This window comes from Paenibacillus sp. J31R30, from assembly GCF_059692115.1.
The window spans coordinates 806,141-863,811 of record NZ_JCAUAV010000002.1 but is presented as its reverse complement, the minus strand read 5'-3'; the positions used below and the strand labels follow the sequence as shown (position 1 = coordinate 863,811).

Annotated in this window: 50 protein-coding genes and 2 pseudogenes (2 of these 52 running past the window's edge); 7 read left to right on the top strand and 45 right to left on the bottom strand. The window is 43.6% G+C overall.

Annotated features, from left to right (window positions below; genetic code table 11):
* The 5 genes from AC58QO_RS09715 to AC58QO_RS09695 all read right to left on the bottom strand — a co-directional run.
* Positions 1-652, bottom strand: the start of a protein-coding gene (locus tag AC58QO_RS09715) for an ABC transporter substrate-binding protein (protein ID WP_497265088.1). 704 nt of this gene lie to the left of the window's left edge; the window shows 652 of its 1,356 coding nt (coding positions 1-652); it begins with the start codon at positions 650-652; its stop codon lies off the left edge, out of view.
* A 58-nt stretch (positions 653-710) separates the two neighbouring features.
* Positions 711-1,562: a carbohydrate ABC transporter permease gene (locus tag AC58QO_RS09710; RefSeq protein WP_497265087.1), complete on the bottom strand. Its 852-nt coding sequence runs from the start codon at positions 1,560-1,562 to the stop codon at positions 711-713.
* 32 nt (positions 1,563-1,594) lie between these two features.
* The gene (locus AC58QO_RS09705; RefSeq protein WP_497265086.1) at positions 1,595-2,467 is read right to left on the bottom strand and encodes a carbohydrate ABC transporter permease; all 873 of its coding nucleotides are present in this window, start codon (positions 2,465-2,467) and stop codon (positions 1,595-1,597) included.
* A gap of 164 nt (positions 2,468-2,631) precedes the next feature.
* Positions 2,632-4,422 (bottom strand): sensor histidine kinase, encoded by a 1,791-nt coding sequence (locus AC58QO_RS09700; RefSeq protein ID WP_497265085.1) that lies wholly within the window; start codon positions 4,420-4,422, stop codon positions 2,632-2,634.
* Between the two features lie 28 nt (positions 4,423-4,450).
* Entirely contained in the window at positions 4,451-6,058 is a 1,608-nt protein-coding gene (locus AC58QO_RS09695) for a response regulator (protein ID WP_497265084.1), read from the bottom strand.
* A 333-nt stretch (positions 6,059-6,391) separates the two neighbouring features.
* Here AC58QO_RS09695 and AC58QO_RS09690 point away from each other — a divergent pair, with 333 nt between their 5' ends.
* Entirely contained in the window at positions 6,392-6,562 is a 171-nt protein-coding gene (locus AC58QO_RS09690) for a hypothetical protein (protein WP_497265083.1), read from the top strand.
* Positions 6,563-6,611: 49 nt separating this feature from the next.
* Here AC58QO_RS09690 and AC58QO_RS09685 read toward each other — a convergent pair whose 3' ends face one another.
* The 16 genes from AC58QO_RS09685 to AC58QO_RS09610 all read right to left on the bottom strand — a co-directional run bounded on the left by AC58QO_RS09685 (position 6,612) and on the right by AC58QO_RS09610 (position 27,605).
* The gene (locus tag AC58QO_RS09685) at positions 6,612-7,436 is read right to left on the bottom strand and encodes a carbohydrate ABC transporter permease (protein WP_497265082.1); all 825 of its coding nucleotides are present in this window, start codon (positions 7,434-7,436) and stop codon (positions 6,612-6,614) included.
* Entirely contained in the window at positions 7,433-8,254 is an 822-nt protein-coding gene (locus AC58QO_RS09680; protein ID WP_497265468.1) for a carbohydrate ABC transporter permease, read from the bottom strand. Before AC58QO_RS09680 ends, AC58QO_RS09685 begins: the two co-directional genes overlap by 4 nt.
* A 145-nt stretch (positions 8,255-8,399) precedes the next feature.
* Positions 8,400-9,695, bottom strand: coding sequence for an ABC transporter substrate-binding protein (locus AC58QO_RS09675; protein WP_497265081.1), 1,296 nt, complete (start codon positions 9,693-9,695; stop codon positions 8,400-8,402).
* Positions 9,696-9,824: 129 nt separating this feature from the next.
* Positions 9,825-10,889: a response regulator transcription factor gene (locus tag AC58QO_RS09670; protein ID WP_497265080.1), complete on the bottom strand. Its 1,065-nt coding sequence runs from the start codon at positions 10,887-10,889 to the stop codon at positions 9,825-9,827.
* Positions 10,886-12,676: a sensor histidine kinase gene (locus AC58QO_RS09665; protein ID WP_497265079.1), complete on the bottom strand. Its 1,791-nt coding sequence runs from the start codon at positions 12,674-12,676 to the stop codon at positions 10,886-10,888. Before AC58QO_RS09665 ends, AC58QO_RS09670 begins: the two co-directional genes overlap by 4 nt.
* Before the next feature lie 271 nt (positions 12,677-12,947).
* Positions 12,948-13,604: a DUF4386 domain-containing protein gene (locus tag AC58QO_RS09660; RefSeq protein WP_497265078.1), complete on the bottom strand. Its 657-nt coding sequence runs from the start codon at positions 13,602-13,604 to the stop codon at positions 12,948-12,950.
* A gap of 65 nt (positions 13,605-13,669) precedes the next feature.
* Positions 13,670-15,814 carry a helix-turn-helix transcriptional regulator gene (locus AC58QO_RS09655; RefSeq protein WP_497265077.1) on the bottom strand — a complete coding sequence of 715 codons (2,145 nt, stop codon included), beginning with the start codon at positions 15,812-15,814 and terminating at the stop codon, positions 13,670-13,672.
* A gap of 219 nt (positions 15,815-16,033) precedes the next feature.
* The gene (locus AC58QO_RS09650) at positions 16,034-18,334 is read right to left on the bottom strand and encodes a discoidin domain-containing protein (protein WP_497265076.1); all 2,301 of its coding nucleotides are present in this window, start codon (positions 18,332-18,334) and stop codon (positions 16,034-16,036) included.
* 40 nt (positions 18,335-18,374) lie between these two features.
* Positions 18,375-21,035, bottom strand: a complete 2,661-nt coding sequence (locus tag AC58QO_RS09645) for a discoidin domain-containing protein (RefSeq protein WP_497265075.1) — start codon at positions 21,033-21,035, stop codon at positions 18,375-18,377.
* A 36-nt stretch (positions 21,036-21,071) separates the two neighbouring features.
* A complete protein-coding gene (locus AC58QO_RS09640) occupies positions 21,072-21,926 on the bottom strand; it encodes a carbohydrate ABC transporter permease (protein ID WP_497265074.1) in 855 nt (284 codons plus the stop codon).
* Between the two features lie 24 nt (positions 21,927-21,950).
* A complete protein-coding gene (locus AC58QO_RS09635; RefSeq protein WP_497265073.1) occupies positions 21,951-22,838 on the bottom strand; it encodes a carbohydrate ABC transporter permease in 888 nt (295 codons plus the stop codon).
* 93 nt (positions 22,839-22,931) lie between these two features.
* Positions 22,932-24,308, bottom strand: coding sequence for an ABC transporter substrate-binding protein (locus AC58QO_RS09630; RefSeq protein ID WP_497265072.1), 1,377 nt, complete (start codon positions 24,306-24,308; stop codon positions 22,932-22,934).
* A 20-nt stretch (positions 24,309-24,328) separates the two neighbouring features.
* Entirely contained in the window at positions 24,329-25,075 is a 747-nt protein-coding gene (locus AC58QO_RS09625; RefSeq protein ID WP_497265071.1) for a sugar isomerase domain-containing protein, read from the bottom strand.
* 1 nt (position 25,076) lies between these two features.
* Positions 25,077-26,033, bottom strand: coding sequence for a BadF/BadG/BcrA/BcrD ATPase family protein (locus AC58QO_RS09620; RefSeq protein WP_497265466.1), 957 nt, complete (start codon positions 26,031-26,033; stop codon positions 25,077-25,079).
* Between the two features lie 18 nt (positions 26,034-26,051).
* The gene (locus tag AC58QO_RS09615; RefSeq protein WP_497265070.1) at positions 26,052-26,720 is read right to left on the bottom strand and encodes an N-acetylmannosamine-6-phosphate 2-epimerase; all 669 of its coding nucleotides are present in this window, start codon (positions 26,718-26,720) and stop codon (positions 26,052-26,054) included.
* Between the two features lie 18 nt (positions 26,721-26,738).
* Positions 26,739-27,605: a MurR/RpiR family transcriptional regulator gene (locus tag AC58QO_RS09610; RefSeq protein WP_497265068.1), complete on the bottom strand. Its 867-nt coding sequence runs from the start codon at positions 27,603-27,605 to the stop codon at positions 26,739-26,741.
* A 247-nt stretch (positions 27,606-27,852) separates the two neighbouring features.
* On the opposite strand from AC58QO_RS09610, the gene AC58QO_RS09605 reads away from it, so the two are divergent.
* Positions 27,853-28,719 carry a MurR/RpiR family transcriptional regulator gene (locus tag AC58QO_RS09605; protein WP_497265067.1) on the top strand — a complete coding sequence of 289 codons (867 nt, stop codon included), beginning with the start codon at positions 27,853-27,855 and terminating at the stop codon, positions 28,717-28,719.
* 18 nt (positions 28,720-28,737) lie between these two features.
* Here the strand turns inward: AC58QO_RS09605 and AC58QO_RS09600 are convergent.
* Positions 28,738-29,345, bottom strand: a pseudogene (locus AC58QO_RS09600) (transposase); the annotation flags it as partial.
* A gap of 217 nt (positions 29,346-29,562) precedes the next feature.
* Here AC58QO_RS09600 and AC58QO_RS09595 point away from each other — a divergent pair.
* The gene (locus tag AC58QO_RS09595) at positions 29,563-29,979 is read left to right on the top strand and encodes a VOC family protein (protein WP_173120015.1); all 417 of its coding nucleotides are present in this window, start codon (positions 29,563-29,565) and stop codon (positions 29,977-29,979) included.
* A gap of 121 nt (positions 29,980-30,100) precedes the next feature.
* Here AC58QO_RS09595 and AC58QO_RS09590 read toward each other — a convergent pair.
* From AC58QO_RS09590 to AC58QO_RS09540, 11 genes and pseudogenes are all read right to left on the bottom strand, one after another.
* A pseudogene (locus AC58QO_RS09590) lies at positions 30,101-30,199 on the bottom strand (polyketide cyclase); the annotation flags it as partial.
* 145 nt (positions 30,200-30,344) lie between these two features.
* A complete protein-coding gene (locus tag AC58QO_RS09585; RefSeq protein ID WP_497265066.1) occupies positions 30,345-31,235 on the bottom strand; it encodes a sugar phosphate isomerase/epimerase family protein in 891 nt (296 codons plus the stop codon).
* A gap of 22 nt (positions 31,236-31,257) precedes the next feature.
* Positions 31,258-32,496, bottom strand: coding sequence for an NAD(P)/FAD-dependent oxidoreductase (locus AC58QO_RS09580; RefSeq protein WP_497265065.1), 1,239 nt, complete (start codon positions 32,494-32,496; stop codon positions 31,258-31,260).
* Between the two features lie 14 nt (positions 32,497-32,510).
* Entirely contained in the window at positions 32,511-32,834 is a 324-nt protein-coding gene (locus AC58QO_RS09575; RefSeq protein WP_497265064.1) for a MocE family 2Fe-2S type ferredoxin, read from the bottom strand.
* Positions 32,835-32,866: 32 nt separating this feature from the next.
* Positions 32,867-33,952, bottom strand: coding sequence for a fatty acid desaturase family protein (locus tag AC58QO_RS09570; protein ID WP_497265063.1), 1,086 nt, complete (start codon positions 33,950-33,952; stop codon positions 32,867-32,869).
* Positions 33,953-34,657: 705 nt separating this feature from the next.
* Positions 34,658-34,795: a hypothetical protein gene (locus AC58QO_RS09565; protein ID WP_497265062.1), complete on the bottom strand. Its 138-nt coding sequence runs from the start codon at positions 34,793-34,795 to the stop codon at positions 34,658-34,660.
* Positions 34,789-35,496, bottom strand: coding sequence for a putative endonuclease domain-containing protein (locus AC58QO_RS09560; protein WP_497265061.1), 708 nt, complete (start codon positions 35,494-35,496; stop codon positions 34,789-34,791). Before AC58QO_RS09560 ends, AC58QO_RS09565 begins: the two co-directional genes overlap by 7 nt.
* 92 nt (positions 35,497-35,588) lie before the next feature.
* The gene (locus AC58QO_RS09555; RefSeq protein ID WP_497265060.1) at positions 35,589-36,485 is read right to left on the bottom strand and encodes a helix-turn-helix domain-containing protein; all 897 of its coding nucleotides are present in this window, start codon (positions 36,483-36,485) and stop codon (positions 35,589-35,591) included.
* Between the two features lie 108 nt (positions 36,486-36,593).
* A complete protein-coding gene (locus AC58QO_RS09550; RefSeq protein ID WP_497265059.1) occupies positions 36,594-37,385 on the bottom strand; it encodes an alpha/beta hydrolase in 792 nt (263 codons plus the stop codon).
* The gene (locus AC58QO_RS09545) at positions 37,382-38,119 is read right to left on the bottom strand and encodes an SDR family oxidoreductase (protein WP_497265058.1); all 738 of its coding nucleotides are present in this window, start codon (positions 38,117-38,119) and stop codon (positions 37,382-37,384) included. The genes AC58QO_RS09550 and AC58QO_RS09545 overlap by 4 nt, the downstream gene beginning before the upstream one ends.
* Positions 38,116-39,489, bottom strand: coding sequence for a hypothetical protein (locus AC58QO_RS09540; RefSeq protein ID WP_497265057.1), 1,374 nt, complete (start codon positions 39,487-39,489; stop codon positions 38,116-38,118). The genes AC58QO_RS09545 and AC58QO_RS09540 overlap by 4 nt, the downstream gene beginning before the upstream one ends.
* Before the next feature lie 132 nt (positions 39,490-39,621).
* Between AC58QO_RS09540 and AC58QO_RS09535 the strand changes: the two genes are divergently transcribed.
* The 4 genes from AC58QO_RS09535 to AC58QO_RS09520 all read left to right on the top strand — a co-directional run bounded on the left by AC58QO_RS09535 (position 39,622) and on the right by AC58QO_RS09520 (position 43,909).
* The gene (locus AC58QO_RS09535; RefSeq protein ID WP_497265056.1) at positions 39,622-40,503 is read left to right on the top strand and encodes a helix-turn-helix domain-containing protein; all 882 of its coding nucleotides are present in this window, start codon (positions 39,622-39,624) and stop codon (positions 40,501-40,503) included.
* Positions 40,504-40,613: 110 nt separating this feature from the next.
* Positions 40,614-41,984, top strand: a complete 1,371-nt coding sequence (locus AC58QO_RS09530; protein ID WP_497265055.1) for a hypothetical protein — start codon at positions 40,614-40,616, stop codon at positions 41,982-41,984.
* Positions 41,985-42,009: 25 nt separating this feature from the next.
* Positions 42,010-43,005 (top strand): aldo/keto reductase, encoded by a 996-nt coding sequence (locus AC58QO_RS09525; RefSeq protein WP_497265054.1) that lies wholly within the window; start codon positions 42,010-42,012, stop codon positions 43,003-43,005.
* Positions 43,006-43,027: 22 nt separating this feature from the next.
* The gene (locus tag AC58QO_RS09520) at positions 43,028-43,909 is read left to right on the top strand and encodes a creatininase family protein (protein ID WP_497265053.1); all 882 of its coding nucleotides are present in this window, start codon (positions 43,028-43,030) and stop codon (positions 43,907-43,909) included.
* 54 nt (positions 43,910-43,963) lie between these two features.
* On the opposite strand, the gene AC58QO_RS09515 is transcribed toward AC58QO_RS09520, so the two are convergent.
* From AC58QO_RS09515 to AC58QO_RS09460, 12 genes are all read right to left on the bottom strand, one after another.
* Positions 43,964-44,842 carry a helix-turn-helix domain-containing protein gene (locus AC58QO_RS09515; protein ID WP_497265052.1) on the bottom strand — a complete coding sequence of 293 codons (879 nt, stop codon included), beginning with the start codon at positions 44,840-44,842 and terminating at the stop codon, positions 43,964-43,966.
* 20 nt (positions 44,843-44,862) lie between these two features.
* Positions 44,863-45,879, bottom strand: a complete 1,017-nt coding sequence (locus tag AC58QO_RS09510) for an aldose 1-epimerase (RefSeq protein ID WP_497265051.1) — start codon at positions 45,877-45,879, stop codon at positions 44,863-44,865.
* Between the two features lie 20 nt (positions 45,880-45,899).
* Positions 45,900-46,679 carry a glucose-1-dehydrogenase gene (locus AC58QO_RS09505; protein WP_497265050.1) on the bottom strand — a complete coding sequence of 260 codons (780 nt, stop codon included), beginning with the start codon at positions 46,677-46,679 and terminating at the stop codon, positions 45,900-45,902.
* An 18-nt stretch (positions 46,680-46,697) separates the two neighbouring features.
* On the bottom strand, positions 46,698-47,765 hold the full coding sequence (locus AC58QO_RS09500; protein ID WP_497265049.1) for a mannonate dehydratase: 1,068 nt from the start codon (positions 47,763-47,765) through the stop codon (positions 46,698-46,700).
* Positions 47,766-47,805: 40 nt separating this feature from the next.
* Positions 47,806-48,483 (bottom strand): RraA family protein, encoded by a 678-nt coding sequence (locus AC58QO_RS09495; protein ID WP_497265048.1) that lies wholly within the window; start codon positions 48,481-48,483, stop codon positions 47,806-47,808.
* Between the two features lie 79 nt (positions 48,484-48,562).
* Entirely contained in the window at positions 48,563-49,234 is a 672-nt protein-coding gene (locus AC58QO_RS09490) for a GntR family transcriptional regulator (RefSeq protein WP_497265047.1), read from the bottom strand.
* A 105-nt stretch (positions 49,235-49,339) separates the two neighbouring features.
* Positions 49,340-49,948: an SGNH/GDSL hydrolase family protein gene (locus AC58QO_RS09485; RefSeq protein ID WP_497265046.1), complete on the bottom strand. Its 609-nt coding sequence runs from the start codon at positions 49,946-49,948 to the stop codon at positions 49,340-49,342.
* A gap of 38 nt (positions 49,949-49,986) precedes the next feature.
* Complete coding sequence (locus AC58QO_RS09480) at positions 49,987-52,257, bottom strand: glycosyl hydrolase family 95 catalytic domain-containing protein (RefSeq protein ID WP_497265045.1); 2,271 nt, start codon at positions 52,255-52,257, stop codon at positions 49,987-49,989.
* Between the two features lie 36 nt (positions 52,258-52,293).
* The gene (locus AC58QO_RS09475; protein ID WP_497265044.1) at positions 52,294-54,225 is read right to left on the bottom strand and encodes a DUF8769 domain-containing protein; all 1,932 of its coding nucleotides are present in this window, start codon (positions 54,223-54,225) and stop codon (positions 52,294-52,296) included.
* A 53-nt stretch (positions 54,226-54,278) separates the two neighbouring features.
* Positions 54,279-55,352, bottom strand: coding sequence for a beta-galactosidase BglB (gene bglB / locus AC58QO_RS09470; protein WP_497265043.1), 1,074 nt, complete (start codon positions 55,350-55,352; stop codon positions 54,279-54,281).
* Positions 55,352-57,136: a hypothetical protein gene (locus AC58QO_RS09465; RefSeq protein ID WP_497265042.1), complete on the bottom strand. Its 1,785-nt coding sequence runs from the start codon at positions 57,134-57,136 to the stop codon at positions 55,352-55,354. The genes bglB and AC58QO_RS09465 overlap by 1 nt, the downstream gene beginning before the upstream one ends.
* A gap of 392 nt (positions 57,137-57,528) precedes the next feature.
* Positions 57,529-57,671, bottom strand: the final stretch of a protein-coding gene (locus AC58QO_RS09460; RefSeq protein WP_497265041.1) for an S-layer homology domain-containing protein. It continues 7,093 nt past the right edge of the window; 143 of the gene's 7,236 nt are visible here — the last part of the coding sequence; the start codon falls outside the window, past its right edge; the stop codon is at positions 57,529-57,531.

The following is a 57,671-nucleotide window of genomic DNA, read 5'->3' as shown; positions in this document are numbered from 1 at the left end:
GAAGTATATTTTTATCGCTTAATTTTTTGCACAGCTCAAAAAATTCATCTACCGTACTAGGAAAATTCGTGTACCCTGCGCTTTGTAGAAGTTCCTTATTATAATAAATGGGAACCGAGGCCAACTCGAATGGCAGCATTTTCACTTTGTCATTCCATGTATTTCCGTCAAGCGTACCTTTCATAAATTGGCTTTTCCATGTTGCATCCGCATTGAGATATGGCGTGAAATCCATTAAGTTTGCAGTGGCAAACTTCTCTAAATTCAATCTTCCCCCTTCGTTAATGATGAAGAAATCAGGCAGTTCGTTAGATGCTAAAGAGAGGCGGATTTTTTCCCGGTAAGCGTTCGCATCTGGAATCTCCTCTACATCGACTTTAATCGTGCCTTGGTGCTGATCATTAAATTCTTTAATCAATTGCGTCAAAACTTTTGCTTTGGAGTCATTACCGACCCACATGGATGGGAAATTGATTTTCACAAGCTCTTTTTTAACGACTGCAGGTTTGGCCGATGACTCCGTGGTTGCATTGCTGCTCGCTGTAGGTGCCGTGTTCTTCTCTGCATTACCACAACCCGAAACCAAAGACATCGCGACAAGTACACATGTTGCAGAAACCAAAGTTCCTTTTCTTTTTAACGCTGTAATCATGGATAAGCCTCCCTTTTTCCTCATTCATCTATGATTAAGATGCATAACATCTTGAACCCTACCCTTTTACAGCACCAGCAGTAAGTCCTGCTATAATCTTCTCTTGAAAGATAGCAAAAATGATAACCGAAGGAATGATTGACAGAATGATTCCCGCATACATAGCTGTATAGTTCGTTGTAAATTGACCCTTAAAAAAGGAAAGTGCCACCTGCAGCGTTCGGACGGATTCAGAACGAGTTAGAATAACGCCATAAATAAATTCAGTCCAAGAACTTAAAAACGTCATCGTGCCTATCGTGATAATGCCTGGCATTAACAAAGGTACGGCGATTCGGAAAAATCGTTGATAATCCCCACAACCATCCACTAACGCAGCTTCTTCAACTTCTTTGGGAATCCCATTGATAAATGCTCGAAGAACAAAAATACTAATAGGCAAATTTAATGTGCAGTTGACCAAAATCAATAGAAATAAAGTGTCATACAGATGTAAAGACTTCGAGATGATCAACGTCGGGACAAACAAGGCATTTGTCGGAATTAACATACCAATCATAAAAAGGGAGTAAAGTACGGTGCTTCCACGAAACGGTATTCTTCCAAACGTATAACTAGCCATCGTTGCAAGCGTCCCGTTAAGCACCATGGCGAGAAAGCTCATCAGGAGTGAATTCCACATATATTTGGGCAACTTGAATTTGATAAGGGCTGTCTTATAATTATCTATCGTCCATACATGAGGCCAAAATGCATCATACTGTACAAACTCCGAGTTCGGCCTTAGTGACGCGACAACAAGCCATAATACCGGTAATATGGTAATTGCAATCAGGATGTAGATGAATAGGTAACTGCTAATTCCTATTAGGACTGGACGTCGTTGCGTTGCGTTAAGTGTGCTGTTCATTGTTATTTCCTCCTGCGCGCTCCCAATTAACCTCATTCGACTATCTCCATTTTTTTAGAAATCATATTGGTAAGGATGACGATGATGGAACCTATAATTAATAAAAGCGTACCAATTGCATTCGCGCCACCTCCATCAAATACGTAATTGATTTTGGTGTACATATAATAAGCAAGATTTATTGTTCTATTGCTAGGACCACCGCTCGTCATCACAAACACCAAATCAAATGTTTTAAGCGCACCGATTGTTGCTAACACAATACAGGTTCCATAGATGGATCTAATATAGGGAATCGTGATCGTCCACTCTTTTTGTACGGAACTTGCTCCGTCGATTTCAGCTGCCTCATATAAGGAAGTTGGAATCGATGAAATTTTGGCCATGATGATGATCAAGTACAATCCTGAGTAAAAAACAAACGCAGCCAGCACAGCTGGGAAAGCGGATCCGAACCCGCCTAGCCAATCTCTCACAACACTATCTAACCCAACCCATTTCAACATGGTATTTAATGCACCCAGATTATAACTATACACGCCTTGCGACCACATTGTTGCTAGTGTCACACCTGATATCAGGGCAGGGAAGAACAAGATGACACGGTATACTTTCCAACCCTTTATTTTCTTCGATAAAATAATAGCTGAAAGTGCACTTAGAGGAAGCTGAATCAGGATTGCAGCCAGTATCCACCAAATTGTATTTCTTAAACCTAGCCAAAACACAGGATCGTTCATCAAGTTCACATAATTTTCAATGCCATTAAAGCGTGGGGATTGGATGCCATCCCATTTGGTAAATCCCGTGTATAAGGTAATCAGCAAAGGAGTTACCATAAATAGCGCATACAGAATTACACTTGGAAGTAAAAAGAAAAAGACAATGCTTTTGAATCGAACCATATGATTTCCTCGCTTTCTTGTATACTTTTATCTTAATGGCATCGCCTTTAAAGTTAAATTCAATAAATTAATTTATTGTCAGTTTTTTTGAATGAATTCGTCCAATAAAACAAAAGAAACAAAAGAACCTTTGCCAGATGAGCTCATCGACAAAGGTTCTTTATTTAACTATTTCTCAATTGACTCATGGGAATACGAATTGTCGCTCTGATCCCACCGCTTTCTGTATGCGCAAGACGCAGACTAGATAAAGCTCCATACCTAATACGTAATCGGTCCATAATATTATGAAGTCCAAAAGCGTAACGCTCTTCATTCAGATTCATTTCACGAATGACATACAAATTTAATGCCTTCATCTCTTCCTCTTTCATCCCACAACCGTTGTCCTCAACGTCTAAGATAAAAAAATCATCCCTCAAATAACCGGAAATACGAATCCAAGCTTCGTCCATATTATCTTTTAAACCATGATGAATCGCATTTTCAGCTAAGGGTTGCAATATGATTTTCAGTATTTTCAAATCGAGCACGTCTGGATCTATGTCAATTTCGTACTGAAACCAATCCCCTAATCGTATCTTTTGGATTTTTAGATAACTTTCAACATGCTCGATTTCTTTTCTAACCTCAATTTCCTCTGCACCTTTGCTTAGACTAATTCGAAACAATCGACTAAGTGATGTTATGATCGTTTCTATTTGTGGTTGTTTGGCAGACTGTGCTAACCAGTTTACCGTGTCTAACGCATTATAAAAGAAATGCGGATTGATTTGATACTGAAGGAATTTTAATTGTGTCTCCTTCTGAATACGTTGCTCATAATTAATTTTATCGATAGATTCCCTGATTTGCAGGGTCATGCGATTAAATAGATTCGTTAGCTCCCCAATTTCGTCCATATGCACGATTTCAACATGGGTATCCGTACTTCCTAACCCGAATTTCTTCATCGCTATATAGAGCTGCTTAATAGGACGTGTAATACTATTGGAGAATAGCAAAGAGACCAGAACAGCAATGAGAATGCTGCTAATTGAAATTACCAACGTGGTATTTCTTAAACTTACCCACTCTAAAAATACGGTGGACTGAGGTAAAACGCTTAGTAAAGTCCAGCCTGTCCGGGGTGACTTGTACAAGTTAAGGACATATGCTCGATCGTCCCATTTTCGTAACGCCGTCGATTGAGAAGAGATTTCTCTAGCAATAAATTCATGTATGTGCGAAATAGTAACAGGATGATCGTTGTCTTCCTTCATCGATACGATCTCATTGGCATCATCAACGATGTAAAACGAACCTTGTTGATTTTGAAAAATAGAATCATACATTTTCCGAATACTCGTTTCATCAATTTCAATGAAAATATATCCAATGGTTCGATTTGTCTCAATCGTACTCAAAATTTTTCTAGCCACAAAAATATGAAGTTTCTTCGGCTCTGTCTCATCGGCAATACTGTCTTCTCCGACGTAAATTACCGTATTTCCTTGTGACTCCTTAATCTTTTTATACATGGTGGTATTTTGCATAGACTGGATATCCAAATTTTTTATAGGCGGATTAACGCCAACCACGTACAAATTTCTCGACTCTGAAAGCAAGGTTATATTCTTGATGTTCGAATTCACCGTATAACTCGTTGTTAATATTCGAATGAGTTTCGTTTTATCTTCAGCGAATTCATAATCATTTTTCGTTTCCCCTTTGGCTAGAATATCTTGAACATTATTGTTGCCAAGAATGCTTCTTGAGATATCTTCTAAGCGCCCAAAGAGATTCTCTAAATTTACATCGATCGATTTCATCATATTTGTTGTGTATTGTTGAGTTTGATTAGACGAAAATTTAGAAAAATTATGAATGGCATAATAACTAATAAAGACATTGGATAGAAATATGGCAAGGATAAAATAAATCATCAGACGCGTGCGAATCCGGGCCCCTTTCAAACGTTCACCCCCTACTTTTCATCCTTAGTTAATGGACAACAGTATTTCGATAATCAATAGGGGACAACCCCACCACTTTTTTGAAATTCATACTAAAGTAGTGAGAATTGCTGTAACCCACTTGATGAGCAACCTCATAGGCCTTAAGCAAAGAGTTTTTAAGTAAGCGTTTAGCCTCTTCTATTCGCAAGTACGTCAGGTATTCGGCGTAACCCTGCCCTGTTTCTTCCTTAAATAGCTTACTTAAATAGCTCGGAGTCAAGGAAAGCAAGCTGGATATTTCTTCGAGTGAGAGCTCTTCATTCTTAAAGTTACTTTCCAAGTATTGCTTCGCCTGATTCACGATGTGACTTCTCCTGAAGTTTTTTCTCTGATGAATAAGGGAAAGTGCATTTTCCATATAGGAGTTGAACCAGGTTTCAATTTCCCGAATGGAGGTATATTCTTGAAAACTAATAAAGAATAATTTCAACTCGTTTTGCAAGCGCAGCAGCGCCTCTTCATCAATCGTGCCAACATGACGGTTAATTTGATTCACTAATGCGAAAATCGAAACCGCCAGAACAGATCTCGATACATTGTGATTTTGTACATGCTGAAAAATCTCTTGTGATATTTTTTGCATCTCCGAAATTTTCCCGTCCTTAAATGCTTCAATCAAGCTTTTTTCGAAATTTGGTAAAGAGTAGGCCGAAGTGTCCGCTTCTTTCAAATCAGAGATATGGATGAGGCTTTCTTTCCCCTTGGTCAATTTATATTCCGCCGCCTTCTCCGCTTCAATATAAGACTCCTTAACCTGTTGAAGCAACGGATATGAATTTCCTACGCTAATGCTGATGGTCATACGTAAATATTGCTGAACATGCCTTTGAAAAAGGAGCAATTGCTGTACCTTTTCCAACTCGTCCGAAATATCCGCAGCTAGAAGAGCGCACATGCGAGGACCTTCGTTCCTAGCTGACAACGTGATCCCCTTGGATTCAAACGTCTCCTCTAAAATGTTCCCTATTGAGAAGAAAAACAGCTCCAAATCAAGGTCACTATATCCCTGCTGCAACTCCATATAATTGTCCAACTCGATAATTACACTCGAGAAAAACCGTTGATGGAACGACAAACCGATGGTCTCTAATTTGGAAGCGATTTCATCTAGACGTAACCGACCCTGAAATAAATCAACGAGAAAATGTTCTCTAATTGCGGGCATACTCGCTTTTAATGTTTTTTTCAAGTCCTTTTGGTCCCTTAAACTTATCATACGACTTTCGATTTTCTGCTTTATTTCCAGAAGTATCTCTGTAAGTTCATTCGAACTTACGGGTTTTAACAAATACTTATATACATTCAAATCAATCGCTTTCTTGGCATACTCAAATTCTTCAAAACCGCTTAGGATTATTATTTCTGTATAGGAACTCATTTTGCGCAGTTTATGTAGGAATTCCAATCCATCCATTCTTTTCATTCGAATATCCGTAATAATGATGTCCGGCATTTGATAGCTGCACAGTTCGAGCGCATCTTGACCATCTACTGCTTCTCCAATGACCTTAAATCCGTGAGCGTCCCAATTAATATTTTGAACAATTCCATCGCGAATAATCTCTTCATCGTCTGCGACTAATACGCTTATCATTTGCAGTCATCTCCTTGAGATACATGGAAAGGCGCCGTTAATACCTCATTACCCGAGGGGAATCATTCCAGTTTACCTTCCATTATTGTCATTATCATAGCAGATAAATAGTCTTATTTGTATTTTATATGGTTGATAAAGATCTCTCCCCTCTATTCTTAAAATTCTTTGTGTACGATGTTTCCAGTCGCACTCATAGCAAATAGACGTGTATCTCTTAGAAAAGAAATACACGCCATTCATTTGACGTCCTATGCTTTGCTTAATCGTTCATTTTTATCCAATTTTAGCAAATAAAATTAAATAAGCCACCTCAAGGGTGGCTATCCAATCATGCTAACTCACTGTTTTTTAATTTGCATGCTGCTTACAAAAGTGGTGCTGTGCCATCCGCGAGGACATTGCGGCGCTGCGGAACACTTCTTCCTGTTTGGCGGACTTGTCAAGCTGATCGTCGTTGCGCCTTTCTCTGTGGCCAGCTCTACCATTTTCCGGACTTCGTAGGTGCACCTTCTAACTTAATTATATCAATTCTTTCCTTCGTGTAATGCTATTAGCCTTTTACGGCTCCATCCGTAATCCCCTGGATAATCCATCGTTGGAAGATGGCGAAAATCACGACAATCGGAATCGATGATAAAATCAGTGAAGCCAGAATCAACGACCACTCCCGACTATATTTGCCGAAAAACATATTAATTGTCAAGACTAACGTATATTGGCGAAAATCGTTGAGCATCAGTACTGGCAGTAGGAAATCGTTCCACAACCATAACAGATTTAAAATACCAATAGTAAATGTAATCGGAAGCAGCAGTGGTAAAATGATCATGAAAAAGGTTTTAAACTCGCCGCATCCGTCCATTTTCGCGGACTCATCTAATTCTCGTGGAATGCCTTTCACAAAACCGTGGTAAAGAAACACTGCCATGCTGACGCCCAATCCGGCACAAACAATGCCCAAACCAAATGGCGAACCCTGAAGCCCAAGCGATTTTGCCATCTTAGTTAAAGTAATCATGATGGTCTGAAAAGGAATCAGCATGGAGGATACGAAAAGCATGAAAATCACGTTGCTCAGTTTCCCCGACGTTCGAGAAAGCTTGTATCCCGCCAAAGAGCTGCATAAAACGATGATAACAATGCCTGTTACGGTTACAACAATCGTATTCCAACCGCTCTTCAGCATGTTCGCCTTGTTAAAGGCTTGCACATAGTTTTCAATGTGAAGCTTGACAGGGAAGCCTAGAACGGAGCTGTACATTTCTCCTTGTGTTTTAAAGGAATTCAATATGGCCATGTAAATCGGGAAAAGGAAAAAAATCGCTATTATGACCAATACCAATAGAGACAGCCCTGAATACTGTCGCTTGTTCATGCCTCCACCTCCCGCTTCTTCATTACGGAAACTTGAACAAGCGTAATAACAAGTATGATCAGGAAGAGAATAATCGCTTTGGCGCTGGCATAACCATATCTGAAATTGCGCTGATAAGCCTCTTCCAAAATATTCATAGAGATAACTTGAGTTGCCCGGGCAGGACCTCCGCCTGTTAAAGCATAGATAAGATCGTATACTTTAAACGAGTGGTTCAAGGTTAAAAAAATACAGATCGTGAGTGCATGTGCAATCAAAGGCAAAGTAATGTAACGCAGCATATGAAGAGGCTTGGCGCCATCAATAATAGCCGCTTCCTTGAGATGCTTTGGAATGCCTTGAATGGCAGACATATAAATAATCATTAAAGTTCCTATACCGCCCCAAATGGAAACCAGCATGATTGTAAAGAACGAAATGTTCGGGTCACCCAGCCAAGAAATGTTGAGAAATTTTAAGACGGCATACTTGGACAATGCCGGCATTACCTTGGTAAATACGAATACCCACATGAATGTACTTATGATAATACTTAGCATGCTAGGCATGAAAAAGATGGTTCGAAGCCACCCTTTCCCTTTGCTTTGAGATTCAATCAATACGGCAAGCAGCAATGCGGTGGCGTTCTGAAAAACGACAGCAAACAAAACATACTTAGCTGTGAATAGAATCGATGTTCGAAAATTCGTATCAACGCGAATAGCTTCAATAAAATTCTGTATCCCAACGAAGCTGTAATGTTTATTCAAGCCATCCCAGTTCGTAAAGCTGTAATAAGAGCCTTGGAGCATCGGAATAACAAGAAATATTACATACATGATAAAAGCGGGCAGCACGAACAAGATCAATGATGTATGTTCTTTGGCAAGGCGTTTCAGCACGTGGGCTCACTCCTTTGAAAAATCTCGTGCCCTACCCTGATCTTTCAAAGACCAGGGCAGAGCACAATATGTCTTCCATTTTTTATTTTTTATTTGCTATGGCATTTGCATCTTTCCAGGTTTTATCCAGATCCTTGATTACATCATCTGCAGACATTTTCTTGTTAAAATAGGCTTGAAGCGCTTTGCCTGATTCATCCTTCACTGCCGCTGGAATCTGAGGATCTTTATAGGACTGTCCCTTGTTCACATAAACTGCAGCGTCCTCAACCCAAGGATAAGGTTTAAAAGAGTGGTTTTTGGACACTGGATTGAATTTCAATCCTTGGTACAGATCGTTAGACGCCTGATCATCCAAAATGAAATTCAGCAGATCTGCGGAAACTTCTTTATTCTTGCCTTGGGCAGCCATCGCCAAGGAAGTTGACACGGAAACATTGATTTGTGTTGATTTAGGATCATCATTGATAGGAAGAGGAGCAACCCCAAATTCGAACTTATCGTTAGCTTTCAAAATGCTGTTCGCATCCCATGGTCCTTGTACCCACATAGCTGCTTTGCCGGCAGCAAAATCAGCAGCTCCGTCATCGTTGCCTACTTCAAATACACGATCTGTTCCGTTGCTGTTAACAAGATCGATGATACCGAACATATCTTTCACTTCTGCAAAGCTTCCTTGATTTTTATTCATTTTATCAACAAAATCCTTATGGCTTGAATTGCCTAATCCACCAACCGTTAGCGGCAAGAATAACTGAGGAATCCAGCTTTCTTTGTAGCTGAGCAAAAACGGCTTGATTTTTTTGTCATTTAATGTTTGTACAACTGTCTTCATTTCTGTCAAAGTGGACGGCGGTTTAATACCTAGATCCTTGAAGATTTTTTTGTTGTAGAGATAACCCCATGCCAAGCTTTCCATAGGAACCGCTACTACTTTATTGTCGATAGTCACGAGTGTCTTGATGCCATCAATGAGCTTACCGGAAAGCGGTTGTTTCGTTAAATCTTCCAAATATCCCGCTTTGTAGTAGTCAGGAATGTCGTTCACGGCATGAAGGCTGAATATATCAGGTACGTCGCCAGTTGCTAAACGAGTTTTCAAAATTTGAGTTGAATTATCAGAGCCTGGATACTCAGTGTTGATCGTAACCTCGATATTTTTTTCCTTCTTCTCTTTCTTAGCAAATTCAGCGAAGTACTTCTCGAATTGATCACGAAAACGGTCCAAGCCGCCAAGAAATACCTTCAATTCCACTTTTTTAGGCGCAACCTCGCTTTTCGACGTGTTGCTGCTTTTTCCAGCGGTTGAAGTTTCTGAACAAGCTACTGTGGTTCCTAGCATCATCATAGCAACAATCATTGCAAGTGCTTTCTTCATTTTTTAGCCTCCCCTTATAATGATAACGCTTACGAGTCCTAGTATACTTGAGAAAGCGCCACCATTCATTGGACAGAAAATGCATCTCTGACTGGACAATATTGATATCATTGGACTGACTTTTGCTCGCTAATCATCCTGTCTAATCTGAGAAGGTGTCATTCCTGTCATTTTTTTGAATATACGGTGGAAATAAGTAAGATCTGAATAGCCGACTGCTTCTGCTGCGCTCTTGATAGATACGGAAGAGTCCTGAAGAAGCTGGTAAGCTTTTTCGATCCTTTTGGTAATTAAGTAATCCATTACGGTAACACCGACTTCTTGTTTAAAGGTACGGGATAGATGCTCCTTGCTGACAAAGAATTTACTTGCAATGCTTCCAAGACTCACTTGCTCCGCATAGGAAAGTTCAAGATACTTCCGAATCTCGTCGATATTGATCCGCGTTTTATTTTTCCTTTGGTAAATTAATTCTTCCAAGCTCCCAACATATGTGGAGGACAACACATCGATCCACTCGGACACTGGCGTATCATCCGAAACAAAAAAATGACTGGCGCTCGCTTGAGCTTCAGACGTTAATTCGCTTCCTGAAAGGGCAAATTGCTCCTCCAAAATCAACATGAATTGCTTGTAAAGCGAGTTATTCAAGCCAGGCTGCAGGATCTCTTGATCGCTCAAAGTTTGCTCCAACCGCTTAAAGCTCTTCTTGACCGCCTCGGTGTTCATCTCATGAAAATTTCTGGTGACGTTGTGCTTCGCCTCGGTGATGATTTTCAATAACTGCTTATCCAGTGGCTTGGCAGCATGGATTCCCCTTGTTACGCCCAACTCTCGAACTGCTTTCTCCAAAGCACGATTCAGCTCTTCCTGATTGATTGGCTTTATCAGGTATTCATCTACTTTGGATAAAATAGCCTGTTTCGTATACGTGAAATCATCAAATCCGCTAATTACAATTTTGCGGATAAACGGATAGTCTTCACTTATTTTTTGCAGAAGATGAGCTCCGTCCATGCCTCGCATTTTCATGTCCGTAATGACAATTTCAGGGTGTATCTGCGCTATGATATTGAGGCCGCTAAGCCCATCCTCTGCTTCCTCAATCTGATTGATGCCTAGACGCTCCCAATCAGCCAAATGCCGGATGCTATTGCGGACCCAGAACTCATCATCAATAATGACAGCTTTCATTGTAAAGGCTCCTCTCCTTTGATGATTGCCGGAATAACAACTTTGACAGTCGTTCCGACGCCTTTCGAGCTTGTGACAAACATACCGTATTCTTGACCGAAAATAAGCTTAATCCGCGAATTCACATTGTTCATTCCCATACTTTCCCCAAATCCTTGATCCTCACCGCCATCGCTTAACTGTCGCCGGATTTCCTCTAAACGCTCCTCATCAATGCCTAGACCGTTATCTTCAATACTTATCTCAATTTCATCCATCATCTTTTCCACTCTGATGGTTACCATCCATTGTTCCATCTTGCCTTCCAAACCATGGACGAAACAATTCTCGACAATGGGCTGGAGTATAAATTTGGGAAGCTCGTAAATTCCGCAGTCATCTTCGATGTCAATTTGAATATGAATCATGTCCTGAAAGCGCAATTTTTGAATTTGCAAGTAGTTAGTAACATGCTCTATTTCGTCAGCAACTGTAACGAGATCTGATTTCATTTTGATCGTATAACGAAATAACTCGCTAAGGGCTCTGACATGCTCATAAATTTCAGGCGCATTTCGAGAGAGGGCAACCCCACCAATGGATTGTAGCGCATTATACAGAAAATGAGGATTAATCTGTGCCTGCATTGCTTTCAGTTGTGCAGTCCTTTTCTCAATTTTACTTTTATACTCAATTTGAATCAGTTCTTTAATTTTTTGAAGCATGGAATTAAACCGTCTCTCAAGTGTACCGATCTCATCGCTTCGTATCTTATCGACACCCACGTTGAAATTTTGGTGCTCCACGGCTTTCATCGACCTCGTCAGTCGAATAATCGGTTTCGTGGTGAAATAAGCAATTACAACAGAAAGGATAATAGCTAGAAGAATAGAGACCATAGCTGTATAAAAACTAAAACTTAGCGTTGTAGAAGCGCCTTGGTTTACATAGCTGATCGGGATAAATTTCACGATCCATAACTCGGCCGATGCAACTGGCTGATAAAACAGAATTCCTTGCTTGGATTCGATAAAGCCAGGTTCCATTGGACTATGAATCACCTTTTCCAGCATTTCTTGGTCAATCGTCGTTTGCTGCGGGTACGGATTGTACATGATCTTTCCTTGAGCATCCAAAATATGCACAATACTGTTGGGTTCCGAATGAATCATACCCATGACATTATCCATGAACCTCCATCTTACTTCCATGGACACTCCGCCGAGAATCTTATGGTCTTCAAACCGATTCATGCTTCGTACCAATGTAAAATAATTGTGTGCAGATCCCACAATCTTATTTACCGTTTGATGTTCCTTGGCTAAATCTCTCCAATCCCCCACGGGAGTATCCAATAAATCCGTTGATCGAACGGCATCTTTATCGACGATATACATGCGCTGGCTATCATTCAGATAAAGAGAGATCCGAACTATACTATTATTGTTGGCAACATACAGAGATCTTAGCTTTTCATCAATATATAGTTTCCCTGCATCTAGACCGTTCCCATCGTTCATAGTCTCACCTCTGTTCATCGGAAACAGGTTCTGATCCATGAGAAGGGAATACACCACCGAATGCAGCAGACTAATTTTTTCATCAAAATATTTACCAGCCCAATCCATTCTTGACTCGTTCGAGCGTATAATCTCCAGACTTAGTGATTGCTTGGTGGTCTTTGCAGCAAAAATCGAAACTAAGGTCAAAGGCAGGACAGCGATAATCACCATCAAAATCATAAGCTTGTATCTCATACTCATCTGAAAAGGAATGAGAAGACGCCGTGTCATATTTCTAAGTGCCATGTGTCGATCCCCTTTTATTATTGTTAAGCAGAGTGGATAAAACTTGATTATATGACAGTAAAAAAGCCGGCCCACGGCCGGCTTTTATTGAGCTATACTTCACCGAAGTTCACAACCCGTCGGCACGGCTAGAAGCGTTCAAGTGATCGTCCCCCGAACAATTCTTCGCATTGACCACGCCTTTATTTAATCTTTATATTATTAAGAATTTGTTATGCCAACGTTAACTAGATAATAAGATTTTGTAAATGCTCACTATGGGAAGCTTAGGTTAGACAGAACCTCGAAAATTAAATCCCCTAACCATAAGCCAAACGGGAAAAATGATTTCGAATACCGCTCCTGGAATATACAGAACGGGTCCAATAGCTTGGCCGGCGATCGCCAGACAGCTGCTTGCCAACAATGCCACATAGCCGATAAAACCGATGACGGACAAAAATCGTGGAACCAACTTCGATCGATAGAGGATATAACAAAATAACAAGCTGCCCAAGCTCAGCACGGTCATGGCCATCTCAAAGAACATAAAATGAGCTTCTACCGCTAAATTTCCTAGTGTTTGAAAGTAAGAATCACCGGAAGTTCCTGCGGCAATGAAATCTTTGCTCAGCACGATGAGTACAAGTGGACCGATTAAACTTATGATGAGCAAAGAAGATTCGATGATCCGAGAACCAAAGTACCCCAGCGCAAACGCTTCGTTATACTTCTTTAAAATGGGGTAAAGAAGCATGGCAATCCCAACAACCGCTACAGCGTTTATGAACTCCAAAAATAATCCAACAACCACGTTTGTTCGATCAGGATACAGACCGGCGAGAAAATCCGGCCGATGTAGAACAGGATCCAGAAACCCGTTGCCTATCATGAATGCACCCGTCGCCACCAGAAACAATGCCCCTACCAATCTTGCAATCTTTTTCATGTTTATCTCCTCTAGGTTCTTTTATTAGCAGTATACCTTGATGAGGAGTGGGATCTGTAGACACTTTAGTGTGGTTTATGGGTGTTCGGGAATAAATTCAGCTCACTGGCACGGGCGATCGCTTCTGTGCGTCTTTGCACTTGCAGTTTCTCGAAAATCCTGCGATTGTGCCCCTTGACCGTGTCTAAGGCCAAGAAGAGTTTCTCGCCAATCTCCCGGTTCGAGAGTCCTTTGGCGATGAGCCCAAGCACCTCGATTTCACGTTGGCTGAGCGGCTCGAACAGGCGTTCCTTCATTCCGTGTTCCAGGACCAAGCGTACACGCTCCAGACCGAGTTGCGCTTCACGGAGTGCCGGAAGCGGCAGATCGCCGGCCAGCCGCTGAGCCCTTTGGTAACTTTGCGCAGCCAAATCGGGCTGATTTTCCGCTTCCTGTATTTGACCTAGTCCGATAATGGCCATGATAGCCATCAGTTGATGTCCCATCGTTTGGCTGTTCGAGATGGTTTCGTTATAGGCATCACGAGCTCCGGCATGGTCTCCTAGCCGTTGGCACGCGACACCCAGCATCCAAGCGGCTGCCGTCCGAACAGGGAGATTATCTGGATGCAGATACTCCAATGCACGGCGTGACTGGGCAACAACGTTGTCTATTTCGTATTTTCCGCCAATCCAAGTATCTCTTGCAGGGGCAATGAGTCCGACAATTTCATCGGTCTTGTCTTCGGGCTCCGTGCTTTGCATGGCCGCTTCGGCTACCTGTAATTTTAGATCGACAGCATCAGGATTACCGGCCATCATCAACGATGCCAATGTAGCCCGGGTCGCAGCAATCAGTCCGATCAGGTTCCTGATGCTGACGTCCTGTTCCACGCCTTGCAGAGCAGCCTCTGCCGCTCGAAGTTTATGTTCAACACCCGTCGGCTTGCCCGCGATCAGTAGAGCTGAACCATACATCACCCATAACGCGGGTCTAGCGTCTAGTTCCACGGCAGGCAAGGACTCTAACCAGTTCAATGCAATGCCCGCAGCCCCCCGAAGATGCAGCGGCATCCCTTCGCCTTCAAGCAGTCGTGCGGCGCGCTCGATGTCACGGGATTCCACGCCATGGCGAAACGCTTCTATCTCGAGGTTATTATCTTCATACCAGACACTTGCTCGTTTATGCAATTCCGCGATATTGCTCCCGTCCAGACTTTCCTGCAGCCGTCTGCGGAGTAAATCGGCAAACAAATGGTGATAACGAAACCAACGTCGTTCATTGTCCAAGGGAATAACGAACAAGTTTTTGCGTTCAAGATAGATTAAGGTTTCATTACCGGAAATCGCGGGGTCGAGCATAACTTCATCGCAAAGAGAACCGCACAGGCTGTCGAGAATCGATGTGCGCAGTAAAAAGGTCTGTATTGCTTCGGGTTGCCGTTGCAGGACTTCTTCCACTAGATAATCCAGTACGAAATGATGGCTTCCGGTGAAAGACTGAATGAATTGATCATCACCGTGATCTCCCTGTATGGAGATCGCAGCCAAGTGCAGGCCCGCAACCCAGCCTTCTGTGCGTGCTTCCAACGCAGCTATTTTATCCATGGACAGGTTTAGGTCCATTACTTTGTTCAGAAATCCTTTTGCTTCCTTTAGAGTAAATCTCAAGTCGGCTGCGCGTAACTCGGTCAATTGGTCACGAACCCGCAATCGAGCCAGCGGAATACGCGGATCCTCGCGGGTCGTCATGACAACGTGCATCTGCGTGGGAAGATGGTCAAGCAGGAAGGACACAGCATCGTCGACCGGTTTAGAACTCGCCGAGTGATAATCGTCAAGTACGAGTAAGAAAGGAGCTGGAATGACCGCGATTTCATTAAGAAGAGCTGTCAGAATCGACTCGGTCGGCACCGGTTGAGGAGATTGAAGCACAGCAAGTACACCTTGTCCTATATTCTCCGAAACTGTCTGTAGAGAGGAGATTATACAGGTTAAAAAACGGTGAAGTTCATTGTCCCCATCTTCGAGCGAGAGCCATGCCGCAGGCCGTTCGCAGTCTGCGAGCCATTCACAAACTAATGTAGTTTTGCCATAGCCCGCAGGTGCAGAGATAAGTGTCAATTTGCGATGAAGGCCCTTACTCAGCCTTTCGGTCAATCGCCGGCGGAGAACCACTTTCGGTCGCGGCGGGGGGATATAAAATTTGGTGGTCATAATAGGCGAATACATAATTTTATCTTACCACCGCCAATTTCCATTATCGAATGGTTATATATTGGTTATAGTACTTCTCAACGTTAGCCAAATATATAAGAAGTAATTCTACGCTGATTCTCAACAATCCTGCCCTTTAATTGAGAAAACGGCAGTCCTTATGCAGGCTGCCGTTTCTTCATGTTTATTGAGCTATCGTTCCTCGTTCTCAAATCGGTAGGTACAATAATCCCCTTAATTGATCGTAATCTGTGAAAGCTCTGTATCATATGGAGCAAATGTACTTGTTAACTCAACCTTTAAATAATTCGTACCGACAGGAATCGTTCCAGTATTCGTGAAATTCGTTCTATACCAATTACTTTGAGTGGCAACCAACGTATCGTGCGTTGAGCTAATTAACGTCCATGTTGAACCATCCGGTGATGAATAAAACTTGATCTTGGTCAAGTCTGCACCAAATTCGTATATTTTTGCACTGAACGATGTAAGACCTGCTTTGTTATAAACAATCGTTCCAGTTCCGGTATTATTCCGCGAAGCCCGTGAAGTATCCCCTTCAAAATACTCTGGACTCGTAGCGTCTAAGATCATATTTGCGCTGTGTGAATACGTATTAGACCAATCCGTAAGATTATCTGTAAGTGGTGTTGCTGGAGGTGTACCACTCCCACCACCCGTGTTGTAAACTTCCAATTCCCAGAAAGAGCTTCCATATGGTGTTGCTCGTGTAGTTAATAGGATCTTCACATATCTAGCACTCGTCGGGGAAAACGTTATGGTGTCAATGCCTCCATCACCAGTAGTTGTTGTAAACTGAGATGTGAAATTGACATTATCCGTTGAGGTTTGAATGGTATATGCCGTGTCGTAGGCTGCTTCCCAATTGACAACAACCTTATCAATGGTCTTTGCAGCTCCCAGATCTACTTGATACCATTCATTGTTCAAGGATGCACTTCCCCAACGTGTACCTAAGTTGCCATCCACGGACTTTTGCACATCAGCTGGAAAGCTGGAGGCGGTTGCTGTACGATTTAATGCGAGATTGATGGGTGTTTCGGCAGCCGCATTATATAATTCAAACTCTTTCATATTTACGCCGCTAGCTCCGCTTTTTGCGGTGAATAGTAACTTTACATATTTTTTTGTCACGGCTGTAAAAGAGATATCATCCGTTCCGCCATTGCCCGCTGTTTCCGTATAGGCATCCGTGTACGTGGTTCCGTCGTCTGAAACTTGGATCTTATACTGCGTTGCGTAGGTATTCCCCCATTTGATCACCATACGATTCATCGCCTTACTTGTTCCAAGATTAGCTTGAATCCATTCATTGTTTGTGGTAGCTCCTGTCCAGCTATCATTTAAATTTCCGTTATTTACATTGGACGCAGTGCCTGAGCTCGAAGAAGCTGTTATTGTTTGTGAGAGCGCTAAATTATCTTTATCTCTGATTTTTTTGGCAGCCCGAATGGAAAATCCAGCTTCCATGTTGTAGTAAGGCCACTGATGCCCCGTCGTAATATAAGATTCCTTTATGTTGTTAAGAAAGGTATTCACACGTGTAGAGTCTGCCATTAAACTACCAGAATAAGCCAAAATTGCCCATGGGAATGCATCCGGTGTACTTAAACTAGGCCATCCTGGGTAATTACTGTTCAAGCTGCCATATAGACTGATCGCTCGTGCACTGGTTGGCAGAATAACCCCCGTCCAAATCGGAAAAACCTGCGCTGTTGCATCTGCATAGAACACACCCCAGTTCGAAGGCTGACCCGCTGAACTGTTATAATTATTATTTCCGGTATTCCATAAGGATTCGATTCCGGTTGTATTTAGACTTTTCTTCCCTGAATAGTAAGTCCCTTTCGTTGAATCCCCCAATACGTTATTTTCCAGCCATGCCATACTAGCTAAGCCTTCATTTACCTCGACATTATCCATTAAATACTTAATTTGATAGTCTGGCTTTGAATAAGTCAAACCATCCGCTTGGAGAGTCGCTATAGAACCATCCACAGCCATTTCAATCTTAGCTTTATTGTTGATAAGTAATGTACTATCTCCGCTTACCTCAACATATTTCTTCAACATCGTTGCAAATGTTGTCCCATAGGAATCTGTAGAATCATAACCTCCAGACGAAGTTTCCACCCCAGTACTCGCATTTGCGTAATAGACGTAGACCGAGCCATTGATTCCGTTATAATCAGGTTGGTTCAAATGGTTAAAATACCAATTAATCCAGTTTTTCGCTACAAGAATATTAGCCGCTGAAGGATTCTCCAGCATTCCAATGACAGCCAGGTTCGCAAAATAAGGCTCAATTTTATAACTCGCTGCCCCAGATGGCGGTGGCCACGGAAATGTATTCGTTTTGGAAACCACAATAGCCCCCGATGGCTGCTGCAATCCTGCGATCCAATTGGATTCACTTTCAATTACACCTGAATAATCTACATACGCAAAGGAGATGGAAGATGTGCTAACACTAAGAAGCAATACCATTAAAAAAGCGATTGTCTTTTTAAACATCAAAGAACACTCTCCCTTAATTCATGATTATTGCAAACTATTAATTATCGTTAAAGACGCCAATCTCCCAGAAAGAACTTCCCCACGGTGTTCCGCGTGTCGTACATAATATTTTCACATATCTTGCGTGGATTGCATCGAAAGTGACTGTGTCCGTGCCACCATCCCCCGTAGTTGTTGAATAAACAGTGCTGTAATTCACATCATCTGCCGATACTTGAATCGCATAACCGGAAGCGTAAGCTACTTCCCAGTCTAGCGTGACTCGATTCATCGTTTGCTCGGAACCTAAATCAATTCTGAACCACTGATCGTCCATAGCGTCACTTCCCCATCGGCTATTCGGATCTCCATCAATAGATCGATAGGCAATTTCTGAGTTTGTAGATGCAGTAGCTGATTTATTTAAAGCTAAATTTGGCGAGACAAAGAGATTGGATACATCCTTATAAACACTAGCTTCCCAAAACGAACTGCCATATGGTGTTGCACGCGTTGTACATAATATCCTCACATACCTCGCATCGATTAAAGGAAACACAATGATATTGGATCCGCCCGTCCCCGTTAGTGTCGAATACACCGATGTATATGTGTTACCATCCTTTGAAACTTCTATGGCATAGGCAGAATCATACGCATTCTCCCAGTCGATCTTTACTTGATTCATGCTTTGGACAGAGCCAAGATCGATTTGATACCATTGATGATCCTGCGGATCACTACTCCAGCGACTGCTTAAATCCCCATCTACAGACCGATTGCTGAATTCTGCTTGCGATGAAGCTGTTGTGTTTTTCATCAAAGCCAAATTTGCTAAATTTGAAGGATTAGAGGTGTCGTTATATACGCCAATCTCCCAAAATGAGCTGCCATAAGGTGTGGCTCGAGTCGTACATAAAACTCTGATGTACCTAGCCTCTCTTGTGGCAAATCGAAGCACGTCCGTACCGCCATCTCCCGCTGTCGTTGTATAAGCCACGCTGAAATTCACATTATCTGTGGATGTTTCTACGGTATATGCCTTGTCATAAGCTGCTTCCCAATCTATGGTAACTTTATTGACGGCTTTGATTTCTCCGAGATCAAGCTTATACCATTCATTGTCGGCTGCGTTGCTCGACCATCTTGTTGCGGCATTTCCATCAATGGACTTAGATGCGTTTTCAATGTCAGATGATGCTGTCGCCGTTTTGTTCAAGGCTAAATTAAGTTTGGGATTAGGCGGCGCCTGGTAGATCTCATGATAAATTTCCACTTCATTCAGCGCAGTTTTGTCTTCAGAATGGGCCAATTCAATTTTTACATATCTCGCCTGCACATCTGCAAAGCGAATATCGTCTGTCTTCCCATCTCCGTCAGCCGTTTCATACACAGTAGAGAATGCATTGGTATTCAATGAAACCAAGATCTTGTATTGATCTACAAAAGTTGACCCCCAATTCAATGCCACATGGTTAATTAATTGAGCACTCCCTAAATCTATGATCAGAGCGTCCGGTTTCTTAGATCCCTTCCAACTTGTCGTTAAATGACCATCATTCACAGGGGAAGGTGAGAATTTCTTGAGATTCCCTGAATCACTTACGGGTTTGTTTAGAGCCAGATTGGTTTGATCCCGCATCGTCTTCGCAGCTCGAATCGTGAATCCAGCCTCCATGTTATACCAAACCCACTTATGATTTTGATCCATATAGTCGGTTTTAATCTTCTGCAAGAACGTATCGACTCTATCCTTATCTCCCATTAATGCGGCTGTATAAGCAAGGATACTCCAAGGGAAATCATCCGATTTAATCAAATACGGCCAACCAGGGTGATATTGATTTAATCCCGCATAAATATCTAAGGCTCTTTGGCTTGACGGAGAGAGAATGCCATTCCAGATCGGAAACATTTGCGCCGTTGCATCTGGATAAAAAATATTCCAATTTGTCGTACCTGCACCCTCGTAAGCCTTATAATTGTTCGCAACACGATCCCAGAGTGTCCCCACTCCATTGAAGTTAGCAAGTTGCTTAGCTTCATAAGCTTGTGCCAAAGTCTCATCATTTAATATATGTCTCGTAAGCCATGCCGCACTTCGCAGCCCTTCATAGACTTCAGAGTTATCCATCAAATATTTAATCGCATAGTCCGGCTTTGCCAGCGTTAGCCCATTCACATCCATCGTTGCCAGCATGGCATCTGCAATTTGTTTAATTTTTGCTTTGTTCGTTGTAAGTACTTTTTTATCTCCGCCTTCACGCATGTATTTCTCCAATAACGTAAGGAAAGTACCCGCATAAGAATCCGTAGAATCATAGTAGTTTGAGCTTGTATATTGTTTTCTTGTAGCTTTATCAACGTAATACACATAAATCGTACCGTTCAGCCCATTATAATCCGGTGAATTCAAATGATTGAAATACCACTCGATCCATTTTTGACTAACCTTCAAATTAGCATCCGTAGCATGATCCAGCATTCCGATAACTGACAAATTAGCAAAGTACGGTTCCACCTTGTAGGATTCCACGCCTTGATACTGGAATGTTTTATCCCGAGTCATGACAATCGCTCCAGAAGGCTCCTGTAAGGAAGCAATCCAATTGGATTCAATCTCTATGATTTCTGAATAATTGACCTCAGCCTTACAAACAGCCGACCATCCCACAACCCCAAAAAAGGCGAGCGCAAACAGAAGTATGACTTTTCTCATAAAAAATCCCCCCTCATCTTCGATAATTTACCTTATTTATCCTTTGATTGCTCCTGATGTAATCCCTTGAATAAACTGCTTTTGCATCAATACATAAACAAGTATAACGGGTATGACCATAATGGCCATTGCTGCCATAAGCAGTTCATATTGTGTGGTATATTGTCCCACGAACACCGATAACCCCATTTGAATAGGCATTAATTTATTGTTGGAGAACATAACCAACGCAAGTAAAAACTCATTCCAGACGGAAAGCATATTCAGGATGACAATGGTCGCAATGGCTGGCCGGGCAAGCGGAATCATAATTTTATAATAAATTTGAAAGCTTCTAGCCCCATCGATAATGGCCGATTCTTCAATTTCTTTAGGCAATTCATCAAAGAAAGATTTGAGAATAAATATCGATATCGGCAAGCTTATCGCGATTAGAGGCAACATATATCCTAGTCGCGTATTCGCAAGTCCCAGATTACTTACGACAATAAATAAGGAAATAAAGGCACCTGGAACAGGAATCATCATCGTCCCCATAAAAACGAAATAAATCGGTTTCTTCGCGACCATTTCCAGTCTAGCTATCGCATAGGCTGCTAATGAAGCAATGAGAACAACACCAACTACCACAACAGTTGTATAAAACAAGCTATTTAGAACGTATAGTTTAAATCCGCCATAATTCCAAGCTTCAATATAATTTTTAAAGTTCAAAGCATTTCGCGGAATGAGGCTTGCATTCGTATAGATTTCATTCTTTTCTTTCAATGACGTTGATAGCATCCAGATGATCGGAAATAAAGAAATAACCGACCAGACCATAAGTAAAAGGTGGATGATCATTTTCACTCCCACGCTTGGTTTATTCGTTCGCGCAGTTCTGATTTCCATTGCATTCACTCCGATCCTCATCGATTATTCTTTTCTTTGCGATAGTTTGAGTTGGGTGTATGAAATTACAAATAGCATGGCTCCAAATATCACCGAAAATGCACTAGCTAAGCCAAAATTCGAGTTTTTAAAGGCTTCCCGATAAATTCGAATAGCGGGCACTTCCGTTGTATAGCCCGGACCTCCTAATGTCATGGCAAAGACTTGGTTGAAAATTTCCATCGCGCCAAGAATAGTTAGGATATTCACCATTGTATACACCCTTCTTAAGGAAGGAATGGTAATATGTATCAGCTTTTGTAATCTGCTCGCGCCATCTAAATCTGCTGCCTCATACAAATCCTTGGGCACACCCTGTAATCCAGCTAAAAATAAGATGAACGAACCGCCGACTCCCTGCCACATGGAAGTGACCGATACTGCGGTAAGGGCTGTTCCGGTTTCTGCAATCCAGCTATGCGTCCAGCTTTCCAGACCAATGAAAGTTAATAGACTATTCAGAAGTCCTGTCGGTTCATAAATCCATTTCCACACATAACCCACAACAATGCCTGACAGGATAGGCGGGATATAAAAAAGTACGCGATAAATCTTATTGCCTCGAATGCCAGAATGAACTGCTACGGATAAGAGCAAAGCAATTGAATTCATGAAGACAAGCGCCATCCCTGCAAAAAACAACCCATTACCAATCGCATGCCACCACACCGGATCTGTGATTGCGTTGATGTAATTCGTAAAGCCGATATAATTAACGTTGGGATTAACACCATTAGCATCAGTAAAGCTATACTGAAATGTTCGAAACAGCGGAAATAATGAAAATAATAAAAACAAAGCAACTGCAGGAGCCACGTAAAAAAGGTTCGCCCATTTCGTCGGTGCTCTGTTGTTTGAGATTGGATTACGCATGGTGCATAGTACCCTCCTTTTCGTGAGCATCCACTTACTTTTTAAATAGGCAAGGCTTAAGTCGATTCCCTTAAGCCTTGCCTGCAATCCTATTTATTTAACTGCAGCCTTACCTTTTTTCGTTGCATCTTCCATTTGCTTCACAACTTTCTCTGGTGTTGATTGCCCCAAAACAATAAGCTGAATCCCTTTTTGCATGACTGTTTCCGTATCGCCTAGAAATGCAATTGGTGAATCATAGACACTTGTCATTCCTTGTGCAAAGTTGACTAATGCATCAGGAAGTTTACCGCCAGCAGCTGCCGCTTCTTTGTTAGCAGGCAAATTGAAGCTGCTTGCTGAGTACTTCTGCTGCTGTTCTTTGGCTAATAGAAACTTCATGAATTTCAAGGTTTCTTCTTTGTGCTTCGTTCCTTGGCTGACCACGAGAGGTACTCCGACACCACCAGGAATTTTAATGTCACCGACAGCGCCGTCTGGTTTAGGCGGTAAGAAAGCATCATAATTTTTGAATGCAGCATTGGTTTGATTGAAAGCACCGATCGCCCATGAGCCATCGAATATCATCGCAACTTGCCCATTTGCAAACAATGTTTCTGCTTTAGGTAGATCCATGGTCGAAATACCAGGTGCGAACGCTTTATGTTTGGCTAATTCGGCATAGATACCAAGTACTTTTTCCCATGCAGAACCGACCATTGGCTCTAACCCCTGCTTCGTTGCTTTTAATTTTTCCTCACCAAGCAGCGCATACATGAATGGCTCTGTCATGGATGTCCCCACCCATGATCCAATACCAGTGGCAAATGGTGCGATGCCTTTTGCATTCAGCTTATCTACGGCGTCCAAGAATTCAGCCCATGTTTTCGGAGGCGCGGCAATGCCAGCTTTAGCAAATAAGTCTTTATTGTACATAAACTGCATGTTATTCGTATCCATCGGAAGCGCATAGGTACCAAAATCTTTCACTTTATAGGTATTACCTTCTTTATAGGAATACGTTTTTACAATATTTTCAGGAAATTTACCTATGATGTCTGTTGACTCTTTACCTAACTCCATGACGCTTTTCGTTTCGATAAATTTAGCCAGATCACCAGGTCCACCAGCTAATGTTAAAATATCAGGCAGTGAATTCGTTTGAGCTGCTGCAATGGTTTTCTCTTTAAAGCCGTCTCCACCAAATAATTGGATATCGACTTGAATCCCCGTTTGAGCCGTGAACTCCTTCGACATCTCTATCAATATATCCTTGCGATCCGTTAAATAGTGCCAGAACACGATTTTAACTGGATCTTTCTTTACTTCTGGTGTTGCGGTTGCAGCTGCTGGAGCAGCTGGAGTTGGTGTTGCAGCAACTTCTTTGGTAGGTTCGACTTTCGAGCCACAGCCTGCAAGCAGTGTAGTAAGCATGAAACCAACAAGTGTAAGAGATCCCCATTTCTTTTCTTTACCAGTAAATACGTTCATGGACTTAGCCCTCCATATTTTTAATAGGTAATATTACGGTGCTCATACTTTTCTTGAAGCTTGCGGTTGTGCTCATCCCCGCCATCTACGTTTGCACTGATATACACTGGTGGTATCCTTTCTTCTTGTACATATTCAGCTATAATCTCGACAGTTAGCGCTTGGGCAATAAAAACCCCAACTACCGTGGAAGCAGAACCTGTTTTTTCGCTAATTCCGGGAATCTCAAGAAGCACATCTCCGTAGGGGCAGCAGTTATCAATAACAATGTCGGCTATTTCATAAAGTTTCTTGCCGCTTGGATGTCGACTATCCGAATTCGTGGAATGTAATAAGGAAGTGACCGCTATAACGGAGAGACCTCTACGCTTACTTTCTATAGCGAGCTCATTCGGAGCACCGTTACGTCCTGAATTAGAGACGATGATAATCGAATCTTCCTTTCTAACATCATGCAAATCCAATAAATCATGTGCCGTTTTCGGCTCCCGCTCTAAATCTACAAGGTTGATACCTATTCGATTATCGATTCGTGCGATATCTTCAAGCCCTACTAGATTCAATGGCACCAATCCGCCTGCACGACCGCACATTTCCATTCCAAAGGTACGTGAATGTCCTGCACCAAATACATGAATCACGCCACCTTCTAACAAGCTTTTACTAAGGAGTTTAGAGGCTTTCTGCAGAGGTTCCATCTGTGTACTTCTAAATGTTTGAACGATGTCTAGAATCGTATCGATGACTACATTTGCGCCGATATTCATGTCATTCCTCCAATTGATCTAGTAGTTGTTGTTTCATCCCTACACTTTCTGCCGCTATGATCAAGGTACCCATTAGCGGTGAATAAACCGGCTTGGTGATCTTATACGCAGGAAATCTCTTATGAATCGTTTGTTCAAAAGCTGGAATTATCCAAGCTTCAGAACTAAATACCCCTCCGGTTGGATAAATCTTATTCACACTCGAGATATTAGCTCGTTCTAAACTTTCTATGACCGAAATAGCGAGTTCACCGAGATCCACACCTGCCTTACGCAAAATATGCTGCGATACCGTATCTCCTTGTGTGGCCGCCTCGTTCACAATAACTGCCAAATTGGCAATATCCTTACGTTTGATTTGATCCCCATGCAGCATCGTTTTGATATCCCAATAATTGCTTCGCTCAAAATGGTCTAATAATTGTTGGTACAATACCGTAAACGCTCCTCTATTTTCCCAACAGCGTATACTTGCTTGTAGAGCATCCAAACCAATCCTGTAAGCGCTTCCTTCGTCACCAAGTATATGTCCAAATCCACCAGCTGTATAATCGATTGCATTTTGAGCGTAATAAGCAATACTACCTCCTCCTGCAATGACGAGAATGCCGTCATTTTCTCCAGCAGAAGCACCGCTTATATTCGCTATGACATCGCCTACAATAATAAATGAACGAACATCCATGCAAGCAGTAACCCAACTTTGAATCAGCTCCGTATGTTCTTCACGCAAGCCGCTAATGCTTATGACAGCAACGTCTATGCGAACGACACGGTTCAATTTATTTAGTAAGGTCTGAATCGATTCTTGTATTCCTTTTCTAGCCATCTCTTGTCCGTCTGTTGATACCATGTGGTCGATAGGGAGACCCTTTTCAATAACCATTTCACGGGTATTAAGATCATAAAAGCACACTTTTGTTGAGGTTTGCCCTCCATCTATACCAAGAAACATCATCAAGCATCATCTCCAACATTATTGGATCGCGCGCACAAACCTAGCTGCTATTTCCCATGGTGCTGTTATTGCAGTTCCGATCACTACACAGTGTGCACCTTGATTCAAGGCTTCTTTCACTTCATACGGTTGTGAAAATCTGCCCTCTCCAACAATCGGAACGCGAACCTTACTTGTCAAGGTTTCAATTAACGCTAAATTAGGTCCGTCTGTCTTCTCTGTATAGGAAGTGTAACCAGACATGGTTGTACCCACAAGGTCTGCTCCAAACCTTTCAGCGCGAATAGCTTCCTCTTCATTAGAAATGTCTGCCATAACAGGTACTTTCAATTTCGTTTTTATCTCTTGAATCAGTCGCTCCAGTTCACTCTCATCGGGTCGACCTTGATTCGTTGCGTCAATCGCGATGATGTCAGAACCCGCTTCAACTAATGCTCTAGCACTTTCATAATCAGGCGTAATAATTTTAATGCCTCGCTTATCAGGCAGCTTATGTATGCCGATCATGGGCAGCTTTACCGTTTTTTTAATTTCACGTATATCTTCTGGGCTGTTTGCCCGAATCCCTCCTGCCCCTGCCATTTGAGCACTTTCCGCCATAGCTCTCATATAATGAGGTCCATAAAACGGGGTGTCTATCCATGCTTGACACGAAACGATTAGACGACCTTTCAATTGTTCAATCAATGTGCTTCCCTCCAAGTATCAATACAGTTTATCTAAAATGGATTCAGTCGTTTTCGAGGGCTCCAAGCTATTGCCTTTTTCGGACATGTATAAGGAAATGCTAATGGCAATCAATTCAATTAAGAATAAAATGGAAGCCTTACTTTTTAAATCATTCTCATGTACCGAAATTCCTTTACCGAAGCAAACTAGGCGAATATCAGAAACATCTGTTATTGGAGAACGGCCATGCCCAGTAATGCAAATGGTTAATGCTCCGCTGGATCTCGCCTTTTTCAAAGCAAGAACAACATCTTTCGTGCTTCCCATTTGGGATATGCCTATTGCCACATCATCACTAGTTAGATGAGCTGCACTAATTAATTGCAAATGGACATCCATATGGGCATCCACCGATAAGCCTAACCCTATTAACTTCATCTTAAGAAGTTCAGCAATGGGGCCTGATTCACCTAAACCATAAATAATTATTTTGTGAGCCTGCATCATTTTTACGATTGCTTTTTGCAATTCCTCAAGATCAATAATTTTTAAAGTTTCTTGGATATTGTTGATATTGATTTGAGCAAGTCTTTGTGGAAGATTCATTTTGCCATCGTTGGCTTCATTCCGAATACCACTATCCATATCTCTTGCCAATTTTATTTTTAATTCCTGATAGCCTCTTAATCCAATTGACCTGCAAAAACGGGTAACCGTCGATTGTGCAACGCCTAGCTCATCAGCTACTTGAGTCACAGAGTAATACATCACTTTCTCTGGATATTGCATGACAAACTCACCGATTCTTTGTTCCGTAGCAGACAAGTGCGCATAGGAGCTGTTTAGCTTAGAATTTATCGTTTGCTCTAAATCTGGCATATGAACATCTTGTAATTTCTCCACAATATTTCCCCATAACTCCTCTCTCTACTGTGCCTTATGAGTTGATTATAATCGCGAGTAAATGAATTGTAAATAATTATTTTATCGATATTATATAATTTATAATAAATATTTTTTCGACATTATGCAGTAGAAATTGATAAATACTGTTGCTAGATCGATTCGTTTTCGCAATTTGCCAATTCATTGTATACTTATAATATTCGTCAAGTTAAGCTGATTATCATAGTTCAAAGGAGAACCCTGGATGCGATTAGAAAATAACACAAACGAAGATGCGAGCGAATTTACCATTAAATCTAAGCTGAACAGTTCCTATGCTCACCTTTCTTCAACAGAGCAGAGAATCGCCGCCTTTGTCATGGAGTTCCCCACCAAAGTCATCTATTCCTCCGTTACACAAGTCGCAGACGAACTAGAGGTGGCGCAGTCGACGATCACTCGTTTTTGCAAATCTATCGGCTTAAGAGGTTATCAAGAACTAAAAATCAAACTAGCTAGAGACATGGATAGTGGGATAAGACCTGATACAAATGAAGGTAAAATGAACCTTCCACAAAGGCTTGCCCATATAAGCATAAGCAATCTACAGGAAACGCTGAAAGTACTCGATTTGGAAGAATTGCAAAAATCCGTCATTAAGATTATGGAAGCCAGAAAAATTGTTATCTTCGGACTAGGCGAATCTGGCCCCCTAGCTGTTTTATTAAAAATGAAACTACTCGGCATGGGATTTATGGCTGATGCACATATTGATGTTCACCTTCAACTAATTAGCGCTGCTCATTTAAATACAAATGATGTCGCAATTGGCATTTCCCAGATTGGAAGCACGAAGGATGTGGTTGAAGCACTAAAAAAAGCTCGATCCAGTGGAGCCCATACGATTTGTATCACCGGTCATGGCCGATCACCGATCACCGAGGTAGCCGATACGCGTCTTGTTTGTTTAAGCAAGGGGGTTTCGGTTTTTGACAACGACTTAAAAAGTAAAGTCTCCATTCTCTATATCATTGAATTAATTACGATAAGCCTGACGCTATATTTATCTGAAAATAGTTCGGGAGCGGATGCATGGAAAACCACGGAGTCTATCCTTAATAAGTTATATTAAAAGTGTGATATTCCAGAATTAATTAGAAAACGGAGCCCGCAATTCCGCGGCGCTCCGTTTATTTTGTTTCATAATTAATAGCGATTTGCCTTCTGCTTCCTTAATGCGATTATGCCGGTCTTCTATTGTCGCGTTCGTCCATCTGCAACGATGATAGTTGACGATTTCCATCTTCCAGTTTCGCATCGTTTTTAAGGTGCTTCGAACTGCCGGATGGTCGATTCGATCCCCATGCGCACACCAACGTTCAAAACCAGATTCGGTGATGGTAACGCTCGGCGAACAGTTGTACCAAGTGGTGAAGGCTTCTTTCAATTCCTATACGCTGCGCAAGAGCGGGGAATAGCCAAGCAAAATATGAAGACGATTTCTACTCTCTTCATTAAGCGCATCTGCTGGCGGGCTCAGCAAACGTTGATGCGATTTCAGATGAGCCTTCGCATGTGAAGACAAACGGCTTCCTGATGCAGACGTTCCACAGTGCTCGTCGCCGCTTGCTGCATGCGGGCGCTATGCGCCGCTGTTGAGCCAAGCGCTTGTTCCACCGCAAGGGAGCGAAACAGGTTGCAGTAGCTTTGTTTGTGCTCCACAAATTCGTAGGTCCATCCGAATCCGGCATGTGACCGACAAACAGAATCTGGCTTACGTGTAACTCTGGTATGTTGAGAAGTTCGTTGATATACTGGGTTTGCATCTGCTTATTCCTTTTTTTGTGGTTGGGGAATTACAACAATACAGGATTGGCAGGAATCAAGTAGACCGATGAATTCCCGGATCGGCTTTCGTCTAAATAAACGAAGGCATCAATGACAACAAACCAATTTGACGATGAGGTGTTTAAAAATGGCATTAATGTCCACATTCACGAGCTTCAATCTGCCTGTAAACAACGTAGAACAATCGAAGGCGTTCTTCACCGGACTCGGATTCGAGCTCAACCCGCAATTCCCCGAGAATGAGAAGGCGGTAGCCATCGTGATCGGCGACAACCTGCAGGTCATGCTGCTCACCAAAGAACTTTTAAAGTCGCTCACGCAGAAGGAAACCGTTGATACGGAAAAGTATGCGCAAATGACGATCGCATTGGCCTTCGAGAGCCGAGAGAAGGTGGATGAAATCGTGAATACTGCGGTCTCCTTGGGCGGGAAATCGTACGAAGAACCTGAGGATTATGGATTCATGTATCATTGGGCCTTCGAGGACTTGGACGGCCATATGTGGGCAATCAACTACATGAACACGGATGCAGCTCAAGGTTAAAGATAACGGAGAGCGCACTCATACTTGGATTAACAAGGGAAGACGCCGGGCACCTTCCCCAGCGTCTTCTTCGCGATGATTAGTTTTGTTCGGTATAGGCTTTGAAATTGACCATAATCGCTTACCAGCCTGCTTGCTGGAGCTCGACGGGGTTGGAGCTTTCCGCGTCGAACGATTCAATGACCTTCGTCTCATTCCCTTGATCGACGAAAGTAATGTCTCGGTATACTACTGGAGTGCAAACGGCATCGCATGGGGACTTAGCCGTCAAGCACTGAATTTAAGGTTGAGTCAAGATTAATAACCCCAATCTCAAATTTGAGAATGGGGTTATTTTTACTTATCCCGAAACCTCACACCCTGCTTCACCCTGCTTGAGCTTGCCTCCACTGCTCCTCGATGATTCTTTTGAACAGTAACGCTTGCTGCCATCGGTCGGAAACTTCATGTTCCTGCCCTTGCTTGTCTCGGTAGGTCATTGCATAAAAATTCGGTGGTCCAAGCTCTGAGCAGAATGGAAATATATCTCCGGGTTTCGCTTGTTTAAGCCAATGCACCATACCCTTACGCCACCAGCGTGTAAAATGCACCACCATCGGATGTTCACCGTCCACGCCAATATCTACTTGGACCTGTTCACCGCTAGAGACACGGGCATGCATACCTGCAGAACGCTCCAGCAGCTTATCGAAATAGACTTCAACCTTCTCATTCGTTCCTACAATTTCACCCGCAACAACATAGTGAGATAAGTCGATCATCAATTTGAGATCGGGAAGGGCATCAACGTAGCCTGCCGTACGAATTAAATCTTGTGTAACCGTACCTCTATGCGTCTCAATAAAATGCGGAATTCGAAACTCATCCGTTACCTTCAATAATGATTGCAGTAAATGAACAGCTTCTTGATCAATGACAAAAGAATCAAGTACCTGCGAATTGATATATTGTACACGGCCAAATTCGTTAGCTCGCTTCATGATTTCAATTAAGTCTTGCGGCTTGGCAGGAAAGGCAATCGCGCTGAAGCTCAGTTTATAGCGGTCAAGCAAACGATGCCATAAGTCCATATCCGCAACAGATGGCAATAAATAGCTGACACCTGTAAATCCCGCTTCAGCAATTTTCTCAAACTTCTGCTCCAGCGACCATTCTCTTCCGTTCTCTCCCAATCCTTGCATGGCCCAAATGGCTTGTTGAACATCCAATTTTGGCGGATTAAGAGTCCCATCATTAATGCGATTCCAATTACTCATGCTTTACTCCTTAAAATGAGAATTATGAATTCAAAAGCGACTTTAATTTCACATCCGGATTTGCTAAGACTGTGGGATCGAGTACTGCCTGTTTTTGGATTAGCATTTCTGCAAATCGAATATCCTTGGCAATCTTTCCGTTCAATCCTACCGCGCTGGCCGAAACCAATTGATCTTCGGAAGATAAATGGAAGAACAACTTATCGGACTCCGTCACATGTCTAACCACGGTCTTCACGCCGCAGTCTGGTAATCCAGTGACTTGTAAAGTTTGTTCATATTGATCCGACCAAAACCAAGGGATTGCGAGATAAGGGTTGGATGAACCCAGCATACTTTGTGCGGCATGTGTTCCTTGATCTTGCGCATTTCGCCAAGCCTCCAGACGAATACGCTTGCCTCCAAAGTGACGATGCGGAAAGGAACAACAATCACCTGCTGCAAAAATATCAGGGTCACTCGTTGTGAGTCTCTCATCCACCCATATGCCATTGTCGACTATAAGTTCACTTTGAACAGCTAATGTTGTTTCAGGGATCGCACCAATGCCTACGACAATCTCGTCACATTGGACAACGGTTCCATCTACAAGTGTAATTGAATGTCCATCTCTCGTTTTTGCGATGCGTCCAATTCCTACTCCTAGTTTAAAAGCTACACCTGCTTGACGATGACGCGTTTCTACAATATTAGCGATTTCCTCAGGTACGCCTCGCATCAGAATACGAGGTCCGACTTCAATAACCGTTACCTTGCAACCTTTTTCCCGTGCGCTTGCCGCTACTTCTAGTCCAATAAAGCCGGCACCAATGACAGCAATGTGCTTCCCGTATTGAAATTTAGCGCGTAAAACAAGTGAGTCAGCGAAGGTTCGGAGATATAATAATTCCGCCATGTCGGAGCCTTCCAAATACAATCGGCGTGGAGAAGCTCCTGTCGCTAGCAAGAGCCTCTCATACCTTATCTTTTGTCCGTTACTAAGTTCAGTCTCATGTTGACCCCGATCAATCTTCACAACTGCACGATCCGAGATGAATTGAATCCCGTACTGGGATTGCTTAGCCTTATCAAGAATCGTCATTGGCGAAGGCTCTTCTTCATCAACCAACGCACTCTTGGAAAGCGGCGGCCGCTCATAGGGTGCCAGCCTTTCTTTTCCTATCAGCGTGATCGGTCCTTTCCAACCCTCCGTTCGAAGCTCCACGGCCGCACGCGCACCCGCTTCACCTGCACCGACAATCACCATTCCTAAATCAGCCATCTTCTTTTCTCTCCTCAGTCAATCTTGATAAAGATCTTGTCATCTTCAATCTTTATAGGATATGTTTTTAGAGCTTCGCAAACTGGCGTGCGCTTCGCTTCACCCGTTGTATAATCAAATCGACCATTATGCTTCGGACACTCAATAAGGTTGCCCATCACAAGTCCGTCGGCTAAATGAACTCTCTCATGGGTACAATACCCATCTGTTGCAAAATAATCGCTTTTCGCGGAACGATAAATAGCAAACGTGCGATTGTCATAATCGAATCGAATAACATCTTCTTCATCAATCTCATCCACTTCACATGCTTCTACCCAACCTATTAATTGCTGCATAAGTACCTCCAAGTAAATAAGTGTTGGTTTGTTTAATTAGCTAATTGTTCTTTTGTTTGTACACCGTAATAATACGGGTTAGCCGTAGATGGCAGAGGACGATCAACCACATATGTCGGATCTTCCTTCTGTTTAATCAATGCTGCAATAACTTCTTTGAGAGCTGACCCAAGACTAGGATTCGGTGCTGGATAATCAAACTTCAATTCTTGGTGAAGGGCAGGTAAAGCATGATAGGGAACCATTGGAAACATGTGATGTTCGATGTGATAATTCATGTTCCAGTATAGAAATCTGAAGAATGGATTTAAATAAATGGTACGTGTATTTAAACGATGATCCAGCACATCTTCATGTAGTCCCAAATGCTGAGTCAGTCCTACTAATAATAGGAGAATCGGTCCATAAAAAGTCGGAAGGCCCACGAACATCAGCGGTAAGATACTGCCAATTTGGATCGACCAAATAATGAATCCGAGTAAGATTAACACCCAAATACGTGAAATCCAAACCGCCTTCTTATACTCTGACTCTGGCACATAATCTTGTTCTGACGGCGTAAGCTTGCCGAAACTGTGTAAGATAACGCTTTTGAGATCTCTAGCGCCTCCATAAATGTGCACAATTTCTCCAAAAATGATACGCCAAATAGGCGGTCTCGACATCGCAATTTCTGGATCGCGACCAACGATATACGTGTCAGTATGATGGCGAGCATGGCTCCAACGCCAAGGCGTCGGCGGTCTCAAGTCCATAAAGGAGGCAATTTGATAAAGGGCATCATTCATCCATGGTGTCTTGAATGCCGTGCCATGGCCACATTCATGCCATCTTGAATCCGCCATCGAAGCATAGCTAATTCCGTATATAGCGAACACCGGTATGGCCCACCAGGTCCCCCACGTATAATAAGCAAGCAGCCCCGTAGCGAAGAGCCAAGCAAACATGATAATCGTATCGCGAATGGCAGGACCATCTTTACGCTTCATGAGTTCCTTAAGCCGCTTCCGTGGAATTGGACTCATGTACCATTCCGCAGCAACTAATCCTTTGTCCTGTGCACGCTTATTCTCGGGGCCTGTAAGCGAATAATCCCTTTTCGTATAGGCATTAGCCATTGTGTTTCCTCCTTATTTATCGTGTGTTAGCGCTTACTAATATGATAAACGTTGAGGGAGGTATTGTCTTTGAAGCAATAAGACACACACTTGCACTATTCGGACATTTCATTTCAAAAAACATAATGGATTTTCCGCTTCACAGGGTGTGGTTGGTGAACCACTCATTCAGAAGCTGGATTATCCGGCGTCAGGTAAGAGGGACTAGCTGAACAAGGCTTATGAGGCTGTATTATCCGGCGTCAAATGGTGTGCAAGTTGCGCCACGCTTTACAGAGGCTGGAAAATCCAGCGTCAGGTAAATAAGCTAGCTGAAACAGGCTTACGAAGCTGGATTTTCCAGCGTCATCGATTAGGTGAGGGGGATTTGATTCGTTCAAGCTGGTTTTTCCAGCGTCAGGTAAGTGGGGCTAGCTGATCCATGCTTTCCAGGCTGGATTATCCAGCGTCATCGATTGGGTGAGGGGGATTTGTCTTGTTCATGCTGGTTTTTCCAGCGTCAGGTAAGTGGGGCTAGCTGATCCATGCTTTCCAGGCTGGATTTTCCAGCGTCATCGATTAGGTGAGGGGGATTTGATTCGTTCAAGCTGGTTTTTCCAGCGTCAGGTAAGTGGGGCTAGCTGATCCATGCTTTCCAGGCTGGATTTTCCAGCGTCATCTATAGGATGAGGGGGATTTACCTTGGTCAAGCTGGTTTTTCCAGCGTCAGGTAAGTGGGGCTAGCTGATCCATGCTTTCCAGGCTGGATTTTCCAGCGTCATCTATAGGATGAGGGGGATTTACCTTGGTCAAGCTGGTTTTTCCAGCGTCAACCATCATAACCGCGGGCAACCCAGCTAACACTTGGTTCCTCCCGAAGTTTTTGCTCGATACCGCATAATCTTCTTTCCTTCTCTGGATGCAGGAAGAATTAATCCTTTAAGAACAAGTGATTTAAGATATTTGGTGGAAGTTTCTCGATTAATTCGGAGCGCCTTAGCTACTGATGTTGGCGTGACCATGTCGTCTTGATTTTCAACCCATTTCCAAACAGCATATTCGATAGGAATTAATTGGAGTAGACGATTTGTATCTTCCAAACCCCATTTCGCTGCTGCTTGCATGATCGTCTGTTGACATTTGCGGGGATTGTACTTAATATCATCTAGCGAAAACCTTAAAATTTTCCAATCGTCCAAGACGAGGTCGTTATGCCGGTGTAAATTGTCATCGTATTGCTTACGATCAATGTTGCGAAAATGTGTCCCATACGGGTCAATCTCGATGCACACTCGTGTAATGTTAATGATGAATACAAAATCCAAGAACCGCCAGCCATCTTTAAAGTCTCGGAGCTCAAACTCGGCGAATAAAAGTCGAAAGTTACCGAATGCTGGCCACCAGACATCCTTTAAGAACAAAGTTTCCGCGTACCGCTTCTCGCTAAGCAACCTTCTTCTCCTCTCTCCCACGCTCCCCTTGACTTGCTCTTCCATAAACCTTGTGTAAGCATGAGTAAATGACTCGTCCGAGTTCAAAAGCCCCTTTATCGTCTCTATCTTCATCTACCTCCTGGAAATAAAATAGCCGCCTGCACGGTTCTATGAACCTGTAACAGACGGCGTGTGCTTCACTACCTGGATTAATTATAACACAATCAACTGAATGGAATTTCTGAAAGTTGGGATTTGCGAAACTTGCCAGGGGGCACGCCGATTTTACGATTGAAAACCCTTGTATAATAGTGCACGGATTCAAAGCCTGTTTCCTGCGCGATATGACATAAAGTCCAGTCCGTCTCACGTAAAAGCTCCATTGACTTCCGAACCCTGCGTTCTTGCACATAATGGGTGAACGATTGCCCAATTTGCTTGGCAAACAAGCGCGATAAGTGTCGCTCCGTTATGTTCAGATAGGCCGACAACTGCTGGATATTTAGCGATGAAGAAAGATTGTCATCGATAAATAGCTTTGCTCTTTGTAAATAGTAGGATGAAATTTGTTGGTGCTCCGGAGTGTCGTCCATCTCACTACCCTCTACAAACTCACTGCAAAAGGAAACAAGTAACGCATAGGCATAACAGCGAATCAGCTCTTTCGTCATGGCACGATCCTTCATACAAATCGTAAACAGCATGCGCCAAGTCTGCGCTGACACGGTATCGTCTGCCATTGGCACGGTAATTTTGTTTTCATTCATCATTTGCAGATAGCGATGTAAGCTTGCTTCTGTCGAACAAGAATCGTCTACTTCGAATGCAACATAGTATAGCTCGATTCCTTTCTCACTTTTGATTTGATGCCATTTACCAGGCAATGAACAAAATAATGTCCCTGCCTGCAACGGATACGTTTCGCCCGACTCCAAGTAGAACCCCTCACCCGACAATACATAGCAAACTTCAAAGAAAGAATGCCGATGTACGGGATTATCAAAATGCGCAGGCAATGCTCCCCAATAATGCACCTTGAAGCCTAAATCTTCACCCTGCAAATTAACTGCGGTTTCATTTAAAATACGACTCATCTTTTTGTAGTCAGATTTAGCTGCCATGGAGTTCTCTCCCGAAACATTAATTTTGCACTTTTTTGCTATTATACAATGAGAAAAACTTACGAGTAGCGGAAACTTATAAATTTTTATGTGGTAAAAAAAGAGACCTCAAGAAGAGGACTCTTTCATCGCATTGGAATGAAAAATCAAATGTTCTTTAATATGCTCTCGCCAATAATCCCAGGTATGAGCACCTAGATACTCCTCATATGAATGAGGTAGATCCAACACTTCCAACCTTTCATGCAACTGGCGATTCATTTGAATATAACGATCTTCTACACCGCAATCAAATTTAAGCTTAGGAAGATCCTTAGAGGGAGGAATGGACATGGTTAAGGGGGATACTTCCTCCGTTCGATTCCCATCTGCTTGAAAAATGTGCGAGTAATCTTCGGCACCAATTAGTTCGCCAAGCTCGATAACATGGAAAAATCCGCTTAAGCTGGAGGCTGAAGCAAATCGCTCTGGGTGCGCGAACGCCATCCGAATAGAAGCATATCCCCCCATCGATAACCCGCTGATCGCCCTTGTTGTTCTGCTTCCGCCTACATGCCACTTCTCTTCAATATGCGGAATCAAGTCTTCCAACAAATAATCTTCATAGAGATGTGGTCCTCCGATATCCCAATTCAAATACCCAGTTCCGATGGCGGTCAAACCATCTGACGGCATAAGAACCGCTATCGGACCCATTACCTGCTCATCAAGCAATGCCTGCATCGTTGTGATGAGTTGACCTTGTTCCGTCCAATCAATCTCGGAACCATGTACCCCATGCAGTAAAATCAATAAGGGCAGTCGACCGACTGGACGCGGTTCTGGCATTAAGAGTCGGTAGACACGACGTGAGCCTAACGCTTTAGATTGAATGATATCGGAATATAATCGCAGCTTCATTGATTTAATTCCTGCAAGGTAAAATTGGCATCTTTCATCGAACGGAGCACAATCTCATGTGTGACACAGTTATCGTCCATTTGAATGACGGAGACAATAGCGCTTGCCACATCGTCAGGTGTCAAATATTTCTCAACAGGAGATTTTTGCTCGCGCGCGATATCCCAGAAACCCGTATTGACACCCCCAGGGTAAATACCAGAAACTCGAATGTTAAATTGTGCAGCTTCCTCTTGAAGGGCTTGCGTAAATCCTCTGACAGCAAATTTTGTGCCGCAATAGACGGATTCCGTTGGCACTCCGGTTAATCCCGCAGTTGAAATGATATTGATAATATGACCTGCACGCTGCTCTTGCATACTACGTAGCGCATACTTACAGCCAAGAATTGTGCCTTTATAATTAACGTCCATCATCCAGTCGATATCAGCTTCCGTATATTCGGTGATTAGCTTATGTCTGGCAACGCCTGCATTATTAATCCAAACGGCAATCGGACCTAGCTGAGCCTCAGTCTTCTCCGTCAATGCTGCAATATCGGACTCTGAACGCACATCCGCCTTCACCCCAATAACACGATCGGAAGCAAGCAACGCTACAGCTTCATCTAATGCTTTCTCATCCGCATCGGTCAGCATTACTTTCGCTCCTGCAGCATGAAGCTGTTTCGCTAATGAGTAGCCAATCCCTCTTGCAGCACCTGTAACCACACATACTTTATCAGTTAAAATCATGACGCTGTCACCCCTCCACGCGTTCTTTCTTTTCCTGCACGAATTTCCGCAAGAAAATCTGGCCACCATTCTTTCTGCTCGGATCTCTGGCTCAACCTGACTTTCTCAGCTAGGTTCCGGTTCATGACGCTTTCCGCTTGCTGTTTAAGTTCCCCCATATCCTTGAATTCAGGAACTAACCATTTCCTGCCGATTTGCGCATGCAAGACCTCATCAGCCCAGTCGTAATCCTGAAACGTTTTGGCAAGATCGTTATCCGATTCTTTGGCGACGGCCCATTCAAAATGTTTTCCCGTATCTTTCGGCATCAATCCTTGCTCAATGTACCAAAGTACAAGATGCGCCTCGAGTGACGTAGCTGTATTGTTCAATGCCATTGTTGTTAAAAATTCCACTGGATACTTGTAAAACTCAACAGCATCCTGGTAGAGACCCACTTCACCCATCATCGAATGACGAGCCTCGTCCCATAGCTGTCTACTCAAGTCTTGATAGTAATCCCATGGCTTCCCAGTCGTTTTATAAATAATGGGACCCATCCACTCGGGTACGTCCATCTCACGGAGACGTTTAAAAAGGAGTGCATACGTTCTTTCGTCCGCTGGACGGTTTTCATCAAAATAATACTGGTCAAAATTGGCGGTTGAATTATAGCTATCTGAAAATCTCGCATCACGACGAGGCTCCACGTTCATTTCAAATGGCTGCCCATCTGATCGTGGCACTGTTAATTGCCAATCTGCTGGCTTAGCCAAGTCCCCCGAAATGCCTCCTGCCGCATAAAGGAATGATTCGATATGATTTTGCCACTTTAATGCGGCTTGCTGATCTTCTTCCGTACGGATAAGGGCTTCAATAGCCGCTTCTCCCCATGGAACCATCTCTTCCTCTTCAACTAAAATCAATTTCAAAGCACGACAGGTAGGATGATCAACTAACGGATTCGTTTCCACTAGATGCTTTTTCAATGAGCGAACTAATTCCCGTTTGGCAACGCGATAAATGCCCACAAGAAGCTCCAACGTGGTCTCCGCGCGTATCACTTCGCCAAAGAATGCCTCGAGCTGCGCATCGGGAACTTTATCCAAATGTAAAGGCGGTTCCCTCATCTCCGTCACTCTTTTCCGAAGTGCGGCACTATGCTCAGCATCAAGCCAAATATGAAGTCCAAAAGCACCCTTCACTTCCCACTCAGGGGTACTGGTAATATGTGCTGCAAAAATTTTAGTCAGTTGCGATTCGGAATACAGATATCTTCTAAGTAAATTCACGTTATGATCGATGTCATAGCCGACTTTGCAAGCGTCTTCATAACTACTAACACCTGAAAGAGGGATTAAGCCTAAATTGTTGATATTTACTCTAGTCATCGTTAATTCCTCTCTTTCTAAACTGTAAGAATTAACTTAACTATATCGGAAACATGTAAAAAAGGCATTGTGAAACCTTACTGTTTTCTTGTAAAATCTTATTATATCTTCTGGTAAAAAAGGAGCTTCTCCATGAATCAATCGTTTCTTGAAGTAATCAAAAATCAACCAATCGTCCCCTATATCCGAGAATCGGACTATGCCGTCAGGCAGCCAGGGTGGACGGTTCCCAACCGCAAACTACTAGATTACTTACTGATCTATATTCAGGAAGGTACCTGTGAATTTGAAATAGATGGTGTGACATATACATGCGAGGAAGGGGATTTCTGTCTCATTCAACCTGATCTTCTTTGCTCTTTAAAAGGAATCTCTCGAACGATTACGCCTTTCGCTCATTTCGATCTGTTCTATCATGCTGAACGGGAGCATAGTTTCGCAACGAAGCCAGGGCTGATTGATCTAACTGAATACCAGCATCTTATACAGCCACGTTTGAACGACTTTGCTAATATCTCTATTCCCGTTAAGTTCCGACTCCAGCATAATTCCAGTTATAAAGAATCCTTGTTAAAAATGATTGGTCTATGGCAGAATGGCGATGTCATCAGCCAACTGGAAGCTAATCATTTGCTCCAGGAGATGATCCTCGGTCTTCTTAAAGAATTTAGTGATCTTCAGCAAGAAGATCACTCGCACAAACCGCAATCCTTGAACTGGATCACCTCTTACTTTTCGATTCATCTTTCCGAACCGTTATCACTTCAAGATATGGCGAAGCGGGCGCGACTTTCTCCTTCGCGTTTCTCTGCCCTTTTCAAAAACAAATTCGGTGTTTCTCCGCATCAATATTTTTTACATTTAAGGATCCAGCATGCCCGAGAACTGCTTAAGCAAGGCGATTACACGATGGAGGAAATCGCACAGTTTTGCGGCTTCACCGATGTGCCTCATTTCTCGAATGCATTTAAGAAAATAACGAAGATGACGCCAGGCCAATTTAGGAAAATGTAATTTGTAAATCGTAGGAATGCGTTATTTTGCCATAGAAGATGATCACTTTTCATCACAATAAACGCTTATGATGAGTAAGTAATCATTATTCATTCAGGAGGGTTATTACAATGGAGAATAATCAAGAGTCTCAAACGGAATTTGATGTAGATATCGATCAACAAGGATTGCCTGATAGTATCGTTCATCAATACAGTAGTCGTCAACTTCGTCCAATTGAAACGAATCAGCGATTGCTTCAGCTATTTTGGATTGAATTCGAGCTATCGCGCATGGTAATGGGATGGGTTTCCGTATTTCCTGATTGGGACGCTAAAGGTGACTTGATGCGTTTCGCTTATTTGCATACCATTCACTTAAAACGACTTCGTGAAAGAATCGATGAACTACCTGGTCCAGGTATCAATGACCGTTCACGAACTCCTATCGTTATACGCGAAGCATTCGATCGACTCTCGATTGCTCCTGGCATCCCTGAATTTGCTGCGGGTTACAACATGCTATTACGCTCCCTGTACGAAAGTTATGACGGACTGCGCTCCGAGATGGATCCCATTCTCGATTCTCCAAGTTTCGATGCTCTAAGAGATGCGGAAACTGATCGGAGACAGCTAATTGAATACACAGAACGCTATACCCGCTTCGCATATTCGGAAAATAACCAACTTCAACAAGTCTATCATCAATGGCTTCAATACGCAGGACAAGTTACCTTACACTTGTTTCGAAATTTAGGAAAGAAGACTACACAATGGCCTATTCAGCCTGACTTCAAACCCGCGGGTCCTGTGCCTGCTGTCGCTGCTCCTGACCCTCGGTTTCCGCTCTTAGATCCAGCAAAGCATGGCGCGGTCAATTTACTTCGTGATTCAAGTAGCCCAGTAAACGATAGCGTTAAGCAGATGGTATTTATTAACGCCACGGAAATGACTTCTGCCGAATCTTTGTCTTACCTTTACTATGGTGTTCAGGGAATGCCTATCGATTTCTATATCGATGTTGCCCGACATACCTGGGATGAAGTCCGTCATAGCCAAATGGGTGTTAGACGACTGCTTCAATGGGGTCATCGTACGGAAGAATTCCTATGGCAAGGTACAAATGCTCTATCACCAGAAAATCTAGATGACGTCTTCCCAGAATTTTATGCAGGGCTAACTATGATTGCCGAACCTTGCTCCTTCTTCAAAAAACGTAAATCAATAGATGCTTTTTGGAAATTTGGTGATACGTTATCGGCTATCCAATCTGAGTTCGATATCGTCGATGAAAGGCTCCATGTCGATTTTGGGAAAAAATGGGGTGCTAAGCTTTATGAGCATATTAACGATTTTGAAACAGCCCGATCTGTTCAAGAAAGAGTCCGCGCTCGGAGATTGGAATCCATCGGAATTCCCGACGATCAAATCGCTCATTTATTGAAAAATTTCCCTGAAATGTGTGGTTTCACAACGAAAGAATTAATTTACGATAAATATTAATTGTAAACGGGAGGTTATCGGTAGAATGAAATATAATAATTTTCCAGGAACGGATCAGCGTATCTCAAAACTGGGTTTCGGAGCCATGGGTCTAAGTGGTATGTTTGGTGCACAAGATGATAAAACGATGATCCGTTCTCTCCTACTCTCACTGGAACAAGGCATTACGTTTATAGACACGGCTAGAAACTACGGACGTTCAGAGGAATTGATCGGTAAAGCTCTTAAGCAATGGGCTGGAGAGAAGCCCTTTCTGGCAACTAAAGCCGCTGCTTTACCAGGTAATCCTAACAATCCTGGAGCTGCCTGGCATCAACCCCACGCCGTAGAACATGCTTATCCTTTAGGTACAATTCGTGCTAGCCTTGAAGAATCACTTAAAGAATTACAGGTTGAGTCCGTTGATTTATTACAGCTCCATAAATACTGGCCGTTCTGGGATCAAAGTGATTATTGGATGGAGGAGCTAATTCGCTTAAAGGAAGAAGGAAAAATTCGTAATATTGGTATCTCCGCAATCGACCATCGTCATGATCTTGTAATTCCACTTATTCGTTCAGGCCATGTGAATGCTATTCAAGCTTTATTTAATATTTTTGATTCCACTGCATTAGATGCGGTAATACCAGAATGCGTAAATAACAATGTCGCATTTATAGCTCGAATTATCCTTGATGAAGGTGGCTTAACTGGTTTTCTTACGGAAAACATGGTATTTCCTGATGATGATTTCCGGAAAGGATACTTTGATGTTCTTCCGAGACAAATTTACATCGATAAAGTAAATCGGTTAAAAAATTATATTCCTCAGTATGCAGACTCTCTTGCAGAGCTTGCCATTCGTTTCGCTATTCAACATCCAGGCGTTACTACGGCCATTGCATCCATGCAGGTGCACGAGCATGCCATACAAAATATTTCCTCAGCTAGTAAAGTTCCCCTTCCTACGGACATATTTGAGGAACTTTGCTATAAACACCGCTGGATACGAAATTTTTATCATGCTAGAAGACATATGTAACACCCATACAAGGGGGCTCAATATGGAAAATGCAACAAAAGTACTTTGGTCAGAAATGTTCCCTTCCGAATTTCATCAAGCTATTCACCAATGTCCAATAGTCTATCTTCCACTTGGATTATGCGAACCGCACGGTCATATAAGTGCATTCGGACTAGATACCTATAAGGCAGAATTTATCTGTATAGAAACTGCTCGCCGCGCAGGCGGAATTGTTGCACCGACCTCGGCCTACCATATTCATGAACAAGGATCATCTGCCCGCTTTCTGGAGGATCACGTAGGTAACACAAATCCTAGATTGACTTCAATACCATCATTTGTTTTCTTTCGAATGTTTCTCTATCAAATTCGCGCTTTCTATAACGCTGGATTCAGATCGGCCGTTGTTTTGTCTGGCCATGGTGGAGCCTTTCCCGACGATCTAAAGCGAGTATGCGCTGCCATAATGAAAAACCTCGATTTTTATATCTGGTTTGGTACCGACTTTGATTTAGCTGCGGAGCAATTCCAGGGTGATCATGCAGGAAAATACGAAATTTCCACACTCATGTACATGCGTCCTGATTTAATAAATTTACAGTTAAAGCATTTTGAGACTGTTCCTGGTATGGGCGGTAGTTTCGCTCTCCACTCAAGTGCTGGTCAGGCTACTTCCGCATACGGCGAATTGATTGTGAATTACTGCATAGCATCTCTGACAGAAATAGTTCACAATCTCCGTGAGAAAATGACAGCAGCTTGTGATGAACAATTTATTAGTTACGAAGAGACTGAGGAGATATGGGAATCTATATGCAGTCACGAAGAAGACTGGCTAACGCTTCATCCACGTGAAGGACAAACTCCAGTTTCGAAGGACTCTCGTTGGAAAAAAGGCGAATATACCAAGTTCTATCGATAACGTTGATTCTTACTGATGTGAAACAACGCTCTTGCTGACCGCAAGAGCGTTGTTTCACATCAGTCTTTTATACTCTTTTTTCCGAAATTGATACGGTGTGACTCCACTATGCTTTTTAAACAACTTGCAGAAATAGGATACACTCTGTATTCCGATTTGCAGGGCAATTTCCTGTACTTGATCATCCGACTCCATTAAACGCCTACGAGCGTGATGAATGCGACGCGCCGTAACGTACTCTCCTACCGTGCATCCAATTTCATTATGAAAAACCACAGACAAATGGTTGGGGGTTAGATGGAGCTCATTGGCCAGCAATTCAATTCGGAATTCCTTAGCTAAATTACATTCTATCCAAGCGATTGCTTTCTCCGAATGAGAAAGTGCTCTTATACTTTTCTCCATTCTCATTGGTTTTTGTGGAAGGTATTGTTGTAAATGTTGAAGTATACCTATTACGGAAAGCGTGTAGGTCTCTTGCATCCGAATCCGATCGGATTTTGATACCATAAGTGACTGATCAAGCTCCCGAAGTAACATCACAAATGGATGATTTTCCGTAAGCCCCTCCATATAAGGAATTGACAGATCTTCTGTACACAGTTTTTTAAAAAAAGACCCCAAGTAAGTAAATGGCATTAAATAAGATTCTATAAAACTTGGTTCTAGTATAAGATAACTTCTAATATAGGACTCTTCTTGAAACATCCGAATACGGTGCAATTGAAATGGCTGAAAGATAAGTAACGTCCCTCCACACAGCGGAAACCTACTCCCATTAACAATCACTTCTCCTATGCCCTGATGTAAATAGTACAGTTCCAGTCCTTGATGAGAGTGAAACATATCAAAGCCGTTCTCGGTTGTTCTACGGTATACTAAATCGTAAGGGAATTGATCAAGACCAACATATTCGAGTACCCTTTTCTTCATTATTGTCCCTCTTTACCCATTTATCCCATCTGATAAGGCGACGCTTTCAATCGAAATGTCTTAGTTTCTCTAGGACCGATTGCCCCCGCGCTATCGTTGCGAATAGCCTCTTCAAGTCCGAGAGTCGGATAGCTGGAGAACGGCTCCAAGCCAATATTGTAATGCCGTCCAAACCAAGGATAACCTTCGGTTGCCCCGTATTCCTGCCAGTACCATAAGTACGGCATCTCAGTTCCGTCCCATTCGACATGCATGCCCATGCTGAGCTCATTATTCTCAACCTTGTACCATGCTTGCTCTCCAAAGCCTGTCAGGTACATCATCTCTGAAGGGGTGCCTTTAGCTGGAAGTTCGGAGAAATCGATCACTTCCCCCGAGACTGCGGCAACATCCGGCCAATCATATGTCACTCCTGTGCGTGAATCCGTCATGACCTTCACATTATCTGGTACAGTGATCCTGCACCCTGGTGCCAGGAACGGTTTACCAAAAGCGATATGCTGCCCCCACATGTATCGCAACGGAACGTCGCTCAAATTCTCTAGCTGCTCCTCGATCAGGAGAGAAGAAGATCCACTTTCTAATGTTAGGGTTTTGATTAGCTGACAAGGAAGCTTCTTCGTCTTGACGCGGAATTGAACAGATATACGCGCAGGCGTATCTTCAATGATGCTATACTCCCAAGGCATGTGGGCCACTTCTCCATGCTGTCCAAACTGTGCGCCAAGATACGTACTTGTCGGACCGCCGTTGGGGAAAATCTCCTGCCAACCGCCTGGATAGTAGTCAATAAAGGTAGAAATCGGATCAGGCGATGTCGGCAAATACGCACTCGGATTTTGCACACCGTTTTCGGTTAGCCACATAAAATCAAGATCCTTCGGCTTATACAGAAACTCGAATATCTCCGTGCCTTTATCCACCAAAATGGATATCCTCACCAATTCATTTTCTAAAACAACGGTTCGCATGTCGAAATAACGGTATTGATCATGAACCCGGCATCCGTAATTTCGTTGAGATCTATAACTAGACAACGTGCTTCCCCCTTTACATCTTACCCCTTCAAGAAAAATGGATACAGCGTCATACCACCATCGACAAATAATGTGACTCCGGTGACATAACTTGCTTCCTCTGAAGCTAGCCATGCAGCAGCTGATGCAATCTGCTTCGGTTCACCTATACGGTTCATTGGAATGAGTGAACGTACAACATCATTTTGCTCGGGGTCGGACAGAATATGCTCATTCATAGGTGTAGCAATGGCGCCTGGCGCGATCGTATTGACGCGAATACCGTGTGGGGCATATTCGAGTGCAAGCGTCTCGGTCAACAGTCTTAATCCACCTTTACTTGAGGCATAATGAACGTGGAAAGGCTTAGGAATTTTTTGATGGACACTCGACACATTAATAATATTCCCTTGAATGTTATGTGCCAGCATATACTTGATGGCTTCACGACAACCAACGAAAGCGCCCGTTAAGTTCGTATCCATGACTTTGTGCCAATCTTCCAAACTTAACTCGTGGGAGGGAACTGTCGTTTGAATCCCCGCATTATTAACAAGAACGTCAAGGCTTCCGAATGTCTCGACGGCCGTGTCAATGAGTCGTTTGATGTCATCCTCTTTGCTAACATCAGCACGAACAGCAATAGCCTCTCCTCCGGCCATCTTCACTTCTTCCACCACGGCCTCGGCTTTCTCCGAATCGTGATGATAGTTAACGACGACCTTCATCTTCTCTTGTCCAAAGCGAACTGCAATCCCGCGACCGATTCCTTTGGAAGCACCCGTTATCACCGCTACTTTCCCACTTAAATCCGTAAACATGCGATTTCCTCCAAACTATTATTCGTTATTTACGATGGAAAGTGCTGCCTTCATATATCCTAAAGCATACGCCATCCCTGCATGCCAAGGTGCTTTACACGTCATCTGAGGTGTATGATCTGGAATGAAAACACCATCAAACTTATTTTTCTTAAAAATACGCAGCGCCTTGATCATATCGATATCGCCCTCATCCACGAATACTTCCTGATAGTTCGGAACTTTGCCGATTACATTACGAAAGTGTACGTATCCGATCGCATTTTGCTTGCTGTACTGGTCGATGGCTTCATAGACGTTACCCTCGGTCATTTCTTGTAATGTCCCCAAACAAAATTCCAAAGCATTGCTATGGCTAGGAACGATATCAAGCAGCTTTTGATACAAATGAGGCTGATTCACCAAGCGACCATATCCGCGGATCGTCGGCATAGGAGGGTCATCTGGATGAGCGGCTAAGCGTACTCCCGCTTCTTCTGCTACGGGAATGAGCTCTTTAAGGAATCGCTCTAATCTCTCCCAAAGCTCAGCCGAGGAAATCGGAGGTATGAAACCTTTTGGAGCGTTAAAATCATACGTCATATTCCAAATCTGCCCGTTCGGAATCGGCGTTTCCTCTGGCCCTTCTTGGAGGTTGAAAGTTGCAGTAACAGCTCCTCCGCGTGCCACTGGACGGTTTACATGTCCCCAAACACCAGCGATACTGAAATTGTATCCAATGATCGGAATTCCAGCTTTTCCTACGTTGCGAATGATCATCTTCAAGCTTTCGATCTGTGCCTTTCGCGTCGGGCCATCCATAAGGATATCGTACCAATCAGCAGGACTGAAATTTTCGATCGCCTCGAATTCTAATCCTTCTTCATTCATAGATTTCTTTAATGCCAGCAGGCTTTCGTATGACCATACATCGTCGTTGGGTCTTGCAATTCCCATGTTACGGTCTTTATCCGTAGAAGGCAAACCTTCGACGCCATTGTAATAATCCACCAAATGAGCAACGATATGGGTACACCCGGCCTGCTTGGCAAATTGAAAATTATCTTTCGTCAATCGATCGCGATATAAACCAAGACCTAGCTTCATGAGAACGCCCCTCTTTTTAAAATGAATTGAATAAGTCCTTTTAAAGAATCCCAAAAGTTTTAAAAGCTTCCGTACATAGCATGCCGTCCTGTAAGGCCTTCCTTACCAAATTCTCACCTTCGACCTTTTCTAGCGACTTCACAATCACTTCCTCCTCAATCGCTTGTGGAATAAACACAATACCGTCGATATCCGCAAACACATAATCCCCAGGATGGATGCGTACGCCGTCGATCTCAATCGGCTCTTGATAATTAATTAGATTTACTCGCCCCTTCGAATCTGTTGGTACCTGACCTCTTGCGGCCAAAGGAAATTTCATCTCCAAAATTTTAGCTGTATCACGGTTTAAACCATCAACAATAGCGCCTCTGCCGCCGCGTGCTCGGCATGCTGTAGAGATCAACTCACCCCAGAAAGCAGCCTCATCAGGTGCCCCAGTAGAAACGACAAACACTTCACCATGCGAAACTGCGTCGATCGCTTCCATTTGCAACTTGTATGGCTCCGCTGGAATGTTAAATACCTTGGTAGCTTGTGCGGTGAAAGAACGGCCGCTTATTTTTAGATTGGGATCAATCAAGCGTAGTCCTGCACCAAAGGTTTGATTGCGATAGCCTAAATCATCCAAAATGTCGCCAATAACCGCCGAGTATAATTTTTGCTCCAAAAAATCGAAATCGTATCCTGCAATAGAAGTCGCTCTAGTATTGTTCATCTTATTATCTCCTCTATTAAATGTAGTTGAAATGTGAAATGTGAAATTTCAGTTTTGAGTAAAATAGAAAGGGAACTCGTTATAAGCCCCCTCCATTTTCACTTAAGTGATCAATCATATTGATCTTACTATTCCGAATGTGCTCTTCAAGCTTTGCACAGGCATCTTGTAAATCGTAACGCTTTATTGCCTGGAAAATCGCAATGTGTTCGTCATGACCCGAATAAGAACGTTCATAGCTCTGAAAGAAATAGATCCTTGCAGCATGCAGAAAACTGTTAATGGACCTATACTGCTCCAGCATACGCTCATTGTCCACAGCCTGAACAATTTCATGATGGAATCTAACATCCAATTCAAGAAAATTTTCAAAAAGAAAGGGCTCTACAGTCAATGTCTCTTTACAACTTTCAAGGATTTCTTCAAGTGTTCCAGCAAGTTTCTGCGCTTTCAACTCCGTAAGATGAGACACACACCACAGCTCAATCATTAAGCGAATTTCAGAAACCTCTTCGATATCCGAAATGTTTAAACTCGCGACAAATGTCCCTGACCGAGGCTTTACTTCCATTAAACCTTCAAGAACCAGACGATTGACCGCATCCTTCAGTGGTGTTCGACTGATGTTCATTTTTTGCGATAGGTCATTCATATCTAATCTTTGCCCACCAACAAACTCACGGTTTAAAATCTTTTTCTTAAGTAAATGATATACTTTCTCTGAAAGTTCAGTATGCTCTAATTCGTACATACGCTCCCCCCTTTCACACTAAGCAGGGCAATCTGAAATTTCAGATTTCAGTTATATCATACTCACTTCAGTTGATAAATTCAAGTAGGTTCGGCTAAAAAAATACTACTTAAATAGCAATTCGCGGACTCCTTTTGCCGTAACCGCCAGGCTACCCTCAGGAATCGGATGAATAGTATCCGGTACCCACTGATGAAACTGCTCTGGATTGTGTTGTAAAATCGAATTCCATTTTTCATAATGATCGATCAAAGGAAGTTCTCTTTCCTTGGCAACCAGACGGTATACATCGTAATAATCATTAAAAACAGGTCGTACCTCCAGCGAACCTCCTACAGGAGGATTCATGGTCATTAGTACGATCTCACAAGCAGGATTACTTTCAACAATTTGATCAATCATGGATTCTAAACGGCTTCTGCATTGATTAATGGTCGTTTCATACGGCAGATATGAGTCATTGATAGCAAATTCGATAAATACCAAATCAGGCTTATGAGCCAGTACTTTTTCTGCTAAGTTGTCGATCGCCCACTGCGACCACATGGCGGCTTTCGCACTGTTGATGACCGTCGCAAGTCCCGGATAGCGCTCCTGTAGCTGGGTGTTCATATCCTCCACCCAGGCTGCTCCATCGGTCAAGCTCGTTCCATACGTAATGATACACTGGCTTTTGCCAGCTTCTAGATTAGCAATTGTCTGCAAAGTATGCATGAACAAAACCCCTTATACTATAATTTCGGTGTAATGGTCTAACTGGAGTGGCGAGCAATCAGGCAGCGCTGACCTTTGTACAACTTGATTGTTATGATATTATTCGTGCACACCCAGTCACATGACGGACCAAAATCGAGTTCCTCTGTTCCAAAATCGTTCTGCAGATGAATCGTTCCCTCCCGCTCCGCGACAAGCTCCACGAACGCGAGACGTCCTTCACGAATTTCGGCTGACACCAATACGCCTTGGCCGCCTCTTAATTGCGAGAAGCTTGCACCTTCTTCGCGCCATTGCTGCGGAATCGCAGGGAACAACCTAAGAATGTTCTTGTCGCTTTGCAGCAGCATCTCCTGCAGGGCGTCTGCCGCCCCCATGTTCGATTCAAGTGTGAAAGGGCGCCCGTGATATGCGGTAATTCCCCGATTGTTGTAATCCCCGTTCAAATGAAAGCCGTTTGGCGAGCACAAATGCTCCCAGAATAGTTTTAGCTGGCAATGAGCAGCTTCTCCGTTGCCCTGAATAGCGTAGAGATTAGCCATCCAAGCGAATGAAAATCCAACCCAAGCCCCTTTGCCCAGTTGTTCCAAATCAAGAATAGTTGCATTGATGATCTGCCGTTCCCGCTCTGAGCTGTTGTATTGAATCAACCTCAACGGATAAATGGCCATTGCGTGGGATAAATGCCGATGTGATTCTTGAAGGGATTCATCGGGACTGAGCATGAGCACATGTTTGTCGTTCACAGCCAGCTCCTGCAACTGCTCAAGTACTAGCTGCCATTCCGCAGCTTCCGCCTCGTATTGAAGCTGCTCCGCCCATACTGCCAACGTGCCGAAAAAATATCTCAGCAAAGCCAAGTCGTTGTTACTGTTGGGACGCAGCCACGCCTTCAGACTGTTATCATGAATTTCTGGCGAGCTGGAAAGCGGCAATACCAACTTTCCGTTATCTCCCGGCTTCAGCCAGCGCCTAATGCAGCTTGCCGTTTCCTTGAAATACACGTAGGCTTTATTTTGAAGAAAATCCTGATCTCCTGTGTATTGCCAGTAGTGATCAAAGGCTTGACAAAGCCACATTTGATTGACCAGATTCGTACTGTAATGCACCCAACCGCCAAGTGATTGACCGTCAATGCTCATAACTGATGGAAGACAGACGCCAGGTGCGTCAAAAAACTCTCGGGCAAACTTTCGACCCTGAGGTATCAAGTCCCATAAGAAATCTATGAAGCTTTCTCCTTCTTCAAGATGGTTCGCTTTCATGTAGTGCCAGTAGCTCATTTGCGTATTCAAATCATGATGATAATCACCTTTCCACGGCGGCAACAATCCATGATCGGCCGTCCATACACCCTGCAGCGGCATTGGCGGAGCCCCCTTGCGCGAGCAGGAGCCGAGGAAATAATTGGCCAAGTACCACATACGCTCACATTCCTTATCAGGAAGCGCAACAGCGCTTTTGGACCAAAATGTGTGCCACCATGCGCGATGGCTTGTTGCGGATGCCTCAAAGCCTGACTTTAGTGCTTCGAGCACCTTGCGCTTTGCATCTTCCAACCACTCGGACCCATCTGCGCTCGATGCTACCATATATGCAATCTCCATGGTTTGTGCATCGATCATCGATTGTCCCATGACGACTGCGTAAGAGGAGTCATCCGAAGTTTGCTGGTGAAACCAGCTCAACTGGCCGTGTGTTACCATGACAGCCGGAGAATATCCGAGCAAAGCAAGACTCATTTTCAATAACGATGTCGGTTTCGCTTCGCTTCCAGACTCCTCATCAGCATACTTTGGCGCAATGACCCGAATTTCTGGCAGAGAAACTGTTCCTGAAATGCGGATAAAACCGCAAGATTGATTCGCATGGAGATAGGAACTTACGCTCACACGCTGCTCACCAAATGTTAATTTCACTTCGCTTGTCGCCGTGTATAGCTGCAAATGACTTTCAATGTGATCGGCGGGCCTGCCAAAATTAAGCTCAAGTCTGCCAGCTGGAAGTTTGGTAGGCGTAGCACGATTCATATAGAATTGTTCAAATCGCTTGACACTGCCCTCATGATCATTCTTTTGCACCAGTTCAATTAAATTCGTATAGTTGTAATCTTCGGCAAGCGTCTCCTTCGCAGGCCGCTTATCCCATAAATCTCCTCTGTCCAGACTGAATCTGAGCGGAGCTCCGTCCCCCCAGATGAGACAGCCTGTCAAACCGTTGCCAAGCGGCAGTGCCTCATCCCATTTCCTAATCGGCTTCACAAAACGCAGATCGTGCAAGGAATCAGGTAACTTCATCTTGTCTTTCATCTTGGGTTCCTCCCTAACATTGGTTGCGAGTACCAATTACATAAACGGCAGTCTGCTCACATCATACCCGGTAATGGCAAGCTTCTCATTCGCTAACGCTTGCCCATTCACCTCCATATAGCGGATTCCCTCGCTGATCGGGCTATATTCACAAGCGAGTGCTACACCTTCTGACTTAAACGTCGTACGTCTCAGCACGGTTCGGCGGGAGTGCGGGCTGGATAAGTTTTTGTCTTCAATCTGCGCTTGACTAGCCCACTCACGAAACGCTTCAAAGCCCCCTGACTCAACTTCGCTGGAAACTTGCACGACGAAACCATTACCCGTTAACACGAATGTTTTCGGATCAAAATCCCGTGCATCGCCTTCATAGTTGTAGAAGGACAACGTCAGATAACCATTTACTCTTTCAACTCTGACAGCGGCCTGTCTGCCATGATCGGTAAGCAATAGCGGATGAAACGCCATATAAACGGCGCCGTCTTTGACATACACAGGACAAGGATCCAGACTTTCTCCCGTCAAATCTTCCAGCTTCCGATCCCCCAGCCAAATTTCGTCAGGCTCGCTGTATGGACAAGGTAAAAGGACCGTCAGCTTTAGGCTCGTCACCTGCAACCGGCCAAACCGCTTCGGCTTATAAAGCACCATAGCTGTCTGCTTGTGCTGGAAAGCCAGCTTCCGCCCTTCATCCCACAACGAATACTCCGGCGAAGTACACGACATCCGTTCATACGTATTCATCTGGCCGGGCTTTTTCTCATTCACGGTAAACTTGGCGTATACCGCTCGGGCATTGTGCAGCGAAGGTTGTGCATGAGGATTACGGCGCAGCAGCATGTGAAAAGAGTCGGTTTGCACTCCGTTATGAAACTCATGTGTCGATGTACCCAGCGCGTAATCTTCCGTCATATAGGTCGTATTGCTACCTACAACTGCTGGATATTCGACCATGTCATCCGCTAATACCGGATCCTGAGGTGATTCCCAGGAGTGTTCATCCGAAGAGGAAGAGAATTCTGCTGTGCCAGTAACTTCGTATGGATAAGTCTTGTTCAACGCATGCTTAACAATCTCTACCGGGCAATGGAATGTTGTATTCACAAAGCTTGCAACAGCCATATGTTGAAACGCCATATTGTGATGGGTCTCAAATCCCTCCGCGCCATCTTTGGAAGCAAATAATGTATTGTAAGGATTGACAGGCATCAGATCGCCAAGCACCGTATAGATCGCTGCTTGCTGCGTATGTCCAGTGGAATCAGCCGTATAAGCACGAGAATAGGGTCCTGCAATTTGAGAAGTAGATGGATGCCAGCGGGCGAATTGATCGGCCCATATGCGTTCCTCGCATTGCAAGGCAATGTCTCTTAACGCCGCATCGTCCACTAAATTTGCTATATCCGCCAATGTTTCAAGCTGAATAACCGTATAGGTAGGGCTGTTAAATTCGCTGACAAAGCCCCTGCGAGTAAGCATTTGTTTTAATTGATACAAGCGTTTGATGCCAATTTTGATCATATCAGGTCGCGAAAGAAGCTTGCCGCCGAGCAGCGTCGTGAAAGTGCTCATACAAGGAAAATTGTCATTGACGCCAACAAAGTCCATCTCTTCCAAGGCGCATTCGTCGATGGATTCCTCCACATATGCGTATAGCCTACTTCTTGCTCCGTCGGTTAGCATCCTATCGCATTTCATAATAATTTGTATCGCGATCTTAGGAGAAAAATGGCAGTGTTGATATTGGCTTAACTCAATAATGGCGTTTCCGATCAGGCAGGCGCGCTCCGAGCCCTCAGCAAGAAAAGCGTAAGCAAACCATAATTTCTCCCTGATTCCACCGATTGGCTCCTTGCCTGTATAATGGCCTGCTTCATTGAAATCTTGCAAGTGATAGCGGACGAGCAGACCAAGAATCTGGTCTGCTCTCTCTTTTTGTCCTTGTAAGTCATAATATTCCTTTGCCATGTTTACACTCACCTTCATTTCTCTAGCGTCGAAAGCGCGGAATCAGCATCATCTTAGTGTTCCAATCCCTCTGTCAGCATGAGCAGCGTCATGGATTGACCATACGGCATCGGGCAAATTGGAATGTCTCGATATTCCTGCAGCGTGCGACCCATTCCTGTACCGTAAGATACACCGTTCACAACGCCTTCCGCATCAATCTGAGATACGACAGCGGCGTACGCCTTAGAGCCGACTGCTCTGTAAGACTCAGGCAGGTAGCCCTTTCTTACCGCCTTCAAGATACCGTAGGCAAAAGCAGCCGTGGCCGATGTTTCCGTATAGGAATTCGGATCGTCCAACAGCGTATGCCACATACCGTCTGCGGCTTGCAGCTCGGCAAGTTTCGACGCTTGCTGCTCCAGAGCGGAGAGCAGCAGTCGTTCAACCGGTTTTGGAAGCTCGATCATCTCCAAATAATCAACAAGCCCTGCCGTGTACCAGGAATTACCGCGAGCCCATAGCGCTTCAGCAAAGTGATGACGACCGTTAAAGGTCCAACCGTGGAACAGCAGTCCCGTGCGGCGGTCGGTCAAATATTTGAGATGCATCAGGAATTGATACACACTTTCGTCAATAAAAGATTGCTCATTCAGCAGCAGCCCCATGCGGCAAACGAACAGCACGGTCATGTATAGCGTATCATCCCACACTTCGCCTTCATTCAAATGCCCCGATACAACGTGCTGAATGCCGCCTTCTTCCGTTCTTGGCATCTCCTTCACCGCATACTCGGCCCATTCACGACAGAGCGCCATGTAATCATCGCGCCCCGTTTCTTCGGCGAGGAAGCTAAGCGTTAGCATCGGACACATCGTATTAACATTTTTGGAAGGAAGTCCTTCGGCAATTCTGCGATCAAACCAGTCTATCAAATACTGCTTGATATCTTGTCTTGTCGTCTGGCGATAATATAAGTAAAGGGAGAATAGTCCTACACCTTGCGGCCACTCCCAGTTCTCCATAGAAATAATACCGATCGGGCACGTTTCTTCTACAGCGCCGCCTTGCAAATGCTTGAGCTGCCCAATGACTTTTTCAATGATTGCGTGGGTTTCCATTTTGTTAAGATCGATTGTTGTATGCATTACGCTTCACCGCTTTCAATTTTATGGGGGTCGACTACAAGCTCTGCCAGCTTCGTGTCTCCTTCAAATAACGTTGTACTTCTGATTTCCATGTAACTGTCTCGTGGAACTTCTCCGTCTTTATAAGAAGCCTCTACAAGCTTTAATCGAGCTGCAACTGCCGTTGCTTTACTTATGCTATTAACGCCTTCTGCATAATATATCGCCCAACCTACTTCCAACCTTGCCTGCTGTAACAGCTTCGTTTCACCTGCATATAATATCTGCCTTAATCGGAGCGTGTCTCCGGCCAAAACGGGATGAATCACAGGTACTTGGCGAGCTGCCTCACCAAATGCAATGCCCTGCAGCGGTGTGATCAGTACGGCCGAATGCGGATATTGGAGTATGGTCCATTGGCGTCCATCAGCGCCAGCTACTGTGCGCACTTCCCCTGACCAACCATTCACAACCCACTCATCGGCAAGCTCGCTTGCTTCGTTATGAATTCGGCTCATGCTCCGCACAACCAACACCGCGTGGTTCTGCTGAGCCGACCTGAGCTGGGTATCGGGATACCACGATTCCTTGAACAGCGCTGGACCTAAATAAGCTTTCTGGTAAGACGCTGGATGTGTTCTTACACGTTCACCATCATGTGCATACCAGCGAAGATAAGAAACCTGGTGACCTTCTACCCCCAGCGATACCGGATATGATTGCCAAGCAAGGCCCCAAGTCGGCCATTGATAAGATCCCGCAATGACCGGGAACCGGTTAACACTGCCAAGTCTACCAGTAACGCCGATCCAGGTGTTTGCACAGCTCGAATCCATGATTCGTTCTGCATGGCTTCGTGGGATTGGCAGCTTCGAGACCTGGCTCTCCTTCTGGAGTTCCTCTTCAAACAACAGATAAGACAGACCGTTCCATAGACTTCCACCTGTTTCTGCTTCCACCGAGGATGGCACTCCCAACCCTGCGATCCTCCACATCAGGCTGCTCGGATGCAGCTCACCTTGTGTATTGTAACTGCGGATCGCAGGAACGAATTCGAATCCATCATGGAAACGAACATAGTCCACTAAACCTTCCATCACGGATTGAATGCTCTCCTGCAAATCGCGATTATCAGCTGACAATGATACATTTGCAATGCGCAGTGCATTCAGTGTGATCTGAATATAAATCAGGCTGATATTCTCTCCCCAGCCCCAGCCTCTTTGATGCGTATAATCTAGCCATTGCTCGAAGAAAGCAATGCCTGCTTGAGCGCAATGCGGCAAGCTGCGAATTCGCGCAATCGCCAGTAATAGCGCGCCGTCGCTCACGATTTTGTTTGTATAATAGAAAATTGGATCCTTTAACTCTTGCTCAAACCAGACAGCGCCGTGATCCATCATGCGATCCAGCACCTCCCGATGAGCCGCAGGCACACGATCTTCCAAGTAAAGCCTTAGCACGACAAGCGGCATGAGAATAAAAAATGCTGCATTCGAATCGTTGACCCGTGTCTCTTCCCGATACCAGCGAAAGGCTCCATAATGCGGTTTCTGCCTGTCGGTAAATTGCAATTCTGCAAGTGCTTGTAGAATATGCAAGCCTTGCTTCTCATCCAGCTCACCTAAAGCTGTACCAACAACATAATAAGCTGCAGTTGTTCTACCGCAATGCGCCTCTAGAGCCATGGAAGCCTCCGCAGTATGTCCTGGCTTGCCAGTGTTCACTAGACCATTCACTACATTCAGCTTGCTGCCATATTGCTCCCACATTTCCCGCCAAATCTGATCTGTTAGGATGTTCATATTTAGGTATCTCCTCTCCTGTTGAAAAGTGCTTCATACTGAATTTGCTTTAAATTTAGCCCCGCAAGCGATTGCGAAGCAATAATCAATTCTTCGGTCATAAAACGATCTGACTCGCCATACGTAGCGCAAAAAAGTGAATAGAAGTCCTAAGACTTCTATTCTCTTTGCCTTAGCAGTACTACATGCAAGCCAATTTTCTCATCTAGCCCTAATTTCCACCACTGTTCAATTCTATTTTCTTGTTTTAATGACTGTACGATTTAAAGAAAAGTGTGCATATTCACAAAAAAAAGAGAAACAACACGGTTTGAGTGTCATTTCTCCAGTTTGCTCATGATTTCTCTGTTTACGCGATAGGCTAAAGGTCTTGCTACTAGGTAATTTTTTTATTATTGCAACAAACGCTTCAAAACCGTTACTGCTTCTGCGCGAGTCGAGATGCCTTGCGGATCAAACTCGTCTGCAGTACGTCCGTTGATTAACTGCAGGGATGCAGCAGCTTGAACGGATGCCAGTGACCATGAAGCAACTT

Coding starts and splice junctions, on each gene's coding strand:
- AC58QO_RS09710 (WP_497265087.1), bottom strand. CDS start 1,562: ATGAACAGCACACTTAACGCAACGCAACGACGTCCAGTCCTAATAGGA.
- AC58QO_RS09705 (WP_497265086.1), bottom strand. CDS start 2,467: ATGGTTCGATTCAAAAGCATTGTCTTTTTCTTTTTACTTCCAAGTGTA.
- AC58QO_RS09695 (WP_497265084.1), bottom strand. CDS start 6,058: ATGATAAGCGTATTAGTCGCAGACGATGAAGAGATTATTCGCGATGGA.
- AC58QO_RS09690 (WP_497265083.1), top strand. CDS start 6,392: ATGCTAACTCACTGTTTTTTAATTTGCATGCTGCTTACAAAAGTGGTG.
- AC58QO_RS09685 (WP_497265082.1), bottom strand. CDS start 7,436: ATGAACAAGCGACAGTATTCAGGGCTGTCTCTATTGGTATTGGTCATA.
- AC58QO_RS09680 (WP_497265468.1), bottom strand. CDS start 8,254: ATGTATGTAATATTTCTTGTTATTCCGATGCTCCAAGGCTCTTATTAC.
- AC58QO_RS09675 (WP_497265081.1), bottom strand. CDS start 9,695: ATGAAGAAAGCACTTGCAATGATTGTTGCTATGATGATGCTAGGAACC.
- AC58QO_RS09670 (WP_497265080.1), bottom strand. CDS start 10,889: ATGAAAGCTGTCATTATTGATGATGAGTTCTGGGTCCGCAATAGCATC.
- AC58QO_RS09665 (WP_497265079.1), bottom strand. CDS start 12,676: ATGGCACTTAGAAATATGACACGGCGTCTTCTCATTCCTTTTCAGATG.
- AC58QO_RS09660 (WP_497265078.1), bottom strand. CDS start 13,604: ATGAAAAAGATTGCAAGATTGGTAGGGGCATTGTTTCTGGTGGCGACG.
- AC58QO_RS09655 (WP_497265077.1), bottom strand. CDS start 15,814: ATGTATTCGCCTATTATGACCACCAAATTTTATATCCCCCCGCCGCGA.
- AC58QO_RS09650 (WP_497265076.1), bottom strand. CDS start 18,334: ATGTTTAAAAAGACAATCGCTTTTTTAATGGTATTGCTTCTTAGTGTT.
- AC58QO_RS09645 (WP_497265075.1), bottom strand. CDS start 21,035: ATGAGAAAAGTCATACTTCTGTTTGCGCTCGCCTTTTTTGGGGTTGTG.
- AC58QO_RS09640 (WP_497265074.1), bottom strand. CDS start 21,926: ATGGAAATCAGAACTGCGCGAACGAATAAACCAAGCGTGGGAGTGAAA.
- AC58QO_RS09635 (WP_497265073.1), bottom strand. CDS start 22,838: ATGCGTAATCCAATCTCAAACAACAGAGCACCGACGAAATGGGCGAAC.
- AC58QO_RS09630 (WP_497265072.1), bottom strand. CDS start 24,308: ATGAACGTATTTACTGGTAAAGAAAAGAAATGGGGATCTCTTACACTT.
- AC58QO_RS09625 (WP_497265071.1), bottom strand. CDS start 25,075: ATGAATATCGGCGCAAATGTAGTCATCGATACGATTCTAGACATCGTT.
- AC58QO_RS09620 (WP_497265466.1), bottom strand. CDS start 26,033: ATGATGTTTCTTGGTATAGATGGAGGGCAAACCTCAACAAAAGTGTGC.
- AC58QO_RS09605 (WP_497265067.1), top strand. CDS start 27,853: ATGCGATTAGAAAATAACACAAACGAAGATGCGAGCGAATTTACCATT.
- AC58QO_RS09595 (WP_173120015.1), top strand. CDS start 29,563: ATGGCATTAATGTCCACATTCACGAGCTTCAATCTGCCTGTAAACAAC.
- AC58QO_RS09585 (WP_497265066.1), bottom strand. CDS start 31,235: ATGAGTAATTGGAATCGCATTAATGATGGGACTCTTAATCCGCCAAAA.
- AC58QO_RS09580 (WP_497265065.1), bottom strand. CDS start 32,496: ATGGCTGATTTAGGAATGGTGATTGTCGGTGCAGGTGAAGCGGGTGCG.
- AC58QO_RS09575 (WP_497265064.1), bottom strand. CDS start 32,834: ATGCAGCAATTAATAGGTTGGGTAGAAGCATGTGAAGTGGATGAGATT.
- AC58QO_RS09570 (WP_497265063.1), bottom strand. CDS start 33,952: ATGGCTAATGCCTATACGAAAAGGGATTATTCGCTTACAGGCCCCGAG.
- AC58QO_RS09560 (WP_497265061.1), bottom strand. CDS start 35,496: ATGAAGATAGAGACGATAAAGGGGCTTTTGAACTCGGACGAGTCATTT.
- AC58QO_RS09555 (WP_497265060.1), bottom strand. CDS start 36,485: ATGGCAGCTAAATCTGACTACAAAAAGATGAGTCGTATTTTAAATGAA.
- AC58QO_RS09550 (WP_497265059.1), bottom strand. CDS start 37,385: ATGAAGCTGCGATTATATTCCGATATCATTCAATCTAAAGCGTTAGGC.
- AC58QO_RS09545 (WP_497265058.1), bottom strand. CDS start 38,119: ATGATTTTAACTGATAAAGTATGTGTGGTTACAGGTGCTGCAAGAGGG.
- AC58QO_RS09540 (WP_497265057.1), bottom strand. CDS start 39,489: ATGACTAGAGTAAATATCAACAATTTAGGCTTAATCCCTCTTTCAGGT.
- AC58QO_RS09535 (WP_497265056.1), top strand. CDS start 39,622: ATGAATCAATCGTTTCTTGAAGTAATCAAAAATCAACCAATCGTCCCC.
- AC58QO_RS09530 (WP_497265055.1), top strand. CDS start 40,614: ATGGAGAATAATCAAGAGTCTCAAACGGAATTTGATGTAGATATCGAT.
- AC58QO_RS09525 (WP_497265054.1), top strand. CDS start 42,010: ATGAAATATAATAATTTTCCAGGAACGGATCAGCGTATCTCAAAACTG.
- AC58QO_RS09520 (WP_497265053.1), top strand. CDS start 43,028: ATGGAAAATGCAACAAAAGTACTTTGGTCAGAAATGTTCCCTTCCGAA.
- AC58QO_RS09515 (WP_497265052.1), bottom strand. CDS start 44,842: ATGAAGAAAAGGGTACTCGAATATGTTGGTCTTGATCAATTCCCTTAC.
- AC58QO_RS09505 (WP_497265050.1), bottom strand. CDS start 46,679: ATGTTTACGGATTTAAGTGGGAAAGTAGCGGTGATAACGGGTGCTTCC.
- AC58QO_RS09500 (WP_497265049.1), bottom strand. CDS start 47,765: ATGAAGCTAGGTCTTGGTTTATATCGCGATCGATTGACGAAAGATAAT.
- AC58QO_RS09495 (WP_497265048.1), bottom strand. CDS start 48,483: ATGAACAATACTAGAGCGACTTCTATTGCAGGATACGATTTCGATTTT.
- AC58QO_RS09490 (WP_497265047.1), bottom strand. CDS start 49,234: ATGTACGAATTAGAGCATACTGAACTTTCAGAGAAAGTATATCATTTA.
- AC58QO_RS09485 (WP_497265046.1), bottom strand. CDS start 49,948: ATGCATACTTTGCAGACAATTGCTAATCTAGAAGCTGGCAAAAGCCAG.
- AC58QO_RS09480 (WP_497265045.1), bottom strand. CDS start 52,257: ATGAAAGACAAGATGAAGTTACCTGATTCCTTGCACGATCTGCGTTTT.
- AC58QO_RS09475 (WP_497265044.1), bottom strand. CDS start 54,225: ATGGCAAAGGAATATTATGACTTACAAGGACAAAAAGAGAGAGCAGAC.
- bglB (WP_497265043.1), bottom strand. CDS start 55,352: ATGCATACAACAATCGATCTTAACAAAATGGAAACCCACGCAATCATT.
- AC58QO_RS09465 (WP_497265042.1), bottom strand. CDS start 57,136: ATGAACATCCTAACAGATCAGATTTGGCGGGAAATGTGGGAGCAATAT.